The 57,671-nt window shown below is 43.9% G+C and carries 52 protein-coding genes and 1 tRNA gene (2 of these 53 cut by a window edge); 27 read left to right on the top strand and 26 right to left on the bottom strand.

Annotated elements, in window-relative coordinates:
- Positions 1-778: the 3' portion of a hypothetical protein gene (locus ACDQ55_RS06930; protein ID WP_420980557.1), read on the top strand. Its footprint begins 116 nt before the window's first position; the window shows 778 of its 894 coding nt (coding positions 117-894); its start codon lies off the left edge, out of view; the stop codon is at positions 776-778.
- A gap of 54 nt (positions 779-832) precedes the next feature.
- On the opposite strand, the gene ACDQ55_RS06925 is transcribed toward ACDQ55_RS06930, so the two are convergent.
- Entirely contained in the window at positions 833-1,807 is a 975-nt protein-coding gene (locus tag ACDQ55_RS06925) for an IS481 family transposase (RefSeq protein WP_420980555.1), read from the bottom strand.
- A 92-nt stretch (positions 1,808-1,899) separates the two neighbouring features.
- On the bottom strand, positions 1,900-3,324 hold the full coding sequence (locus ACDQ55_RS06920) for an AAA family ATPase (RefSeq protein ID WP_420980554.1): 1,425 nt from the start codon (positions 3,322-3,324) through the stop codon (positions 1,900-1,902).
- Positions 3,325-3,683: 359 nt separating this feature from the next.
- Here ACDQ55_RS06920 and ACDQ55_RS06915 point away from each other — a divergent pair, with 359 nt between their 5' ends.
- Positions 3,684-4,085, top strand: coding sequence for a VOC family protein (locus tag ACDQ55_RS06915; RefSeq protein WP_420980552.1), 402 nt, complete (start codon positions 3,684-3,686; stop codon positions 4,083-4,085).
- Positions 4,086-4,260: 175 nt separating this feature from the next.
- Here the strand turns inward: ACDQ55_RS06915 and ACDQ55_RS06910 are convergent, their stop codons facing one another.
- The 3 genes from ACDQ55_RS06910 to ACDQ55_RS06900 form a co-directional block, all read right to left on the bottom strand.
- Positions 4,261-4,821, bottom strand: coding sequence for an RNA polymerase sigma factor (locus tag ACDQ55_RS06910; RefSeq protein ID WP_420980551.1), 561 nt, complete (start codon positions 4,819-4,821; stop codon positions 4,261-4,263).
- 389 nt (positions 4,822-5,210) lie between these two features.
- A complete protein-coding gene (locus ACDQ55_RS06905; RefSeq protein ID WP_420980549.1) occupies positions 5,211-6,074 on the bottom strand; it encodes a TraB/GumN family protein in 864 nt (287 codons plus the stop codon).
- A gap of 226 nt (positions 6,075-6,300) precedes the next feature.
- A complete protein-coding gene (locus ACDQ55_RS06900) occupies positions 6,301-7,416 on the bottom strand; it encodes a suppressor of fused domain protein (protein WP_420980548.1) in 1,116 nt (371 codons plus the stop codon).
- 99 nt (positions 7,417-7,515) lie between these two features.
- Here ACDQ55_RS06900 and ACDQ55_RS06895 point away from each other — a divergent pair, with 99 nt between their 5' ends.
- The 5 genes from ACDQ55_RS06895 (at position 7,516) to ACDQ55_RS06875 (ending at position 14,412) form a co-directional block, all read left to right on the top strand.
- Positions 7,516-8,283: an NIPSNAP family protein gene (locus tag ACDQ55_RS06895; RefSeq protein WP_420980547.1), complete on the top strand. Its 768-nt coding sequence runs from the start codon at positions 7,516-7,518 to the stop codon at positions 8,281-8,283.
- 343 nt (positions 8,284-8,626) lie between these two features.
- A tRNA-Met gene (locus ACDQ55_RS06890) sits at positions 8,627-8,698 on the top strand.
- A 155-nt stretch (positions 8,699-8,853) separates the two neighbouring features.
- Positions 8,854-9,288, top strand: coding sequence for an inner membrane protein YiaA (yiaA, locus tag ACDQ55_RS06885; protein ID WP_420980546.1), 435 nt, complete (start codon positions 8,854-8,856; stop codon positions 9,286-9,288).
- Between the two features lie 529 nt (positions 9,289-9,817).
- Positions 9,818-12,757 (top strand): SusC/RagA family TonB-linked outer membrane protein, encoded by a 2,940-nt coding sequence (locus tag ACDQ55_RS06880; protein WP_420980545.1) that lies wholly within the window; start codon positions 9,818-9,820, stop codon positions 12,755-12,757.
- 20 nt (positions 12,758-12,777) lie between these two features.
- The gene (locus ACDQ55_RS06875) at positions 12,778-14,412 is read left to right on the top strand and encodes a RagB/SusD family nutrient uptake outer membrane protein (RefSeq protein WP_420980543.1); all 1,635 of its coding nucleotides are present in this window, start codon (positions 12,778-12,780) and stop codon (positions 14,410-14,412) included.
- Positions 14,413-14,597: 185 nt separating this feature from the next.
- Here the strand turns inward: ACDQ55_RS06875 and ACDQ55_RS06870 are convergent, their stop codons facing one another.
- Complete coding sequence (locus tag ACDQ55_RS06870) at positions 14,598-16,727, bottom strand: alpha-ketoacid dehydrogenase subunit alpha/beta (protein ID WP_420980541.1); 2,130 nt, start codon at positions 16,725-16,727, stop codon at positions 14,598-14,600.
- A 79-nt stretch (positions 16,728-16,806) separates the two neighbouring features.
- Here ACDQ55_RS06870 and ACDQ55_RS06865 point away from each other — a divergent pair, with 79 nt between their 5' ends.
- Positions 16,807-17,241, top strand: coding sequence for a MarR family winged helix-turn-helix transcriptional regulator (locus ACDQ55_RS06865; RefSeq protein ID WP_420980539.1), 435 nt, complete (start codon positions 16,807-16,809; stop codon positions 17,239-17,241).
- A 149-nt stretch (positions 17,242-17,390) separates the two neighbouring features.
- Here ACDQ55_RS06865 and ACDQ55_RS06860 read toward each other — a convergent pair whose 3' ends face one another.
- From ACDQ55_RS06860 to ACDQ55_RS06845, 4 genes are all read right to left on the bottom strand, one after another.
- Complete coding sequence (locus ACDQ55_RS06860; protein WP_420980538.1) at positions 17,391-18,002, bottom strand: fumarylacetoacetate hydrolase family protein; 612 nt, start codon at positions 18,000-18,002, stop codon at positions 17,391-17,393.
- Positions 18,003-18,053: 51 nt separating this feature from the next.
- Positions 18,054-18,635, bottom strand: coding sequence for an aminoacyl-tRNA hydrolase (pth, locus tag ACDQ55_RS06855; protein ID WP_420980536.1), 582 nt, complete (start codon positions 18,633-18,635; stop codon positions 18,054-18,056).
- Between the two features lie 144 nt (positions 18,636-18,779).
- The gene (locus ACDQ55_RS06850) at positions 18,780-19,370 is read right to left on the bottom strand and encodes a 50S ribosomal protein L25 (protein ID WP_420980535.1); all 591 of its coding nucleotides are present in this window, start codon (positions 19,368-19,370) and stop codon (positions 18,780-18,782) included.
- 39 nt (positions 19,371-19,409) lie between these two features.
- Complete coding sequence (locus ACDQ55_RS06845) at positions 19,410-20,375, bottom strand: ribose-phosphate pyrophosphokinase (protein WP_420980534.1); 966 nt, start codon at positions 20,373-20,375, stop codon at positions 19,410-19,412.
- A 277-nt stretch (positions 20,376-20,652) separates the two neighbouring features.
- Here ACDQ55_RS06845 and radC point away from each other — a divergent pair, with 277 nt between their 5' ends.
- Together radC and ACDQ55_RS06835 are read left to right on the top strand one after the other, a co-directional pair.
- On the top strand, positions 20,653-21,363 hold the full coding sequence (gene radC, locus ACDQ55_RS06840; protein WP_420980533.1) for a RadC family protein: 711 nt from the start codon (positions 20,653-20,655) through the stop codon (positions 21,361-21,363).
- A gap of 176 nt (positions 21,364-21,539) precedes the next feature.
- The gene (locus ACDQ55_RS06835; protein WP_420980532.1) at positions 21,540-22,529 is read left to right on the top strand and encodes a Gfo/Idh/MocA family protein; all 990 of its coding nucleotides are present in this window, start codon (positions 21,540-21,542) and stop codon (positions 22,527-22,529) included.
- A gap of 306 nt (positions 22,530-22,835) precedes the next feature.
- Here the strand turns inward: ACDQ55_RS06835 and ACDQ55_RS06830 are convergent, their stop codons facing one another.
- The 4 genes from ACDQ55_RS06830 to ACDQ55_RS06815 all read right to left on the bottom strand — a co-directional run bounded on the left by ACDQ55_RS06830 (position 22,836) and on the right by ACDQ55_RS06815 (position 27,315).
- A complete protein-coding gene (locus tag ACDQ55_RS06830; protein ID WP_420980531.1) occupies positions 22,836-23,516 on the bottom strand; it encodes a 2-C-methyl-D-erythritol 4-phosphate cytidylyltransferase in 681 nt (226 codons plus the stop codon).
- Between the two features lie 110 nt (positions 23,517-23,626).
- A complete protein-coding gene (gene queA, locus ACDQ55_RS06825) occupies positions 23,627-24,676 on the bottom strand; it encodes a tRNA preQ1(34) S-adenosylmethionine ribosyltransferase-isomerase QueA (protein ID WP_420980530.1) in 1,050 nt (349 codons plus the stop codon).
- Between the two features lie 99 nt (positions 24,677-24,775).
- Complete coding sequence (locus tag ACDQ55_RS06820) at positions 24,776-26,524, bottom strand: ABC transporter ATP-binding protein (protein WP_420980529.1); 1,749 nt, start codon at positions 26,522-26,524, stop codon at positions 24,776-24,778.
- 20 nt (positions 26,525-26,544) lie between these two features.
- Positions 26,545-27,315, bottom strand: a complete 771-nt coding sequence (locus ACDQ55_RS06815) for an AMP nucleosidase (protein ID WP_420980528.1) — start codon at positions 27,313-27,315, stop codon at positions 26,545-26,547.
- Positions 27,316-27,410: 95 nt separating this feature from the next.
- On the opposite strand from ACDQ55_RS06815, the gene ACDQ55_RS06810 reads away from it, so the two are divergent.
- Complete coding sequence (locus tag ACDQ55_RS06810; RefSeq protein ID WP_420980527.1) at positions 27,411-27,857, top strand: type I restriction enzyme HsdR N-terminal domain-containing protein; 447 nt, start codon at positions 27,411-27,413, stop codon at positions 27,855-27,857.
- Positions 27,858-27,947: 90 nt separating this feature from the next.
- Here the strand turns inward: ACDQ55_RS06810 and ACDQ55_RS06805 are convergent, their stop codons facing one another.
- From ACDQ55_RS06805 to ACDQ55_RS06790, 4 genes are all read right to left on the bottom strand, one after another.
- On the bottom strand, positions 27,948-29,366 hold the full coding sequence (locus tag ACDQ55_RS06805; RefSeq protein ID WP_420980526.1) for a Glu/Leu/Phe/Val family dehydrogenase: 1,419 nt from the start codon (positions 29,364-29,366) through the stop codon (positions 27,948-27,950).
- An 82-nt stretch (positions 29,367-29,448) separates the two neighbouring features.
- Positions 29,449-29,682 (bottom strand): CcmD family protein, encoded by a 234-nt coding sequence (locus tag ACDQ55_RS06800; protein WP_420980524.1) that lies wholly within the window; start codon positions 29,680-29,682, stop codon positions 29,449-29,451.
- Positions 29,679-30,341, bottom strand: coding sequence for a cytochrome c biogenesis protein CcsA (gene ccsA, locus ACDQ55_RS06795; protein WP_420980523.1), 663 nt, complete (start codon positions 30,339-30,341; stop codon positions 29,679-29,681). Before ccsA ends, ACDQ55_RS06800 begins: the two co-directional genes overlap by 4 nt.
- 145 nt (positions 30,342-30,486) lie before the next feature.
- Positions 30,487-31,155, bottom strand: a complete 669-nt coding sequence (locus ACDQ55_RS06790; protein ID WP_420980522.1) for a heme exporter protein CcmB — start codon at positions 31,153-31,155, stop codon at positions 30,487-30,489.
- Positions 31,156-31,251: 96 nt separating this feature from the next.
- Between ACDQ55_RS06790 and accC the strand changes: the two genes are divergently transcribed.
- Positions 31,252-32,742, top strand: a complete 1,491-nt coding sequence (accC, locus tag ACDQ55_RS06785) for an acetyl-CoA carboxylase biotin carboxylase subunit (protein WP_420980521.1) — start codon at positions 31,252-31,254, stop codon at positions 32,740-32,742.
- Between the two features lie 71 nt (positions 32,743-32,813).
- A complete protein-coding gene (locus ACDQ55_RS06780; protein WP_420980520.1) occupies positions 32,814-33,338 on the top strand; it encodes a GtrA family protein in 525 nt (174 codons plus the stop codon).
- Here the strand turns inward: ACDQ55_RS06780 and ACDQ55_RS06775 are convergent.
- Positions 33,335-33,904: a thymidine kinase gene (locus ACDQ55_RS06775; RefSeq protein ID WP_420980519.1), complete on the bottom strand. Its 570-nt coding sequence runs from the start codon at positions 33,902-33,904 to the stop codon at positions 33,335-33,337. The genes ACDQ55_RS06780 and ACDQ55_RS06775 overlap by 4 nt on opposite strands.
- A 91-nt stretch (positions 33,905-33,995) precedes the next feature.
- On the opposite strand from ACDQ55_RS06775, the gene ACDQ55_RS06770 reads away from it, so the two are divergent.
- Positions 33,996-34,880: a hypothetical protein gene (locus tag ACDQ55_RS06770; RefSeq protein WP_420980518.1), complete on the top strand. Its 885-nt coding sequence runs from the start codon at positions 33,996-33,998 to the stop codon at positions 34,878-34,880.
- Here ACDQ55_RS06770 and ACDQ55_RS06765 read toward each other — a convergent pair.
- On the bottom strand, positions 34,850-36,112 hold the full coding sequence (locus tag ACDQ55_RS06765; protein WP_420980517.1) for a 3-deoxy-D-manno-octulosonic acid transferase: 1,263 nt from the start codon (positions 36,110-36,112) through the stop codon (positions 34,850-34,852). The two genes, ACDQ55_RS06770 and ACDQ55_RS06765, sit on opposite strands and share 31 nt — an antisense overlap.
- Before the next feature lie 109 nt (positions 36,113-36,221).
- Here ACDQ55_RS06765 and ACDQ55_RS06760 point away from each other — a divergent pair, with 109 nt between their 5' ends.
- The 7 genes from ACDQ55_RS06760 to tyrS all read left to right on the top strand — a co-directional run bounded on the left by ACDQ55_RS06760 (position 36,222) and on the right by tyrS (position 43,666).
- Complete coding sequence (locus tag ACDQ55_RS06760; protein WP_420980516.1) at positions 36,222-37,361, top strand: DegT/DnrJ/EryC1/StrS family aminotransferase; 1,140 nt, start codon at positions 36,222-36,224, stop codon at positions 37,359-37,361.
- Complete coding sequence (locus ACDQ55_RS06755) at positions 37,358-38,671, top strand: UDP-glucose dehydrogenase family protein (protein ID WP_420980515.1); 1,314 nt, start codon at positions 37,358-37,360, stop codon at positions 38,669-38,671. The genes ACDQ55_RS06760 and ACDQ55_RS06755 overlap by 4 nt, the downstream gene beginning before the upstream one ends.
- Before the next feature lie 17 nt (positions 38,672-38,688).
- Positions 38,689-39,633 (top strand): UDP-glucuronic acid decarboxylase family protein, encoded by a 945-nt coding sequence (locus tag ACDQ55_RS06750; protein ID WP_420980514.1) that lies wholly within the window; start codon positions 38,689-38,691, stop codon positions 39,631-39,633.
- 19 nt (positions 39,634-39,652) lie between these two features.
- On the top strand, positions 39,653-40,708 hold the full coding sequence (gene rfbB, locus ACDQ55_RS06745) for a dTDP-glucose 4,6-dehydratase (RefSeq protein ID WP_420980513.1): 1,056 nt from the start codon (positions 39,653-39,655) through the stop codon (positions 40,706-40,708).
- A 53-nt stretch (positions 40,709-40,761) separates the two neighbouring features.
- Positions 40,762-41,316 carry a dTDP-4-dehydrorhamnose 3,5-epimerase gene (rfbC, locus tag ACDQ55_RS06740; protein ID WP_420980512.1) on the top strand — a complete coding sequence of 185 codons (555 nt, stop codon included), beginning with the start codon at positions 40,762-40,764 and terminating at the stop codon, positions 41,314-41,316.
- Between the two features lie 16 nt (positions 41,317-41,332).
- A complete protein-coding gene (gene rfbD / locus ACDQ55_RS06735) occupies positions 41,333-42,199 on the top strand; it encodes a dTDP-4-dehydrorhamnose reductase (protein WP_420980511.1) in 867 nt (288 codons plus the stop codon).
- Positions 42,200-42,382: 183 nt separating this feature from the next.
- Entirely contained in the window at positions 42,383-43,666 is a 1,284-nt protein-coding gene (gene tyrS / locus ACDQ55_RS06730) for a tyrosine--tRNA ligase (RefSeq protein WP_420980509.1), read from the top strand.
- A gap of 86 nt (positions 43,667-43,752) precedes the next feature.
- Here the strand turns inward: tyrS and ACDQ55_RS06725 are convergent, their stop codons facing one another.
- Positions 43,753-45,042: an amidohydrolase family protein gene (locus ACDQ55_RS06725; RefSeq protein ID WP_420980508.1), complete on the bottom strand. Its 1,290-nt coding sequence runs from the start codon at positions 45,040-45,042 to the stop codon at positions 43,753-43,755.
- 21 nt (positions 45,043-45,063) lie between these two features.
- On the bottom strand, positions 45,064-48,126 hold the full coding sequence (locus tag ACDQ55_RS06720; protein WP_420980507.1) for an amidohydrolase family protein: 3,063 nt from the start codon (positions 48,124-48,126) through the stop codon (positions 45,064-45,066).
- A gap of 195 nt (positions 48,127-48,321) precedes the next feature.
- Here ACDQ55_RS06720 and ACDQ55_RS06715 point away from each other — a divergent pair, with 195 nt between their 5' ends.
- The 4 genes from ACDQ55_RS06715 (at position 48,322) to ACDQ55_RS06700 (ending at position 52,215) form a co-directional block, all read left to right on the top strand.
- Positions 48,322-48,759, top strand: a complete 438-nt coding sequence (locus ACDQ55_RS06715) for a hypothetical protein (protein ID WP_420980506.1) — start codon at positions 48,322-48,324, stop codon at positions 48,757-48,759.
- A gap of 95 nt (positions 48,760-48,854) precedes the next feature.
- Complete coding sequence (locus tag ACDQ55_RS06710; RefSeq protein ID WP_420980505.1) at positions 48,855-50,189, top strand: glycerate kinase type-2 family protein; 1,335 nt, start codon at positions 48,855-48,857, stop codon at positions 50,187-50,189.
- A gap of 84 nt (positions 50,190-50,273) precedes the next feature.
- Positions 50,274-51,449, top strand: coding sequence for a mannonate dehydratase (gene uxuA, locus ACDQ55_RS06705; RefSeq protein ID WP_420980503.1), 1,176 nt, complete (start codon positions 50,274-50,276; stop codon positions 51,447-51,449).
- A gap of 295 nt (positions 51,450-51,744) precedes the next feature.
- Positions 51,745-52,215: a MarR family winged helix-turn-helix transcriptional regulator gene (locus ACDQ55_RS06700; protein WP_420980502.1), complete on the top strand. Its 471-nt coding sequence runs from the start codon at positions 51,745-51,747 to the stop codon at positions 52,213-52,215.
- Positions 52,216-52,220: 5 nt separating this feature from the next.
- Here ACDQ55_RS06700 and ACDQ55_RS06695 read toward each other — a convergent pair whose 3' ends face one another.
- Positions 52,221-53,189, bottom strand: a complete 969-nt coding sequence (locus tag ACDQ55_RS06695) for a FecR domain-containing protein (RefSeq protein WP_420980500.1) — start codon at positions 53,187-53,189, stop codon at positions 52,221-52,223.
- 170 nt (positions 53,190-53,359) lie between these two features.
- Here ACDQ55_RS06695 and ACDQ55_RS06690 point away from each other — a divergent pair, with 170 nt between their 5' ends.
- Entirely contained in the window at positions 53,360-54,655 is a 1,296-nt protein-coding gene (locus tag ACDQ55_RS06690) for a hypothetical protein (RefSeq protein WP_420980499.1), read from the top strand.
- On the opposite strand, the gene ACDQ55_RS06685 is transcribed toward ACDQ55_RS06690, so the two are convergent.
- A complete protein-coding gene (locus ACDQ55_RS06685) occupies positions 54,656-54,892 on the bottom strand; it encodes a hypothetical protein (RefSeq protein WP_420980498.1) in 237 nt (78 codons plus the stop codon).
- Positions 54,893-55,374: 482 nt separating this feature from the next.
- On the opposite strand from ACDQ55_RS06685, the gene ACDQ55_RS06680 reads away from it, so the two are divergent.
- On the top strand, positions 55,375-56,040 hold the full coding sequence (locus ACDQ55_RS06680; protein ID WP_420980496.1) for a siderophore-interacting protein: 666 nt from the start codon (positions 55,375-55,377) through the stop codon (positions 56,038-56,040).
- Between the two features lie 12 nt (positions 56,041-56,052).
- Here the strand turns inward: ACDQ55_RS06680 and ACDQ55_RS06675 are convergent, their stop codons facing one another.
- Together ACDQ55_RS06675 and ACDQ55_RS06670 are read right to left on the bottom strand one after the other, a co-directional pair.
- Entirely contained in the window at positions 56,053-56,658 is a 606-nt protein-coding gene (locus ACDQ55_RS06675) for a DNA-binding response regulator (RefSeq protein WP_420980495.1), read from the bottom strand.
- 849 nt (positions 56,659-57,507) lie between these two features.
- Positions 57,508-57,671, bottom strand: the end of a protein-coding gene (locus tag ACDQ55_RS06670) for a hypothetical protein (protein WP_420980494.1). Its footprint extends 499 nt past the window's final position; the window shows 164 of its 663 coding nt (coding positions 500-663); its start codon lies off the right edge, out of view; it ends in the stop codon at positions 57,508-57,510.

Here is a 57,671-nt window from a genome sequence, read left to right as displayed (position 1 = left end):
AGAGAAAGTAACATATTGGAAGTTCAAAGATCAAGTAAAAACACTCAATAAAGCGAAAGAATATTGTGACAAAAATGGCATTTCAACGAAGACTATTTCATTAAAATTATTATGCCCACTTTTAGATGGTGCAGCATTGGAAGAAGATGAGAAAATGCAAGATAAGTGGGCGATTCTACTGTCAAACTTAGTAGACTCCAAACAAAACATTCAGAACCATGTACTTCCATATTTACTTGGGCAAATTTCATACGAGGAACTTTCTTTCCTAGAAAAAGAATACCAATCAAAACTAAGAAGAGTCGAAAATGCTAATGAAGAACTGGTCACCTTTAACTTATCAAATCAAGAGCAAGAAGCATGCTTAACAAAAGAGATAGAAGAATTAAATTCACAGATAAAGAGCGAGAGATTAAAGAATAGTAAATACCACGACATCATTTGGCCTCTGCAATCAAAACTTTACGATCTTGAAAAAGAACTTAAAAAAATAACATATTCCAAAGCAATAATTGAACATAAAATTAGTGACCCAGAAATAATATCAGAGCAAGAATTAAAAGAATTTGAAATTGCAAATCTAGTGCGTCTTGGGATGATATCCATGCAGCAAAGTACTGTATTAAATTCTGAACCACTGGAGATTCCTAGAAACGAAGACGAAGAAAATGTAAAAGTTGATTTGGATATTGATCTTGAAACTGAACAATATTACATTTTAACTCAACTAGGAGAATTATTTATTGAATCCTGTACAGAGAAAAAACAATCTAAATAATATCCATTGAAATAGATGCAATTTAATTTGATAGTATGGCGTAAGATGTGTGATTCATAGACATCGTTTCAATTTTTCAGACCTCTGATCTGATGCATAATGTTGTATTCTAATTCTCTCTTTTAGTGGATCATAAGATGTTTCAACTTCATCCCAATAGGGCGTTTTGGGTGAAAGGGAAACCACTACTTCAACAGGTGTTTTGTCACGTAGAGAACTATGAGCTCTGTACCAGTTATAGTAGTGTTGCCAGTCCTTCAGCAGTTCTTTTAATTTAGGATCCTTTAGGGATACCGTAGAGTAAAATTCATCCAGATCGGTTCTTTGAGTTCGATCCACTTTCCCATTTAAGTATGGCGAGTATGGCTTGATTGGTCGGAACTTTATGCCATATTCCATAAGCGTTTCCTGAAACTTATAGGAGAAAAACTCACGACCGCGATCTGTTTGTATTCTCTGGATTGGAAATGGCATTTGCTCTAGCATCACCTCTAAAAAGAACAAAGTGTTGGTTGCTGTTCGTCTTGAATAAAGCTCTATAACCTTATACCTACTGCAGTCATCTATGGCAGTGTATTGATATAGGCCAGGAGCTATTTTGCAAACATCTACCTGAACCCGGTCACCAGGTGTGGGACGATTATATCTGGTTATTTTCTTTCGGTAGATTCGCTTGAGCGAAAGGTATTTTTTATTATGCTTTTGGAGAACCTTATGAATAGATGCTAAAGAAAGATGGATACTATGAAGCCGTTTGAGTTCACTGGCAATTCTACGATGCCCCAACTTACGGTCATTACGCAGGCTTAATATGATTCCTTCATGGTATGCAGTAATTTTCTTGCCTGGAGAGTTTAAGGGCTTACGGCTAAGTTCTGTTAATCCATCCTCTCCGAACAATTCAAATCGCGTTAACCATTTCCGAAGTGTTGGCCTTGAAATACCACATTTCAAACAGGTTTTTCCTGCATTTTGACACTGCTGATATAACTTGATCCATCCTAGTCGTTTGCGAACTAATTCATCCATAATAAATGACTATTACAACGAGTATGGCATAACTACCATGTTACCAATATTCCATACAAATATATTGAAACGATGTCTATGAATCACACATATCATTCAAACAAAATATCCATCTTCAGGCTCTGCTGCACAAGCCAGTTCGAGTAATTATTCTTATTCAACCCAAAAGTTGTTATCATAGTTAGAAAAATAGCTTTGCGCGTTTTTGTCTCCTCTTTAAAAATGCCAATCTTATTTCTCAATTCTTCCGCATACTTTTTGTCGATTGTAAAATTATTAATAGAGAATTTCATTTCACAAATATTGATCACCTGATCACGCCTGTCAATCACCAGGTCAATTTGCGCACCTGTATCTGTACTGGTGCTTATCCATGATGACGTTGTTGTTTGCACGCCGCTGATACCTAGTGCCTTTTTTATTTCTTTAGTATGAGCAAGACATACCTGCTCATAAGCATAGCCGCTCCAGGAACGCTGCTCCGGACTATCCAGCCCATTAATCCAACTATTTTCATCCAATGTATTGGCCTTTCTTATAAACTTTAAATAGAACAGTGAGTAAAAATCAGTTAACTGATAAAGACTATTTCTTTCTTTTTTTCCGTATGAGATATATTTGCGGATAAAATCACTTTCCTCCAATTCTTTTAAAATTCTAGTGACGCTCCCGCCCGCGGGGAGCTTAGCCCCTTTGATTAACTCCCCGCGAGTTAGCCCTTTTGCTTTTTTACTCAACGTTTCGATAATCGCAACATGTTTTTCTGCATTATCGAATAGGGATTGGTAGAGATTATCAAATTCGGAACGAAGCATTCCATCCTTCTCAAAACATAGTCTATTAATATTCTGGGCGGCACTTTGCGCTACATCTATCTGTTCCAGGTAAAAGGGAATTCCCCCCATAACCATGTACAATTGTATAATCTGATACCTGTCAAATATTGCTTTCTTATATTTTAAGAAGTCTTCGCACTCTTTCAATGTAAAGGACTCTAATCTGATCCGATGAGTCACCCGATTATGCAAACCACCTTTGTTATTAATGAGTTTGTTGATCATCCATCCCGCTGCCGAACCACAAACGATCAATACCACATCATTTCTCGCACTTGCCCAGGAATTCCAAAAATGTTCCAGTGCAGGTACAAAATTAGATTGCGCTGTATCAAGCCAGGGAAGTTCGTCCAGGAAAATAACTTTCTTTTTCCGCTTACTGGATTCCAGCAAAATAGAGAGCTGTTGGAATGCAGTGAACCAATCGGCAGGAGGTTTTCTTTCATTTGCTGACGAGTCATATCTCGTCAGTGCAACATGAAAATTGGCTAATTGCTGTGACAAGTTAACATTAGACATACCTGTCAGATAAAAATCAAATTTATTATCGAAAGCCCGCCTGATTAAAAAAGTCTTCCCAACCCTTCTTCTCCCATACACTGCTACAAAAGAGGACGATTTGCTATCTCTTATTTGATCGAACAAATCAAGTTCTTTTTTACGGCCAATAAGCTTATCCATGTCAGTCAATTTGGCCATAAATACACAAAAACAAGCAGTTAGGGCCAAATTGATCCCGGCGGGGTCTGCCAAACAATGGCTTCCCACTTGGTAATTGGAAATTTTATTATAATATTCCTGGATTTCAATCCCGTATTATTTTGGTATTTCGGGATTTACCCAATTCGATGGGAAGAGAAGTAAGTCATTACGACATATTATGTGTCGTAATAATTTGATTGCGACATATATTCGGTATACTCGACTAATAAATGTAGTAATGTAAAATAAAAATTATAGCAAATGAACCTCTCTGCCTATCAAAACAAAAATCGTATATTCATTTTATTAACGCCCATCTTATGCAAACTAATCGCTCCATGCCTGTTAACACAATCATTCCAGTGCTGGTGTATGAAGATATAGACCAGGCGATCACTTGGCTAAGCACTACCTTTGGTTTCCGTTTACGCTGGCGTGCTGGTAACCACCGGGCGCAACTGGCTTTAGGAGAAGGCGCCATTGTTGTTAGTGCAGGTATGGGAGAAGCACCCACCTCCCCGAGGCAAGACTCCGTGATGATACGGATAGCAGATGCGGATACACATTATGCCCAGGTGAAGCAGCAAGGTGCGCAAGTATTAGAACCGCCTACGGATTTTCCTTATGGAGAAAGACAATACCGCGTAGTTGATCCTTGGGGGCATTACTGGACCTTCTCTCAGTCTATTGCAGACAAACTGCCAGAAGAATGGGGTGGCACTGCAGGAGAGGCCCTATAAAACGTATACTTCTTCCCAGACTACTAACCTGCTTTTAGTGCATACAAAATCATTGGACCAGGTCTATAAAAAGCATTTACAGACCTGGTTGGAAATTTTTTTCAATAGAAGTCCTCTCACCCGCTAAGGCGCTAGCAGCCTATCATACACATTCATCTTTTAAAAGCGAGAGGGATTAGAGGTGGGCCGGATGAAAATAACCACGTAGTATTTTAACAGCAGTACCTATCTGGTTTTTTACCGTTTGAATACTGGTATTCATTTCTGCTGCAATTTCTTTGTGGCTTTTTTGGTCGTAATGTCTTAACCTGAAAGCTACGGATGATTTAGGCGGTACTTTACTTTTTAACGCCTTATTCACCTCATTATAGATCTCCTTACTTTCCAGGGGATCTTTAGGGGTAAACGGTTCATCCGGAATGATGCTGGTGAATTTCTTTTCACGAGTGATCTTATTGAGGCAGCGGTTACGCACACTCGCATACAGGTAATTCCTCATAATGGAAGTACTGTCCCGGTTCTGATAATTGGCATCAATCTTAAGGAACAGTTTCTTTTGCCAAAAATCAATAAAAAATTCCTGTAACAGGTCTTGCGCTTTGTCTTCGTCTTTTAACATATCTATTGCCAAAGACATCAAGAAATGACGATACTTTTTATACACGATGGTAAATGCATCGGCACTACCATCCCTGAGCAGGTCCAGGAGGACGGAATCTTGGTTGTTTTGTTGCATTCTTATTCCCTTTTGAGAAATGGTTTAGGAAAAAAACTTTTAAGCTGTCCCTGTTTTAGAAAGTTAAATTTCTAATGGTTTAAGACGATGGTTTAATTTGGTTTTACTATGCATCCCCATTTTAAAATATTAACTTAAAAGTAATGCTATAAAACATGTATTTTGGTTAATCAATTGTTAATCAATAATGTTTTTAAAATGGTAAGATTCAATGCCATGGCCTATTAAGAGAGAAAATAATTCATTAACAAATGTAGCCATCATGTAACTAAATGGTTACATAAAAATGTACGTTTTTTCATGTAAACAAATACCTCCTTTATAGCGCCGCAAAAGCGAGCCATAGAGGAGGTATTTGTTTAATCATAACTGCCTGGTAAATTCCGTTTCTAATTCAGCACGGGTTTAACAGTATATCCCTTATCTCTCAATAACCTGATCATTCCCATAGGACCTACCAGATGAGCGGCTCCTATGGCAAAAAAGCAGCTTTTATTTTTCATCATTTCAGGCATTCTCACTGCCCAGTTGTTGTTCCGTACTTCCAGCAACCAGTGAATCGTATTAGCATCCATCTGATTCGGCGCAGTCATAAACCGGTATATACTGTCCAGGTTCTGATCTTTGTAAAAAAACAGCAGGCGGTTCATTTCTGCTTTATTGCTATCGAATAATTTTATCTGGGAGATAATTTCCTCATCCGTATAGGATTTAATAAAATAGTCCAGCTCTTCTTCTATCCCTTCCAGTGCACCTACGGGTTTACTGGCTGTTTGAGCCATATCGAGGAATGCTTTTTCGAAAGACATTGGCTGCTCACAGGAGAAAGATTTCTGTGCCAGCAAAACCAGCGTCATTACGAGTTTATAGTTTTCGAAAACCTGGAGAGGAACGCCGCAAACCTTTTTCAACACCGCATCCACTGTGTCGTAGTTTTGTTGGGATAATTTTTTACTCAGTGGCGTATCAGACAACATTACTTTCTGCATTATCTCCTGTGTTTTTGGATCACCGATATTAGTTTCAATCACCAATTGCTCCGCTTTGCCGAAAGCTTGTTTAGCTTTATCCGGCATCACAAAATCTTTTTCACAGATCATATGTATAGTGCCGTAGAGATAGGAAGACTTCTCCAGGCCATTACCACTTATTTCCCAAAGCAGGGATTTTTCCAGGGACTGTTGCGCATAAGCACAGGTGGTAATGCAGATAAATAATAGCAAGGTGATCGTACTACGATGGATGTTTTTCATTTGTTTAATTTTCTTTTCAGGATTAGTAACTGGTATAATCATTTCGTTACACCTATTTCATAAATTTCTTTAAGATACAAAACCTCAAATAAAATGAGGGTGTATCAAAATTTGACACACCCTCATTTTTCCGGGTTCCCGATGGAGTCGGGAGTTTGTTTAAGCGCTTCTTCGTCGCTTTATCTCTTGCTACCCTCTCTTTACATGGCCATAAGAATAAGCGGGTTTATCCAAATGGCAATTCATCCCGTTTTGTGACCAGGTGATTCAGGTCATGTGCTATCATGCTTTCCAATAGAATAGCGCCTGCATTGGGCCGGGCGTGGGCAAATTCACGTTCCAGCTTTGTTATGGGCGTTAGCCAGTACAAGTTCACTTTATCTCCATATACTTCTGGCATTTCCACTGTGGGGCCGTTGTATAGGGAGGTAGATACAATAAGGCTTTCAAAAGGAGCGGGCAATTCATCGGAAGGGATAGTATGCCCTTCTCCCAACCAGGTTACTTGTTTCCAGGGCCGGTCTGCCAAACCGGTAATAATACCGGCCAATACCATAATTTCCTTTTCAGTAAAGTCTTTTTTGTTGACCGCTATCCCCAGTTCCATTCTCCGGAAGTTTGGCGCCCTCTCTGTGTACAGTAGTTCTACCCAGGGCATGGGCCGTATACCGGCTCCCAGGGTGAGCAAGTATACAACATCTTCGTTTTCAAACCTGGCCAAACCAATAGGCGGCCATTGTCCGCCATCGATGGCGTAATATTTCTGAATAGGACCCCATTGCGCCTCATAGGCTTTCAGGTACTTATCCTGCAGGATACCCCATACTTGGCTGGTTTCATCTGTCCATTCTTCCCAGAAAGCAATGGCCCTGTCTACCCGGTCGTACATAGCATTCCCACCTCTTTTACCCAGGGGCATGAGGCGGTCGTTATCACCAGCGCCAATACAGTCGGCTGCATAAGCGATCGCATGTTCATCGTTGTAAAGGCTCCAGCCGGGTATTACACCCAGTATTTCGCCATCATAGAGCACTGCAGCGCCGTCGCCTTCCTCCATCCACACAATAGATAACCGGTTTTTTTCCAGTGGTTCCTTTCCTTGCGGGTGGTTGCTATAACGGGCTTCCAGCATGGGAGCCATTCCCTCCTTCATAGCGGCGGTATCACGTGTTTCCGGCGCCGGCTTCAGATTCCGCAACCAGCAAGGACGCGGAGAATATTTGGTGGTAAGTAATTCGGATGGATAGAGATAAAAGTAGGCTACTCTGTCGTCCTGTTCCACAATCGCATACATCGTTCCCCGATTGTTGGGCTGATCGATCAATATTACCGGTTCAGACATAATCTCATTTTTATGGTGCAAAAATAAAGCATTGTTCCGGGGTATAAATCCTGATTTATTTACTGTATTTTGTCATTTATTACACAATTAATTTTTCTTATGAAGTATTCCACCTTATTACTGGTATTGCTGTTGATCTGTTCAATGAAGCTATATGCAAAAGACCGTCAATATTATCAGATTAAGATTTACCATCTAAAAACACAGGAACAGGAAGCACAGGTAGACAATTACCTACAAAAAGCCTTATTGCCTGCTTTACATCGGATGGGTATCAAACAAGCTGGCATATTTAAACCCGTTACTATAGATACAGCAGATATCAAGATATATGTACTGATCCCCTTTCAATCACTGGAACAGTTTGTAGGACTGGAGAAAACCCTGGAAGCCGACAAATCCTACCAGGCTAACGGAAAAGACTATATTGATGCTGCCTGGAACAATGCGCCATACAACCGTATAGAGTCTATATTATTACAGGCTTTTCCGGGCATGCCTGTATTGGAGGCGCCTGTACTCCAGGCATCTAAAAACGAACGGGTATATGAGCTGCGCAGTTATGAGAGTCCTACAGAAAAGTATTTTGTGAATAAAGTAAAGATGTTCAACATCGGTGATGAGATCAGTATTTTCAAAAACCTTCATTTTAACGCCGTTTTTTATGCCAGTGTTATTGCCGGTTCCCGGATGCCTAACCTGATGTACATGACTACTTTTAATAGCAAGGAAGACCGGGATGCCCATTGGAAGGCATTTAATACAGATGCTAAGTGGAAAAGCCTTTTTGCTATGGAAGAGTATAATCATAACGTATCTAAATCCGACATCTTGTTTTTAAGACCTACTGATTATTCGGATCTGTAGTATCCGGAAACAATAAAAAACGGCGGCGCACCAACGAAGATGATGTGCCGCCGTTTTTTATTGCACTCCAGCGGTATCAATCAACTATTTTAACACGCCGGATGAGTTATTCTTCATGGAAATACTACGCATTCAATAAAAAAAGAAAAAAAATATGTGCTTGTTTTTCAATGGTTTACCTGTATCGCCAGAATCGCCGCAAATGCAATACAACACTACATTACAGCCTGCCGGCGTTGTCAGGATTATGCATAACTCATTTATTGCTAAGCACTAAGAAGCCTTGATTATTTTAAAGTGAAATTTTGTAGTTTAAATTATTTACCTACATTTGCAACCACATTGCGAGGTAGAGCAGAGGTAGCTCGTCGGGCTCATAACCCGAAGGTCAGTGGTTCGAATCCGCTCCTCGCTACAAAGAAAAAGTCCTGGACAGATTGTTCAGGACTTTTTTTATGCGCAATCCTGAAATAAAAAATAAATAGTATTATTACAGCAGGCCAACAAACTGCTGATAAACGTTTTTGTTAGCCATCAATTTGAATCCCATTAAACAAATGTCCTCTACCAATGAAACAAAAACCTTCAATGGCATTTATTGCCGCCTCCTGGATAGCAGTGATTGCAGGTGTTCTGGGCTTTATCATAGGCTTATGGAATGCTACTATGCAACTGAATGAAAAAGGTTATTATTTTACAGTACTGATGTATGGCTTATTTGCTGCCGTTTCTGTACAGAAATGTGTAAGGGACCGGCTGGAGGCAATCCCTGTTACCGATCTTTATTATGCGCTTAGCTGGGTATCTATGTTGCTAACTATTGTGTTGCTGACTGTAGGATTATGGAATGCCACCCTGGCGCCTAGTGAAAAAGGGTTTTATGCCTTCGCATTCCTGCTGAGTGTTTTTGGTGCTATTACCGTACAAAAAAACACCCGCGACAGCCAGGCCTTCAATATTGTTGCTCCCGGCAGTCCAAAAGAAACTGTGAATACCAACAATTAACGTATAGTCAACCGGGTAAGGGTAAGATCAGCTAAAAAAAATGTTAAAAATGATTTCATTTAATGTAAATAAGTATTACTTTTAATCTGCGTAGAGATAAAAGTGTTGTAGTAATAAAACCCGATTTTACTATAAAAGGTTCCACGAATCTTTTTTTAAACCAATTTGCTAAATCGATTTTTTAATGACTTTACCGATCATTGAGAAATCGTTGTATTACAAGCCGCGTATGAATGAAAAAACAACATAAAATCTTATAATTTCAGGGCATAGCCTTAGAGGAAAACTTGTTATTTATTGTTAGATCGTATGATGTACAACAAATAAACTGTACTGTTAATCATCATGTGAATATTGCTTATGCCAGGAATACCGGTATCTGAAAGATAATCGGATACCCTTCTTACAATTTTCTTAATTCATTAAACTGTACCCGACTGATAAAAACATCGGCCTATTTTTTTATTGCTAAATCGGTTTTGCAATAGCAAAAAAGCTGGCCCTTATTAACCAAATCAAAAAAAAGTATATGCACAAACGATCCACCGTTTGGGCGCGGACCTGTATTGCCAGTACAGTGCTGTTGCTCCTCTCAATGTTCGCCTTCTCACAAGGTAAAACGGTATCCGGCAGAGTAACGGATGCCAACGACAACACCGGCCTCCCAGGCGTTGCCATTCAGGTAAAAAATTCCAAAGTAGGCACTCTTACCAAAGCGGATGGTTCCTTCAGTCTGCAAGCACCAGACAATGCCATATTAGTATTCAGCCTTATGGGATACCAGCAACAGGAAGTTTCCGCCACAGCTGTTGCGCAAGTTAAACTCACTGCTGTTATCAAATCATTGCAAGACGTAGTGGTAGTAGGTTACGGTACGCAAAAAAGAAATGAAATCACTACCGCTGTAGCCACCGTTAAAGCAGAAAATTTTAACCAAGGTGGTTCCAGATCGCCTATGGACCTTATTCAGGGTAAAGTACCTGGCCTTTCTGTTACCAGAACACAGGGTAACAACCCTAACAGTAGCGCATCTATCCAGATCAGGGGCATTAGCTCCATTTCCGGTGATATGAACCCGCTGATCGTGATAGACGGTATTCCTGGCGGTAACCTCGACCTATTGCAACAAGATGATATCGCCACTTTCGATGTATTGAAAGATGGTTCTGCTGCCGCTATTTATGGTACCCGTGGTAACAACGGTGTGATCCTCATCACCACCAAAAAAGGAAAAGCCGGCGAGCCACAATATACCTATTCCACTTACCTACAGCGGGAAGCGGTAGCTAAAAGACCTAGTGTGCTCAGTGCTGCCGAATACGTAAAAATTGCCGGCGCCTCCAACAACCAGGGTGCAGACATTGATATGTATGACCTGCTGCTTAATAAAGAAAACCTTAGCCAATACCATAACTTCGCAGCCTCCGGCGGCTCTCCCAACAGCAACTACCGGGCTTCCCTTTACTACAACGATGCAAATGGTATTGCTATCGAAAACGGCCGTAAACAATACGGTGGCAGGTTAAACGTAAACCAAACAGGCTTGCAAGGAAAACTCTCCCTGCAATTGAATCTGGCCACCAACTTTAATAAAGCCAATATGAATGGCGGCGCTAGCGGCGACTTTGAACAATCTGTGCAACGTAACCCTACTGCTCCCATTTTTGATCAAAATGGTAAATATATTGAAACCAACGGCTTCAACAACTACAATCCCCTGGCCCGTTTACGCCAGGAATTGAGTGAACGGGATCAAAAAACCTATTCTGGTGACGCCCGTGTAACGTTAGAGCCTATACGTGACCTGAAAGTTTCCGCTTTCGGGGCCATTGTACGCGACGAGTGGAACGACCGTCAGTATCGCAGTAAAGATTCCCGCAGTTCTGTTCAGAACTACCTTGGCGGTGGCTATGCCTACAAAGGCAACCGCTCCGCACAAGACAGGACCTTTGAAGCTACAGCAGACTATACTAAACGGCTGAATGAAGACCATACCTTCAACATCATGGGCGGCTACAGCTACCAATACAGCACACAGGAAACCTATAGTATGGACAATAACGGCTTCCTCACCGATGCTTTCCAGGACTGGAACATCGGCGCAGGTAATGCTATTAACGACCCGAAACTGCCTCGTCCATCACAAAGCAGCAATAAAGTAGACAATACCCTGATTGCTTTCTTCGGCAGGTTAAACTACAACTACCGCCAAAAATACATGCTGCAGGCTATCCTCCGCCATGAAGGTTCTTCCCGTTTCGGCGCCAATTACAAATGGGGTAATTTCCCGGCACTATCCGCAGGATGGGTGATCTCTAACGAACCTTTCATGCAGAACATCGCTGTGATCAATAACCTGAAACTGCGTGCAGGTTATGGTGTTACCGGTAACCAAGGTATCCCTAACTATCAGTCTCTCATCACCCTGGGAACAGGTGGCGCTTACCTCCAGTATGGCAAATGGATACAGACTTATGGTCCTAATAAAAACCCTAACCTAGACCTGAGATGGGAAAAGAAAAAAGAACTCAACGCCGGGTTGGATATCTCCCTGCTGAAAGGCAGACTGGGTGGCTCTCTGGATATATACAGCCGTAAAACTGTAGACCTGTTGTTCGGCTATTCTGCTCCCCTGCCTTCCAATATTGTGGATAACATCTTCGCCAACGTAGGTACTATCTCCAATAATGGCGTAGAGATCATGATCAACACTATCCCAGTAAAAACCAAAGATTTCGTATGGAACAGTGATCTTTCCTTCAGCTCACAACGGAATAAAATGGTGTCTTTCTCTAATGCATTCTTTAAGTCTACAGAAAAATACTTCGGCAGTCTTCCTTCACCTGGTAACTTAGGCTCTGCTATCCGCGTAGTGGAAGGTGGTCCGCTGGGCACCTTCTACGGATACCGGTTTGCCGGTTTTAATGACAACGGTAAATGGCTGTTCTATAAAAAAGATGGCTCCAAAGTTACTACCACCGATATCAACGACAACGATAAAACCGTATTGGGCAATGGTATCCCTAAATACATGGCATCCTGGAGCAATACTTTCCGTTATAAAAACCTGGATCTCACCTTGTTTTTCCGCGGAAAATTCGGCTTCAAGATCCTTAACCTGCAAGACCTGTACTTTGGCAATAAAAAATGGTCGCCTAATAATATGCTGACTTCTGCGATCGGCAAAAACGCACAACTGAACGATGATCCCCAGTTTTCTGATTACTACCTGGAAAAAGGTGATTTCGTAAAACTGGATAATATCACACTGGGCTATAATTTCAAGCTGAACACCAAGTATATCCGCAATCTGCGCGTATATGCGAGCGGCCGTAACATTGCCACCATCACCAAATACAGTGGCCTGGACCCTGAACTGCAGGACACCGCCCTGGATTCCGGTATTGACGGCAGAGGATTTTACCCACGTACAAGATCTTACACCATAGGTCTGAACATTGGATTTTAAAAGCAGTAAAACAGACACGCATGAAAAAGAATAAAGTATATATCAGTGCAGCCTTGCTGGCTCTCAGTTTGAGCGCCTGCACCAAGCTCAATGAAAAACCATATAGCGAAATTACCGCAGATAATTTCTACCATAATAAACAAGAAGTACTGGCAGCTGTACTTCGCCCATTTACCCATGCCAATGCGTGGGCGGCTCCTACCGGACAAGTGGGCTACTGGCGCCTTCAGGAACTGTCGGCCGACCAGCTGGCATGGCCGCAGAAAGGCCGCCACGGCTACGATGGTGGTAACTGGATACGGCTGCACAACCACACCTGGATTGCCAACGACGACAACGCCTGGAACCCCTGGCGCCTTATGTTCTGGGGCATGGGCTTCTGTAACAATACGATCAAAGACCTTAGCACCCTGGATTTTGCTAAAATAGGCATGACCGAAGCCGATAAAACCAGCATCATTGCTGAAACCAAAGTGCTGCGGGCCTGGCATTACCTGAAGCTGATGGACCTTTACGGTAATATTCCTATTGTAACAGAAGTGGGCGTACCTACATTACCTGCCACCAAACCCAGAAAAGAAGTATTTGAGTTTATAGAGAAAGAGATCAAAGATAATGTAGAACAATTGCCAAAATTGTCGCCTGAACTGGTAGGCCGTGTCAGCAGAGCAGGCGCCTACGCCATGCTAGTTGAACTTTACCTGAATGCACAAGAATGGACCGGCACTCCCCGTTGGGACGATTGCATTAGCTATTGCGACAAAATCATCGCTGGCGACGGCGGTTCGTTAAATGGCGCTATTCCCGCCCTGGAACCGGATATTTTCCGTGCCTTTGCCAATACCAACAGTACTTCACCAGAAGACCTGTTCCAGATTGCTTATGATTTTAGAAGCGGCAATTTCCGCTTCGGTTGGGAAGGTGACTTCTGGCATTACCGCCAACGCCAGATCTACAACGCAGACCGCGATGGCAACAATGGTATAGTAGTAATTCCTACTGCCTACGACGCTTTCAAAGACAACGACCTGCGTAAACAGAACTGGATGCTCTTAGGACCACAGAAAAAAGATCCGGCACTGCGGGCCAATGAAGCCGATAGCGTGGTATTGGGCACAGAAGAATACAATGGTAAACCATTGGTATTCGTAAAAGAAATCCGCAGAAATTCTGAAGGAGAAACCGGCCCTGGTGGCATGACCCGTGGAGAAGAAAACAGCGGCGCACGTTTTGCCAAATATGTACCTGGCAAATTAGATGATCCAAACTATTGGGGCAACGACTTCGTGTTATACCGTCTCACAGAAATCTATTTCAACAAAGCTGAAGCGCTGATGCGCAAAAATGGTAACGTAGCTACCCAGGAAGCGGTAGACCTGATCAATACCTGTAAGAAGCGTGCTTTCCGCGCGGAAGATTGGACTACGGAAGCTTATACTACCACCAGCCTTACCATGGATGAATTACTGGCAGAAAGAGGCCGTGAGTTTATCTTTGAAGGCAAACGCCGTACAGACCTCATCCGCTTTGGTAAATTTACCACCGGCACCTGGTGGGATCACCAACCTTCTTCAGACAAATACAAACTGTTCCCTATTCCATTCAAACAAACCTCTATCAATCCAAATCTGGTACAGAATAAAGGTTATGAATGATAAACTTTGTAGTCCTATTATAGTAAGCGGCAACAGGACTATGTGAAAACGAACGGTGATGTTTTAGTTATACAACAACAGGGTGTGTCTTAACAAAGATTACACCCTGTGTTGTTTTTACCCTGGGAGATAAATAATAAGCTGTTGTCTTTCAGAAATCTCCTCTTGGAATGGGGGAACTGTAATTACCAAGCCAACAATTCACGGATGACCGCTTCTACTTTGGCCGATGTGGGCAACATCTCTGCTTCCAGGTTGGTGTTCAACGGTACGGCAGGCAAGTCTAATGCACCAAATGCACGTACAGGGGCATCCAGAAAACGGAAACAGGACTGTTGAATACGGCCAACCAGCGCCTGGGCAAATGAGTTGTTCAATTGTTCTTCTGTTAGCACCAGGCATTTGCCATGCCTACTTACCATGTCATACACCAGGACTTCGTCAAGTGGATATAAAGTGCGTAAGTCTACAATAGCTATTTGTCCGGGGAATGCTTTAGCTGCCGCTTTAGCCCAGTAAACGCCCATACCGTACGTAATCACACAAAGGGTATTTCCGCCGGCAGTATCCTTCGGGTGTGCCTGTTGCACTACCGCGGCTTTTCCCAAGGGTAATATATAGTCTGCCGCAGGTTCCGGCATCATAGCTTCCAGGGTACCCGGAACTTTGCTCCAGTATAATCCTTTATGTTCCAACATCACCACCGGATTGGGGTCCAGGAAAGCAGCCTTCATTAAGCCTTTCATATCGGCTGCATTGGAAGGGTATACCACTTTAATTCCCTTAATAGTTAACAGCGTAGATTCTATACTACCGGAATGGTATGGACCGCCGCCGCCATAAGCGCCGGCAGGCACCCGAATAAGGGTTTGCACAGGATACTTACCCTTAGTCAGGTAACAAGACTTAGATATTTCGGTTACCAACTGGTTAAAGCCGGGATAGATATAATCTGCAAATTGTATTTCCACGATAGGCTTCACCCCGATAGCCGACAGACCAGCTGTAGCGCCTATAATATAGGCCTCCTGTATAGCCGTGTTATACACGCGATGCGGGCCAAATTTTTCGCCCAGGGTAGCCGCTTCCCGGAAAACTCCGCCTAGCCGGCGTCCTACATCTTGTCCGAACAAGATGGCTTCCGGATATTGCTGCATAATTTCCTCTACGGCATGCAGGGCTGCATCCACCATTACTACTTTAGTTGTGTTGCCATTAGTGCGGTGACCGCTTTCCATAGTAACCGGTGTAGGGGCAAATACATGGTCTGTTACGGTTTCAGGCAAGGGCTCGGGGGCCTTTACCGCATTATCGAAAGCAGTTCGTATATCCATAGCCGCTGTTTCCGCTATCTGCTCCAGGGTAACTGCAGCGATGCCTTGTTTCAGGAGCAGTGCATGCAATTTAGGAACAGGATCATTGACAGCATGTTTTTCCAAGTCTTCCGCGCTCCGGTACCATTCTTTACGCACACCAGAAGTATGGTGTCCTAATAATGGTACTTTTGCCTGCACCAATATAGGCTTTCGCTCCTGGCGTACATAATGGATAGCCGTTTCCATAGCAGTGTAGCTGGCTGTAAAATCGCTGCCATCTACCCGCATGCGCTCCAATCCTTTAAAGCCGGCTGCATATTCATAAGCATCCATGGTACGTACTTCCGCCGCAGTAGCCGAGATACCCCAATCATTGTCTTGTATCAGGTATATGATGGGCAGCTGTTTCAGTACAGCAAACTGCAAGGCCTCACTTACTTCCCCTTCTGTTACGCTGCCATCTCCCAGGGAACATAGTACAATGGGGAGTTCTCCATCCGGGCCTGTTTTCAGGAGGTGGGAATGTATTTCTTCTAAGTATTGAATACCCTGAGCCATACCCGTGGAAGGTATCACCTGCATTCCAGTAGCACTGCTCTGATGGGGAATCTGCGGTTTGTCTGGCCGCCGGCTGTTAGGGTGGCTGTAATAGGACCTTCCTCCCGAGAAGGGGTCGTTTGCCTTGGCTAATAGTTGTAACATCAGTTCGTAGGGAGTAAAACCCATCGCCAGTAACATACTGTCATCACGATAATAAGGGCTTACGTAGTCCCATGGCCGCAGCTGCAGGCCGGTAGCAATTTGTATGGCTTCATGCCCCCGGGAGGTAGAATGTACATATTTGCAAATGCTTCGGTTAGCTTCATAAATGGCGGCCATATTGCCGGCTTCACACATCAGGCGCCAGGCGGTTAATAATTCCGCCAATTCGCCGCTATCAGCTCCCTGATTGGAGGCAGGCGTTTTTAAAGTTGAAACGCTTGTGCTATCTTTAAACACGGTAAGACTGTTTTGGTGATGATGGTGATTAAAAAACAATAGTTGCCATAGCAACAGTTGCTAATGCAAATTAATTAATATGCCTGATACTTTCGTCAGTAATCCCTCTTTTTTTAAGTTGGATGCTACGCTCAAAAAATTACGCAACTATTGGCAAAAAACGTTTGATGCCCAACAGAAGGACATCACAGTAGATCAATGGCTGCTAATAGAGAACTTGTACAAACACAAAAAAACCACCCATAACGAATTGGCGCGTAATACCTCCAAGGATATTACTACCATTTCCCGTATCATAGAGTTATTGGTAAAAAAAGGATTGGTGAAAAGGGAAGCCGACGTACAAGACCGCCGGAAAGTTTATTTACAGCTCACCCCTACAGGTGTGGATAAATATAAGGATGTGAAATCGTTGGTATACGATATGCGTAAAATAGGCTGGAAAACGCTCACAGAAACAGATTATGCAGAATTAACAAGGATACTTGATACAATTTATGCCAATATACCGTAAGCTATTAGCACGGGGCCTTATAATGTAATAAAATTGGCTGGCTGCCGGAAGTAATATAGCAGCCAGCAAGCTTTACGGATATTTTACTGGAAACCAGGGCAAGGAAACGACCTATACGTAGCATGGATTAGCAGCCAACAGCTAGCCACTTATTTCACAGCAAACTCAAGAAGGCTGTCGTCTTCAATAAATGCTTCAAAATTGTCGCCTATTTCTGTAGGGCCTACACCAGCTGGCGTACCAGTAAAAATAAGGTCGCCTATATTAAGGGTAAAGAAGCGGGAGATATAAGATACCAGGTAATCGAAAGAAAACAGCAGATCTTTGGTATTACCTGCCTGTGTTAGCACTTTATTTTTATAGAGGCAGAAGTTAATATCCTGTTTATCCATTTCCGGGGTAATAGGAATAAAATTACCTACCACTGCGGAGTTATCAAATGCTTTGGCAATTTCCCAAGGCAGGCCTTTGGCTTTCTGTTTATCCTGCAAATCACGGGCGGTAAAGTCGATGCCAACGGAAATGTGATCGTAGTATTTATCTGCAAATTTCTCTTGTATATGCTTACCGTTTTTACTGACTCTCAGTACGAGCTCACATTCGTAATGCAAATTACTGGTAAACTCAGGATAATAGAATGGGTGGCCATTTTGCAACAGTGCATTCTTAGGTTTCATGAATAATACCGGTTCGGTAGGCACTTCATTCTTCAACTCTTTGGCATGGTCGGCATAGTTCCTGCCTACGCAAATAATTTTCATAATGCGTTTGTTTTTAAAGATAAAAAAAACAGATACGTTGGTGGTATAAAGTTACTTTACTGCAGGGAAAGTTAACTTGTTACACTCATTCATAGTGCGGGCAATACCGGTAGTTGCAAAACTTTCAATAATCTCAGTGCTTTTATCGATTTTTTCCTGCACAACAGGCATTTCGGCATTTTTCCACTTACTAAGTACAAATTCTACCTGCCGGCCTTTAGGGTAATCATTTCCCACTCCAAAGCGCAACCGGGGGTACTGATTGGTGGCAATGGATTCCTGGATACTTTTCAGCCCGTTATGTCCGGCGTCGCTGCCGCCGGGGCGTAACCGTATTACATCGAGGGGGAGCGCCAGGTCGTCCAGGATCACGAGCAGATTTTCTACCGGGATCTTTTCTTTATCCAACCAGTATTTGATAGCCCTGCCACTCAGGTTCATATAAGTGGTAGGTTTAATTACGATAAATGTTTTTCCTTTCCATTTCACTTCTGCCACGTCTGCGAGGCGGTCGTTATGAAAAGTGGCCTTATGCCGGGCAACAAAAGCATCTACCACATCAAACCCGATGTTATGGCGGGTATGCTTATATTCATCGCCGATATTGCCTAATCCTGCTATTAAGTATTTCATACTGATAAATTTCGGATTTCCGGAGAAGGTGTATAGTTGCTATTTGCAAGCATGTTTATTAAAGGATGTATTTCCGGAAAATGCCCAAAAATAAAAAGCCCCTCTAAAAGTAGAGAGGCTTTTTGGAAAAATATTTCTAAAAGATTATTTCTTTTTAGCATCTTTTTCAGCAGTTGCTTCTTCCTGACGCAGCTGACGAGTCATTACCACAGAAGCGATAGGAATACGCGGAGAGTTGGTGATTTCAATACCATCAACTTTCACGTCTTCTACACGGATGTTACCGTTCAGTTCCAGGTTTTCGATATTTACTTCGATGTTTTCAACCAGGTGCTTAGGTAATGCTTTTACTTTCAGCGCTTTCAGTTTGCTTACCAGTTTACCGCCGGCTTTAACACCTACAGACTGGCCTACCAGTTTAATAGGCAGGGTAACTGCTACTGGTTTATCTTCTACCAGCTCCATGAAATCGATGTGAGCCAGTTCATCTGTTACTACGTCGAACTGTAAATCTTTCAGTACGCATCTGTAAACACTAGCGCCCACTTTAACTTCAGCGATCTGGAAATCGGAAGTGTATACGAGGTTTTTAAATGCTTTTGCAGGAGCTGAAAAATTAACAGTTTCTGCACCCCCGTAAATAACGCAAGGCACTTGTTCCTCAGAACGGATCTGGCGGGTGGCTTTTTTGCCGAATTCGCTCCTGAGTTGTCCTTCGATGGTTATTGTTTTCATTGTTTAGACAATTTATATTGATGATTAAAAAATACGAGATCAATCTCCCCTGCGGTGGCTGTGGATAAACAGGCTGGTGATAGACTTGTTTTCGTGCATATTACGGATAGCTACCGCAAAAAGCTCGGCTACGGAAATCACCTTGATCTTGGAGCTCATGCCTTGTTTAATGGGTATAGTATCGCATACCACCATTTCTTCCAGCACCGACTTTTCGATATTTTCATACGCATTACCGCTGAATACCGGATGCGTACAGAAAGCGCGTACACTCCGGGCGCCTTTCTCCTTTAAGAGGTTGGCGGCTTTGGAAAGCGTGCCTGCTGTATCGCAGATATCATCTATGAGCACAATATCCCTGTTAGTTACATCCCCTATTACTACCATGGATGCTATTTCATTGGCACGCTTACGATGTTTATCGCAAATTACCATTTCTGCATTAAAGTAAGACGCTACTTCACGCACCCTATTGGTGCTACCTACGTCAGGGGACGCAAAGGTAAGATTTTCCAGCTTTAAATTCTCGATATAAGGAATAAAAATCGCGGAACTATCCAGATGATCTACTGGAATATCGAAGAAGCCCTGTATCTGAGGAGCATGTAAATCCATGGTTATCACCCTGTTAGCCCCCGCTGAAGTGAGCAGGTTGGCTACCAGTTTAGAACCGATGGCCACACGAGGCTTATCTTTCCTATCCTGGCGTGCATATCCGAAATAAGGGATTACTGCAGTGATATAGCCAGCAGAAGCACGTTTGGCTGCATCAATCATCAGCAGCAGTTCCAACAGGTTATCGGAAGGCGCACTGGTGCCCTGAATCAGAAAAACATAGTCGCCACGGATACTTTCCAGGAAAACGGGCTGAATCTCACCGTCACTGAATTTCTGGATTCTTACTTTGCCAAGACCGCCATTAAGACCCTTGCCATATTTCTTGGCAATTTTCTCGGCCAATGCCGGATTACTGTTGCCTGTGAAAATTTTTACTGAAGGTTGCATACTAGATACTAGTGGAAAAGAGGTTGCAAAACTATGATTTTTGGGAGTACCAGCCTGAATTATTTTCACACAGACTTAATATATATATAATTCAACAATTATAAATCATACAGAATCATATAATTCAGAATAATAATTTAGCCCGAAAAATTCCCATAACGATCTATACCCAAGGTAACGATTTTATGAGGATTGGGGAGAAAAAGAAGAGAAAATGGGATGGGGAAGATAAAAAATCAGGAGGGAAGAAGTATATTTGGATAAATGGAAATTTGTCATGTTTGTTAACCTGAACCCGGCTCCTCACCTGGCCATACGCCGATGGCCCGAAAATGAAAAACCCAGGGAAAAACTGATCAATACCGGATCTGCCGCTTTAAGTGACGCAGAACTGTTGGCCATTTTGCTGCACACCGGCCACAAAAGTAAATCGGCCCTGGAACTGGCTAAAGAAATACTCCGGTTGGTAGACTATAATCTTTCCGAACTGGGGAAAATAAACGTAAAACAACTAAAAGCCTTACGGGGTATGGGTACAGCCAAAGCTGTCACCATCCTGGCCGCCATGGAATTGGCCCGCAGAAGACAAGCCGGCTCCATTCACAAAAAAACGGTGATCAGCAGCGGCGCCGATGCCGCCCTATTCTTCAAACCATTACTGGCAGACCAATGCCACGAAACCTTTTATGCCATGTACCTTAACCATGCCAATAAGGTACTTCGTTACCGTTGTATCAGCAGCGGAGGCATAACAGCCACTATTGTAGATCCCAGAATCATTTTCCGCGAGGCCCTGGATGCCAATGCCACCAAACTGCTATTGTGCCATAACCACCCTTCCGGTAGTTTGCGCCCAAGTCAGGCAGATATCCGTATTACCAGGAAAATAAAAGAACTGGGTAACCTATTTGAAATAGAAATGCTAGACCACATCATTGTGTCTGAAACCGGATATTATAGCCTGGCAGAAGAAGGAGTCTTGGTATAAAACCATCTGTATATACGGACCTGCCATACCGCTTGTAATAAATGGTTATTCTTTAATTTTATGCCGGTTTTTCTATTACAGGGCTTACCTATAGCCACCTAAATAAATAAACCAGCTAACAAAATAACCATATAACAATTTGTGTTTACTTTCGCACATATTTATTCATATTCTATATGCTCAAAATAGGACTCTTCGGCGTAGGACATTTAGGTAAGATACACCTCTCCCAACTGGCCACCATGAAAGATGTAGAAGTAGCAGGCTTCTATGATCCCAGCGATACCAATGCTGCCAGTATCTCCGAACAATACAATATTCCACGCTTTACTTCAGCGGAAGAATTGATACAGGCAGTAGATGCGATCGACATTGTGGCTCCTACCACACTTCACTTCAAATTATGTGAATTGGCCATCCGTAACGGGAAGCACATATTTGTGGAAAAACCCATGACGAACACCATGGACGAAGCCAAAACCCTGGTAAAACTGGTAGAAGAAGCCAATATCAAATTCCAGGTAGGGCATGTGGAACGCTTTAATCCGGCCTTCCTGGCATTGAAAGGAGCAGATCTCAAGCCGATGTTCATTGAAGTACACAGACTGGCGGAATTTAATCCCCGTGGCACCGATGTAAGCGTAATCCTCGACCTGATGATCCATGATATTGATATTGTACTAAGCATTGTAAATTCAACCATCAGCCGTATCTCTGCCAGCGGGGTAGCCGTTATGAGCGATACCCCAGACATTGCCAACGTACGTATCGAATTCCACAATGGCTGCGTCGCCAACCTTACTTCCAGCCGTATCTCCCTGAAAAAAATGCGCAAAATGCGCCTTTTCCAAAAGGACGCATACATCGGTATCGATTTCCTGGATAAAAAAACAGAAATCATTAAACTGAAAACACCGGAAGACGAAGGCTTATTTACACTGGATATTGCCACCAATAGTGGCAAAAAAACCATCGCTATTGATAATCCGCAGATCAAACAATCCAATGCCATCCGTATGGAACTGGAACTGTTCCGCGACAGCATTCTGCAAAATAAACCAGTGGCGGTAAATGCTATTGATGGTTTACAGGCCATGGACGTAGCACACCAAATCCTGCAGAAAATTAATAAAGGACTCACCGAAACAGTTGTTGCCGCCAAATAGTGGTACTTAACTGTAATCAAAACCGCTGTCAGCAGTTGCTCATAAACATAGGCTGACAGCGGCTTCTCTTCTTCAAAGCCCCTTCCGTCCACTACCGTATCTATGTAGTGGGAAAGCACTGAACAGCCAATGCCTCCGCTGGTTCGTTAACAGCGCAACCCATCCGGTTCAAGTCAATAAATATCCAGGGAAATATATTTGTGGACGCCTCGCATTTCACCAACTGCGATACCCTTACCGGGCAGACGTTTCTTTTCAGACACGGCCAAAGCTATATCTGCAGGCTTTAAACGGAGATAGTACTTATCATCGCTGTTGTTCTTTCAGCAAGGCTGCTGCAATAGTTAAGTCCAGCGGTTTGGTGATCTTGATGTTTGCTTCTTCTCCGGCCAATAAGTGCACGGCGTGCCCCAAACGCTCCACTACGGTAGCTTCATCGGTAAACAAGGGGTCATAGGGAAGCTCAAAAGCGGGTAAGATCAGGTCAGAAAGAAAGGTTTGCGGAGTTTGTATGATCCTAAAACGTTCGCGGTTGACAGCTACATTGCCTGCAACGGATACCTCGCGGATACTGTCTTTCATGTCTATCACCGGAATAGCACTGCCATGGGCCAATGCAGCTTCATAACAGGAACGGATCAACGCCGTTGATACCAATGGACGTACGCCATCATGTATAAATACTACAGCAGGCGCTTTTACCTGTTGCAATCCGTTCTTTACAGAATGGAAGCGCGTTTCGCCACCCTTCACCAAGGTGAGTGCCGGAGGATTGGTAAATTGCTGGGATAAGGCATTAGCAAAAGTGAAATGGGCTTCCGGCAATACCAACACAATCTCCATATCTGGAAATGCTGCCGCAAATGCTGCAATGGTATGATATAATACAGGTTTCCCATTCAGTTCCAGGAACTGCTTGGGAACAGCGCTTTGCATCCGGGTACCGGAACCGCCTGCAACGATGATGGCAACTTTCTTGTATTCCATATAAAAAAATCCAGGGATTTCCTGGTTTTCCCATCGGTAACTAACTCCGGAAGCAATAATACTCCAGAACTGGTTTCCTGTAGGTGAAAATCAAAAAATCCCTGAACAAATCAGATGATCAGCATAGCATCGCCATAGCTGAAGAAACGGTATTTTTCTTTGATGGCTTGCTGATAAGCTTCCATGATCAGATCATATCCGGCAAAAGCGCAGGTCATGATCAACAAACTGGTTTTAGGCAGGTGGAAGTTAGTTACCAGCGCATTTGGAATAGCAAAATCATAAGGCGGATGAATAAACATGTTTGTCCATCCTTCTGCTGCTTTCAGGTGATTTTGCGCTGTTACAGAAGACTCTACCGCACGTACAGAAGTAGTACCAATAGCGCAGATCTTACGGTTTTCTTCTTTGGCTTTGTTCACCACTTTCACCGCATGCTCTTCAATATGGAAATATTCTGCATCCATTTTGTGCTTGCTCAGGTCTTCTACCTCAATAGGGCGGAAAGTACCTAAACCGGTATGCAGCGTTACTTCTGCAAACTTAACACCTTTAATCTCCAAGCGTTTGATCAACTCACGGCTAAAGTGCAAACCAGCAGTAGGTGCTGCTACAGCACCTTCGTACTTAGCATACACGGTCTGATAACGCTCTTTATCTTCATCTTCCGGCTTACGCTTAATATATTTAGGCAGTGGCGTTTCACCCAGTTGATCGAGCACTTGTTTGAACTCATCATCATTGCCTTCAAATAAGAAACGGATCGTACGGCCTCTGGAAGTAGTGTTATCAATTACTTCTGCTACCAGCGTTTCATCATCGCCGAAATACAATTTGTTGCCTACACGGATCTTACGGGCCGGGTCAACAATTACATCCCACAAACGGTTTTGCTTGTTCAGCTCACGCAACAGGAATACTTCAATTTTTGCTCCTGTTTTCTCTTTACGGCCATACAACCTGGCAGGAAATACCTTGGTATTGTTCACAATCATTACATCCTTGTCATTAAAATAACCTAGGATATCCTTAAATACTTTGTGTTCAATTTTTCCAGTATTGCGATTTACCACCATTAAACGTGATTCATCTCTTGTCTTGGTTGGGTGCTGCGCGATCAGATTTAAAGGGAGATCGAATTTAAACTGTGATAGTTTCATATTACGGTATGAATAAATTTTTAGAGGTGCAAAGTTATTAATTATTATTCATACCACCCAAAAATGATATGAAAGTTATAGTAATCAAATGATTATATATTAAACCCCTTTAGGAATAGCAGCAATCAGCTCTTGGGTGTAACTATTCCGGGGATGATGATATACGTCGTCTGCCGCCCCCTCTTCTACAATTTTTCCCTTTTGCATTACCAGTATCCGGTCGCTGATAAAACGCACTACCGATAGATCATGTGAAATAAAAATGCAACTAAAACTCATTTCTTCCCGTAAACGGATCAATAGGTTCAGGATCTGCGCCTGTATACTCACATCCAATGCCGCTACAGATTCATCGCAAATAATAAACGAGGGCTCCACTGCCAGCGCCCGGGCAATTACAATGCGTTGCCGCTGCCCACCGGAGAACTCATGCGGATACCTGTTAACATATGAAGGATGCAGATTCACCTTTTCCAACAGCGCTAATACTTTTTCCCGTTGCAACCGCTCATTACCATACAACCCATGCACCTGCATAGGCTCCAAAATAGCTGCTCCCACTGTTTGCCGGGGATTTAAAGAAGCATATGGGTCCTGAAAAATCAGCTGCATATCCTTTCTCAACATCCTCATCCTTTTGGCAGACAGATGATTGATATCCTGCCCCTTATAAACAATAGTTCCCGAGGTTGGTTCTATTAACCGTAATAAAGATCTTCCCAACGTAGTTTTGCCACAGCCCGATTCGCCCACCAGGCCCACAGTTTCCCCAGCCCTTACCTGAAAACTCACCTCATCTACTGCTTTCGCCCATTTTAATATTTTGCCCGTAATACTTTTTTTAACCGGAAACCAGGTTTTCAACTGATGTACTTCCAGGATGGGCAAGGCCATTGCCAGCTGTTGCCGACGCTGCTCCAATATTGTTGCTGGTATCACTAACGACTGCATCAGATCCTGGATAGCGCCGGGCTTTTCCTGTGTGTGCCCATACGAATCCGTTTCCATGAAGTCACTGATCACTGGCAACCTCTCCAAACGCTTGTCCAATGGAGGGCGGCAAGCCAGCAATCCTTTGGTATAAGGATGTTTCGGGTACCGGAACACTTCTTCCACCAAGCCTTCTTCTACAATACTCCCCTTATACATGACCACTATCTTTTTAGCGATTTCTGCTACTACTCCCAAATCATGAGTAATGAAGAGTACGCTCATATCCATTTGCTGTTGAAGCGCTTGCAACAATTCCAGGATGGCTTTTTGTACGGTAACATCAAGGGCGGTGGTAGGTTCATCGGCTATCAGGAGACGAGGATGGCAGGAGATGGCCATTGCAATCATCACTCTTTGCTTCTGGCCGCCGGAAAGCTCGTGGGGATAACGGTCAAAGATCGCCTCCGGATCAGGTAGTTTTACTTGTTCGAACAGTGCAATAACGCGTGATTTTGCAATACTGCGACTTACATGAGTATGTAGCCGAACGGCTTCCGCTACCTGCTCTCCACAGGTACGCAGCGGATTTAAGGCGGTCATAGGCTCCTGGAAAATCATGGCTATTTCATTGCCCCTGAGCCTGCGCATTTCATCATCAGACAGCTGTAGCAAGTCTTCCGCAGTATGATCGCCCAGTTCATATAATATCCTGCCTCCAGAGATAACACCGGGCAGGGTAATAAGCCGCATAAGTGAGAGGGCGGTTACGGATTTACCGGAACCAGATTCTCCTACGATACCTATAATCTCCCCTTTTCCGATAGAAAGGGAAATATTATTAACCGCTTTTAATGCAGTAGCGCCCTGGTGAAAAGTAACCTCCAGGTCTTGTATCTCTATCCTCGTGGAAAGCATGCCTGGAAGGTACAACAATTCTAAAAACGCAGGTGCTTCACCGTCTGGTGGCTTTCTATCAGTTTTTGGAGTGATTCGATGCCTATTTTCAGATGACGTTCCACATATTTGTTAGTCACTTTCTTATCGCTTTCTTCTGTTTTTACGCCTTCCGGCACCATAGGCTGATCGGATACCAACAACAGCGCACCAGTGGGGATCTTGTTAAAAAAACCCACAGAAAAAATGGTGGCAGTTTCCATATCTACGGCCATCGCCCTGATTTTTTCCAGGTAGTGTTTAAACTCGGCATCATGCTCCCATACCCGGCGGTTGGTGGTGTAACAGGTGCCCGTCCAATAGTCGAACCCGGCATCGCGAATGGTGGTGGAAATAGCCTTCTGCAAAGCAAATGCAGGCAGTGCAGGCACTTCTGGCGGGAAATAGTCGGTACTGGTACCTTCTCCACGTATAGCGGCAATCGGTAAAATAAGGTCACCAATATTGTTTTTCTTCTTAAGGCCACCACATTTTCCCAGGAAGAGTACTGCTTTAGGGGAAACGGCAGATAACAGGTCCATTACAGTAGCGGCGCCAGGACTTCCCATGCCGAAGTTAATGATAGTTACAGCACCGGCAGTAGCACATTGCATGGGTCTGCCTGCACCAACGATCTCAACGTTGTTCCACTCGGCAAACATAGTTACGTAATTACTGAAATTGGTGAGGAGAATGTGGGAACCAAACTTATCCAGTTTCTCACCTGTATAACGGGGCAGCCAATTAGCTACAATTTCTTCTTTTGTCTTCATAGCTTTTTGACAAGCGAATATAAGGTTTTGTTTGTTAACCTCAATATTATACTATTGTAACTATCTTCGCTGCTGTCATCAAAACTTCTATAGCATTGATCGCCATCAGCTTCCCGCCTCCCGATTTTAAAATTACCCGCGAAGGCAACAAAGAACTGATCTTTGACCGCTTCCGTAAAAAAAATGTGGTACTTACTCCGGAAGAATGGGTAAGACAAAATTTTCTGAATTACCTCGTAAAGGTATTGGGGTATCCTGCTTCACTGATCGGGATAGAAAAGGAAATATTCCTGGGTGAAATGAAAAAACGGTTCGACATTGTGATCTATAACCGGAACATGCAACCCTGGATGCTGGTAGAATGTAAAGAAATGAACGTACCACTTACCGAACAAACCATGCAGCAAGTGATCCGTTATAATATGGTAATCCCAGCTACCTACCTGGTAATCACCAATGGCACCCATACTTTCTGCGGGAATTATGTAGCAGGGGAAAGAATGTGGAGATTTTTGACTGAAATTCCGCCCTATAACAGTTAGCAACAGCTTTTCTGACATTAAAAAAGCGAAGGGCATCATATACCCTTCGCTTTTTTAATTAATAACCGACCACAAGCGGTCGAACTATCATCAAGGGAAAATACCCAGTTGTTCGTAAGCAGCACCTACTTTATTGATAGCTACCACATAAGCGGCAGTACGCATATCATGGATCTGCGGATTAGCCATCATTTCATTACGTACTTCATGTAAAGCAGCGTGCATGGTTTCCTCCAATCCGGAGTATACCAGGTCTACCTCATCGGCACCGTGAGCGATGAATTTCCTTTCTTTGTCGGATACTTTTTTGCCAGTGAGCTCTTCGATAGTTTGAAGGATATGAATATTCATATTTTCATCGAAACGTTTGCCCAAACGGCCATAACGCACATGGCTCAGGTTTTTCAGCCATTCGAAATAAGAAACGGTTACACCGCCGGCATTCAGGAACATATCCGGCACCACAATCACTCCTTTTTGGTTCAGAATTTCGTCTGCTTCTGGCGTTAACGGGCCATTAGCGGCTTCTCCAATAATCTTAGCCTTGATATTAGGAGCGTTGTTTTTATCGATCACATTTTCCAGAGCGGCAGGGATCAGGATTTCGCAATCCAGTTCCAGCCCGTCTGTGTTTTTGTTAAGATTGGTAGCACCAGGGAAGTTAATGATAGAGCCGGTTGCTTTTTTGTGCATCAGTACTTCGTGAGGATTCAGGCCATTTTCGTTATAGATGGCGCCATCCCACTCGATGATGCAGATCACTTTAGAACCAGCTTCATGGAAGTATTTGGCAGCATGGTAACCTACGTTACCCATACCCTGTACAATTACTCTTTTACCTTCAATACCGGTAGAGAGCCCTAAGCGGTCCATATCTTCCTTGATGTTGCACAGTTCGCGCAAACCGTAGAATACGCCTAAGCCAGTAGCTTCTGTACGACCGCGCACACCGCCCTGGGACACGGGTTTACCGGTAACGCAACCATATCCATCAATTTCTCCCGGACGTAAGCTCATATAGGTATCCAGAATCCAGCTCATTTCTCTTTCACCAGTACCATAATCAGGAGCAGGAACGTCTGTACCAGGGCCGATAAAGTTTTTTCTTACCAGTTCCGCGGTATAACGGCGTGTAATCGCTTCCAGTTGGAAGGGGGTGTAATTGCGTGGGTTAATTTTCAAACCACCTTTAGCACCACCGAAAGGAACGTTTACAATGGCACATTTATACGTCATCAGGGAAGCCAATGCCATTACTTCATCCTGGTTTACTTCATCGCTGAAGCGGATACCGCCTTTACATGGCAATTTATGATGGGAATGTTGTACGCGGTAAGCTTCAATTACCTGTACTGTATCGCCTATCCTCACCGGGAATTTAATCTGGTATACAGCGTTGCAGGCTTTAATCTGCTCCAGGATACCTTTGTCCCATTTAGTGAATACAGCTGCTTTGTCGAAGCTCTTTTCCACGCTCTGGAAAAAGCTATAATGCTGATCTTGCGACATAAATTATTGTTTTGGTATAACGATTAGATTTTAATGCTATTAAAATAATTCCAGCAGCTAATTATTAGCAACCGGATTAAGACTAATGTTTTTCCCTCTCTTCCAACTTACTGATTTTTCTGTCGAGGTTGATAAGGAACAACACAATTCCAATAAAAATGATCACTAAAACTCCTACTATCACGTAAATTTTGTCGTTACTGCGAAAGAATTCGTTGATAGGTCCTTTCTCTGTGTCCTGCTGTTGAGCATTTGCCAACACTGATATGAATAACATGGCCAGGGTCAGGCAAAATGAAAACGCTTTGTTGATCATCTAAAAATATTTTTAAGCTGTAATTTCCTATAACGTACCACCAGTGAGAATATCCATACACTTAAAAGTGTCCAGCCAATGAAAGCCGGATACAATACCATTTTCATGGTACCATCCGTATCTTTTGAGGCAAAACCTGGCGTAGAAGCGCTTCCCGGATGCAAAGATTCCACCATGCGGGGAATGATATAGGTAAGCGGTATCAGTAATGCGTATGCAAAAACGTTAAAAACGGCGGATATGCGTGCCCGTTTGTCCAGGTCGTGAATAGACATGCGCAATACGAGATAAGCCATATAGATCATGATCGCAATAGCGGTGCATATCTGTTTGGGATCATCTGTAAGCGTACCTCCCCAGGTATAAGTAGCCCAAAGCGACCCTGTGGCAAATCCTAATATGCCAAAGAAAACGCCTACCGAAGCAGCGCTGCCGGCAATCACGTCTTTTTTCAGGTTGTATTTAGACAAGTAAAGCAAGGAGTTGACGATAGATATGGTAAACATTGTGTACATGCATATCCACATCGGTACATGAAAGAACAGTCCGCGTGATGATTGTCCATTGGTCCCTATAATAGGTATATTAACAGTGAACCCGGCGATAATTACATATAAAAGAAGCAGTATCGCTAATGCTTTCCACCAATATCTGGCCATTTTTAACAGCTATATTCCGGGGGCAAACCTACACGTTTTAAACCTAATCACAAAGATTTTCAGGGATTTTAACTTTATCCAACAAGGGTAAATGCCCATTAAATATCCTTTACAGAAGTGAGCATTTTATTTGATATTTCTAATATTAGTCCTTCCACAAAAATGGGAAAAGGATCAGCGTCAACGCAATTACCAGTACATCCATCCCGGCCAGCAGCAGGAATGTTTTGATAAGATCAGGCTGATACACAGTAATAAAAGCGGATAAAGAGAGGTTGGCAAGCAGCATCAGCACGGGCATGATCAGCGGGAAGCCCATTACAGCCATTAATGCGGCATTATGGTTGGCTTGCGCTGCAATAGCCGCCAACATGGTAAAAAGCAGCGATAAACTGGTCCCCCCCAGTAACACCATGCCCAAAAAATACAAAGGATTGACGATAGGATTTCCCAGGAAAACAACACTGCAAACCAAAGAGATCAGACTCATAATAGTCATCAGGACGATATTATAAATCAGCTTGGCCACAATAAAATACCTGGGATGCACCAAAGAATAGAAATACAGCATTCGCCCGCGGCTTTCCTGCATAAAACTTTTAGCTACAGCATTTACTACCACAAACAACTGTATCACCCAAAACATGGCATTCCATATTTTATCAGCCGGGCGGCCCATCATCAGGTTAATCACAAAAACGGTAGACACAATGTAGAGCAATACTCCATAAAGGGCATATTGCTGGCGTAATTCCAGGGTAAGATCCTTTTTCACAAGGGTCCAGGTTTGCTGTATCGGATTATCTTGCTTCATGATTCAGGGCGCAAAGATACCATTTTGAAAACTGCCAATCCGGTATTTATTAAATAAGTATATTTAGTCCTTCTATTTTTCTATAAAAGACTGTTGATGAATAAAATTCTGGTTGCCAATCGCGGAGAAATTGCGTTACGCATTATGCGTTCCGCACGTGAAATGGGTATAAAAACAGTAGCGGTATACTCTGAAGCGGATCGTACAATGCCTTTTGTACAATACGCCGACGAGGCAGTTTGTATCGGTCCGGCGCCATCTTCCCAGTCTTACCTGCTGGGTGAAAAAATTATTGCCGTAGCAAAAGAGAAGGGGGTAAACGGCATACATCCTGGATATGGCTTTTTAAGTGAAAACGCCCGTTTTGCACAACAGGTTGCCGATGCCGGCATTACATTTATTGGCCCTTCCGCTGCCGCCATTGAGATAATGGGTAGCAAACTGGCCGCCAAACAGGCCGCACAAAAATTTGGCGTGCCCATGGTACCCGGTACGGAAACACCGTTACGCAGCATAGCAGAAGCAAATGAAGTAGTAAAGAAAACCGGGTTCCCTATCCTCATCAAAGCATCTGCCGGCGGTGGAGGAAAAGGGATGCGGGTAGTAAATACCCCGGATGAACTGGAAGAACAGATCCGTTTGGCCAAAAGTGAAGCCCTGAGCGCCTTTGGCGATGACGCCGTATTTATAGAAAAATATGTATCTTCTCCCAAGCACATAGAAATACAAGTATTGGGAGACCAGCACGGCCACTGTGTATATCTCTTTGAAAGGGAATGCTCCATCCAACGCCGGCACCAGAAACTGATCGAAGAAGCGCCGTCTTCTTGTATTACCCCTGATATCCGGGAAGCCATGGGAAAATGCGCCGTAGATGTAGCCCGGGCCTGTAACTATTATGGGGCCGGTACAGTAGAGTTCCTGGTAGATGAGCAGCTCAACTTTTATTTCCTGGAAATGAACACCCGCCTACAGGTAGAACATCCGGTTACAGAACTGATCACAGGACTAGACCTGGTAAAGGAACAGATAAAAATTGCCCGGGGCGAACAACTTTCTTTCTCCCAGGAAGACTTGAAAATAAACGGGCATGCCATTGAGCTGCGTATCTGTGCAGAAGATCCCGCCAACAATTTCCTTCCCGACACCGGCAAGCTGGAAACCTACATCCGCCCGCAGGGGTATGGCATACGGGTAGATGACGGCTATGAACAGGGAATGGATATACCCATTTATTATGATCCAATGATATCCAAGCTCATTGCCTGGGGCAGCACCCGTGAAGAAGCACGTCACCGGCTGATCCGCGCTATTGAAGAATACCTGGTAAAAGGGATCAAGACCACCCTCCCATTTGGCCATTGGGCCCTGCAACAGCCAGCCTTTATTGAGGGAAACTTCGATACTAATTTTATCAACAAATATTTCACCCCTTCTTCATTGCACACAAACTTGCCAGACATTAATCAAGTAGCTGCTTTGCTGGCTGCATACGTATGGCAGCAAAACAATCTAAATTTACAAGAAGCGGCTATCGGTACAATTCCATCTTCTTCCTCCTGGAAAAAGCGAAATATGTTAAGATAGGCAGGATCAGTTGTTAACTTTAGTTAAAGTGTTTCCCAGAAACAGGAAAACGTATAAATTTGCGCCCTATTATGCTACGTAACGTCATTTTACAGGTACTGCAATTTTTTTATCAGCCCTTTTCCAGGATTATGCCCTGGCAAACCTTTCGTTATCTCGCTTGTGGCGGGGGAAACACAGTGCTGGATATTTTCCTGTATTTTATATGTTATAATTTTGTGCTGCACCAACAAATGGTGCACCTCGTCTTTTTTAACATGAGCGCCCATATTGCCGCCTTATTTATGTCGATGGCAGTTACTTTCCCTACCGGGTTCCTGCTTAGCAAATATGTAGTTTTCTCTGAATCCAATTTGCGGGGCCGCACACAGCTGTTCCGTTATTTCATACTGGTAGCTATCTGCATCACGCTCAACTATCTGCTGATGAAGATCTTTGTAGACCAGCTTCATTTGTACCCTACTGTAGGGAAAATATGCACAACCGCGCTGGTAGTATGTTTCAGCTATCTTACACAAAAGAAATTTACCTTTAAGGTAAAAAAGCAGCACGCTGCCGCCTCTACTACTACTCAGCAGCTAGCTACAAAAAGTTAAAAAATTTCATAATAACAATGCCGGCACCTGGGCTCATACAGGTCTTTTTCACCCAGTAACAAGGTTTCTTTTGCCGCCGATTTGCGGAATGAGTAATTCGCAATGTTGCCACATCTTACACAGATAGCGTGCAATTTGGTGATATAGTCCGCCTTAGCCAGCAGAAACGGCATCTGGCCGAAAGGCTTACCCGTATAATCCATATCCAGCCCGGCTATGATCACTCTTACCCCCTGCAAAGCCAGTTGATCACATACATTGGGCAATTCATCATCAAAAAACTGCGCCTCATCTATCCCCACTACATCTACTTCCTGCGCCAGCAACAAGATTTGCTGGGAATTTTCTATCGGGGTGGAAACTATCTTGTTTTCATCGTGGGATGTAATACTGCCTTCATCGTAGCGGGTATCTACTGCGGGCTTAAAGATCTCTACCTTTAAATTGGCAATGTGCACCCTTTTGAGTCGGCGAATCAGTTCTTCGGTTTTTCCTGAAAACATAGAACCACATATTACCTCAATCCAGCCTCGCCGTCCTCCTGCAAGAGAAGGTTCAATAAACATATTATACTAATTTGATTATTAATTAATTAAAATATTCTACTTTTATAAAAAAAAGAATATTTCCTATCATTCATCCGTTAACAATTAAGGCATGGAAAAAATTAATGCATTAATTGAGAAACTACAGGAATTAAAAAATTCCGGGGCAGACCTTACGGCAATTTCCTACTATGTGCAATTGCTGCAAGCTGAAGTACTACATGAGCGCACGTTACAGCATCAGCAAAAAATGCAGGCCTCCCAAGGCAATATTGCGGTAATTATGCCAGTACAACCAGCAGTTTCCGTTACCATACCCACCGCATCCGCAGCGCAAACTACAACATTACCGTCAAATAAACCGGCAGCAACCTACCCTGCGCCAGAAACAGCAACGCCGATAACAGTGCCCGATACCGGGGAAAACACCCCTGCGCCTTTACCCGCCCAGGAAATCCCATCCCAACCGGAACCCGTTATCATCGCACAGCCCATCCCTACGCTAGCGGCCAGCACACCACCGGCCGAACCACTTCCAAAGGTAGCTACCTTATTTGATGACATTCCCCCGGTAACACCCCAGCAGTCGCCTGCCAGAGGAGAGATCAGAAAAGACCTGAATGAACTGGTTAGCCATCATGCAGACAAGGGTGATATTAAAAAGGACCTGAACGAAATAGCTAGTAATAATAATAGCCTTTCCCTCAACGACCGTTTACGGCAACAGCAGGTAGAATTGGCCCAAAAGCTGGGCGATACGCCAATCAACGACCTGCGTCAGGCTATTGGTATTAATGATAAATACCAATTCATACAGGAACTGTTCCACGGCGACTCCGATCTATACGAGCGTTCCATTAAAACCATCAATGAATGCGGTAACCTGCATGAAGCAGATTATTGGATACAACGGGAAATAAAAATTATACAGGGCTGGGAAGACGACCACCACCTGGTGCAGCATTTCTACTCCTTACTCAGAAAACGGTTTTCCTGAATATATCCCACTACTTTTTGAGTAGCCCCTGTTTGGGAAGCAACATAACTTCCAGCAATGGTGGCAGTTTTGTTATAATATAAAGGATCAGTAAGCAAAATAGCCGCCTTGGTTTGCAATTCCTCACTGTTATTAACAGGAAATGCACCTCCGGCTGCCACCAGCTCCACAGCTTCAAAATATTTGCTGAACTCGGGGCCTATAATTACGGGTTTACTATAAACTGCCGGTTCCAGTATATTATGGATACCGTCTTTTCCAAATCCCCCGCCCACATAAGCAATAGTAGCATAGCGATAGAGCGCTGTAAGCATCCCAATATTATCTATAATCAATACGCTTGCCTGGGTTCCTGTATGCGCTTTATACTGCGAAAACCTGACAGCCCCCGGAAACAATGCCATAATAGCCTGTATATGTGTTTCCTGGATTTCATGTGGCGCTATTACCAACCGAATAGCAGTGGTATCCTGTGTTGGCCACCATTCACTCAGTACTTTTTCGTCGGCCGGCCAGGTACTACCGGCGACTACCAGCTTTTTCCCACCAGCAAAAACGGCGATTTCCGGTAATTCCCGGTGTTCCAGTAAAAGTGCAGCTACCCGGTCGAAACGGGTATCGCCACTTACACTGCAGTTATCCAAACCTATTCCCTGTAGTAGCTGCAAAGACGCATTATTCTGTACGAAGATATGGGATAGCTGCTGGAGCAGGCGACGGAACATACCGCCGTGGCTTTTAAAGAAAACCTGATCTGGGCGAAAAATGCCGGATACAAGCAGGGTAGGCACTTTACGCGTATACAACTCCGTTAGATAATAATACCAAAACTCGTATTTGATGAAGATCGCCAGGGAGGGTTGAACAATATCCAGAAATTCGCGGGCATTTTGGGGCGTATCCAGGGGCAGATAGTAAATAAAATCAGCGCCAGGATAATCTTTCCTCACCTCGTATCCGGAGGGAGAGAAAAAAGTTAACAAAATTTTACAAGAAGGATAAATAGTGCGGATAGCTTCCAATACAGGTCTTCCCTGCTCAAATTCCCCTAGGGAGGCAGCATGTACCCAAACCAGCGGCTGGGCGCCATTTATATGCTGTTGCATACGTACTTGCCAATGCCGGCGGCCATTTAGCCAATGTTGCGCTTTTGTTTTGCCCGCCAGTGCAGCTAACTGCACACCTGCCTTGTATAATTGAAGCCCTACTCTATAAATTCCTGTTGCGATCATGTGAGTGCGTACTTTTACTTAATTTTCAGCTGAATGCAAAGATACTCCCCATCCAATCTCAAAATTTGTAAATTTGCACACTTTAAACAAATTAAAAATATACGATCATATGGTTCCTATTCAGATGGTGGACTTGAAACGCCAGTATACGAAGATTAAACCCCAGGTAGATGCAGCCATCGAGGAAGTTTTGGAAAGTGCCGCTTTTATTAATGGCGGTGCGGTGCAGCAATTTACCGGGGAGTTACAAACGTACCTGGGCATCAAGCATGTGATTCCCTGTGCCAATGGAACAGATGCGCTGCAAATTGCCATGATGGCCTTAGGATTGGAACCTGGTGACGAAGTGATCACGCCTTCCTTCACCTTTATTGCTACTGCCGAGGTAATTGCCTTGTTACGACTGAAACCAGTGTTTGTAGATGTAGACCCGCAAACTTACTGTTTGGATGTAGCGGCAGTAGAAAAAGCGATCACTCCCAAAACCAAAGCGATTGTGCCGGTTCACCTATACGGCCATGTAACAGATATGGAGCCTTTAATGGCAGTAGCAGCCAAACATAACCTGTATGTAATTGAAGACAATGCACAGGCCATTGGCGCAGATTATACCTTTAAAGATGGCAGCAAGAGGAAAGCAGGTACTATTGGCCATATTGGCTGTACTTCCTTTTTCCCGTCTAAAAACCTGGGCTGCTATGGTGATGGCGGCGCTATTTTTACAAACGATGATGAACTGGCGGGTAAGCTCCGTATGGTAGCCAACCATGGCCAGTCTGCCCGTTATTATCATGATGTAGTGGGCTGCAATTCCCGTCTCGACTCCGTACAGGCGGCAGTATTGCGTATCAAACTGCCTTTACTGGACGAATATATTACAGCACGCCGCGCTGTAGCGGATGCATATGACGCTGCTTTTGCCGGCATTCCACAAATCACAACACCTTACCGTGCGCCATATAGTTATCATGTATTTCATCAGTATACCCTGCAACTCAATGGAGTAAACCGGGATGAACTGCAAAAGTACCTGGCAGACAACGGCGTACCAGCCATGATCTATTACCCTGTTCCTGCTCACCGCCAGAAAATGTTCGAGCAGTTCGGCGGCGCTGCCTTTAATCTCCCCGTTACCGATAGTCTCACCACCAAGGTGATTTCCTTGCCAATACACACTGAAATGGACTCCGATCAACTGGATCATATTATCCAGTCAGTTAAAACATTTTTAAACATCAGCCCCTCATGAAAATTACAGTAGTAGGTACCGGTTACGTAGGACTCGTAACCGGTACCTGTTTCGCAGAAACAGGCAATGACGTTACCTGTGTAGACATTGATGCCAACAAAGTAAAAAAACTTTCAGCCGGCCAGATTACGATCTATGAGCCAGGCCTGGAAAAGCTATTCGAACGTAACCTGAAAGAAGAACGCCTGTTCTTCACCACCAACCTGGAAGAAGGCATTAAAGACGCAGAAGTGATCTTTCTGGCCTTACCTACTCCTCCCGGGGCAGACGGTGCAGCAGACCTGTCGTTTGTATTGAATGTGGCAGACCATCTGGGCAAAATAATGACAGATTACAAGGTAATCGTAGACAAAAGCACTGTACCTGTGGGTACTGCAGAAAAAGTAGCAGCAGCTATCGCCCAAAATTGTAAAACGCCATTCGACGTTGTTTCCAATCCTGAATTTCTGCGTGAAGGCGTTGCTGTAGATGATTTTATGAAACCCGACCGGGTAGTTATCGGTACTTCCTCTGACAGAGCAAGGAAAGTAATGGGTGAATTATATGCTCCTTTTGTAAGACAAGGCAATCCCATATTATATATGGACGAAAAATCTGCCGAGCTGACCAAATATGCCGCCAATTCCTTTCTGGCTACCAAAATTTCCTTCATGAATGAAATTGCAATACTCTGCGAAAAGTTGGGGGCAGATGTGGATATGGTGCGCAGAGGCATTGGCAGTGATGAACGTATTGGTAAACGCTTTCTCTTCCCAGGCATTGGCTATGGAGGCAGCTGCTTTCCTAAAGACGTACATGCACTGGTAAGATCGTCTGAAGATGTAGCCTACGATTTTAAGATCCTCAATGCAGTAATGGATGTAAACGAAAAACAAAAGCTTTTCCTGCTGCCTAAAATAAAAGCCTATTTTGGCGACAACCTGGCAGGCAAACATTTTGCCCTGTGGGGATTGGCTTTCAAACCCAATACAGACGATATCCGGGAAGCGCCTGCATTATATATCATTGACGCGTTATTGGATGCCGGGGCCACTATAACCGTGTTTGACCCGGAAGCCATGGAAAATGTAAAACAGTTGGTAGGTGATAAAATTACCTATGCGGAACATCAGTACACCTGCCTGGAAAATGCAGATGCCCTGATCATCGCTACCGAATGGAGTGTATTCAGAACACCTGATTTCCATAAAATTTCTACCAGCCTTAAAAACAAAGTTATTTTCGATGGCAGAAATCTTTTTGAAGTAAGCCGAATGAAAGAGTTAGGCTACCATTACGAAAGTGTTGGCCGCGTTCCAGCCACCCTTTAAACACCTACCCCAACAACATGGAAAAGAAAAGAATACTTATTGCAGGTGCGGCCGGCTTTCTGGGCTCCCATCTCTGCGACCGCTTTATAAAAGAAGGTTTTCATGTGATTGGCATGGACAACCTGCTTACCGGTAATATCAAAAATATCGAGCACCTTTTTCCTTTGCCCGAATTTGAATACTACCATCATGATGTTACCAAGTTTGTACATGTACCAGGCAAACTAGATTATATCCTGAACTTCGCCTCTCCCGCCAGCCCAATCGATTACCTTAAAATGCCCATCCAAACCCTAAAAGTAGGGTCGCTGGGTACACATAACCTGTTGGGACTGGCCAAAGAAAAAAAGGCGCGCATACTGGTAGCTTCCACCTCAGAAGTATATGGCGATCCCAATGTACATCCACAAACGGAGGAATATTGGGGTAATGTAAACCCGGTGGGTCCACGAGGAGTATATGACGAAGCTAAAAGATTCCTCGAATCCATTACCATGGCCTATCATAACTTCCATGGCATAGAAACCCGTATCGTACGCATTTTCAATACCTATGGTCCGCGGATGCGCCTGAATGATGGCCGTGCATTACCAGCATTTATGAGCCAGGCACTGAATGGCCAAGACCTAACCGTTTTCGGTGATGGCAGCCAAACCCGTTCTTTCTGCTATGTAGATGATCTGATTGAAGGGATCTACCGTTTACTGTTAAGCGATTATCACCTGCCGGTAAATATTGGCAACCCTCAAGAAATTACCCTGAACCAGTTTGCAGAAGAGATCATTGCCCTCACCGGCTCCAAACAAAAAATAGTGTACCATCCGCTACCAAAAGATGACCCTAAACAACGGCAGCCGGATATTACCAAAGCCCGGACACTGCTTGGTTGGGAACCTAAGGTAAGCCGGCAGGAAGGATTAAGAATAACTTATGAATACTTCAAACAAGCCTTATTAAAATAAAAACTAAATGCTAACTGTAATGAAGCGGAAACTGTTAATTACCGGTGGCGCCGGATTCATTGGTTCTCATGTGGTACGGTTATTTGTCAATAAATATCCCGACTACCAGATTGTAAACCTGGATGCGCTTACCTACGCCGGTAACCTGGAAAACCTGGCAGATGTAAAAGACCAACCTAACTATATTTTCGAGAAAGGCGACATCACTGATGATATACATATTGATCAGCTTTTCGAAAAATACCAGTTCGATGGGGTTATCCATCTGGCAGCAGAAAGCCATGTAGACCGCTCTATTATGGACCCATTGGCCTTTATCCGGACCAACGTTTTAGGAACAGCCGTATTGCTGAACAATGCCAGAAAACACTGGAAAGACAATATGGAAGGAAAGCTCTTTTATCATGTATCTACAGATGAAGTATATGGCTCATTAGGCGAAGATGGTTTCTTCCATGAAACCACCGCTTATGATCCCCGTTCTCCCTATTCTGCCTCCAAAGCCAGTTCAGACCATTTTGTAATGGCCTACTATCATACTTATCATTTACCTGCGGTTATTTCAAACTGTTCCAATAACTATGGCTCTCATCATTTTCCGGAAAAACTGATTCCACTGGCTATACACAACATTAAAAATAATAAGCCGGTACCCGTATATGGGAAAGGCGAAAACATACGTGATTGGCTGTATGTAAATGACCACGCCAGGGCTATCGATACTATTTTTCATCACGGAAAGATTGGGGAAACCTATAATGTAGGCGGATTTAACGAATGGAAGAATATAGACCTTATCCATTTGCTTTGCAACATTATGGATAAAAAACTCGGACGTCCGGAAGGTACCTCCGCCCAATTGATCACTTTTGTAAAAGACCGCGCCGGACACGACCTGCGTTATGCCATCGACGCCACCAAGCTCAATAAAGAACTGGGCTGGGAACCTTCTTTACAGTTTGAAGAAGGATTGGAGAAAACCGTAACCTGGTACCTGGAAAATGAAACATGGCTAAACCATGTTACCAGCGGTGCATATCAACAATATTATAACGAACAATATCAAAAAAGATAGTTTTTAGCCCTTGGCAACCAATCGCTAAGGGCTAAAAACTAAAAGCTTACAACATGCCTTTTCAGCAAACCGGAATACCTGGCCTTTTAATATATGAACCCAAAGTATTTGGAGATCATCGGGGCTATTTTTTTGAAAGTTATAATGCCAATACCTTTCGGGAAGAAGGCATCGAATATAACTTTATACAGGATAACCAGGCCCGCTCTACTTACGGCGTATTGCGTGGCCTCCACTACCAGCTGGAACCCCATGCACAAACTAAACTTGTAAGGGTGTTGGAAGGCCGCATTATAGACGCAGTGGTAGATATCCGTAAGGATTCTCCTACTTATGGTAAGTCTTTCAGCATTGAGCTCAGCGCAACCAATAAACTACAACTACTGGTACCTAAAGGATTTGCGCACGGCTATGCCGTAATCAGCGATACCGCAGAAGTAATGTATAAATGCGATAACTTCTACCACAAAGCCAGCGAAGGAGGGATCATATTTAATGATCCGGCGCTGGAGATTGATTGGGGCATTGATCTGAAAGATGCTATTGTATCTGAAAAAGACCTGGTGCTGCCCAAACTGGCAGACATTCAACATAACTTTACCTTTTAACTGTCGATATTTTGCTATGAAAAATATTCTTGTAACCGGAGGAAACGGTCAACTAGGCCAGAGCTTACAAAAAATAGCCAACGCCTGGCCGCAGTTCAACCTGATATTTACAGATTATCAGGAGTTGGATATTACCAACGCAGATGCATTGACAGCCTACTTCTCTGAACACGAAATAGACGCCTGCATTAACTGTGCAGCCTATACTGCAGTAGATAAAGCTGAAGAAGAGGAAGACAAGGCCTTTCAACTCAATTTCCAGGGCGTACTATTTCTGGCAGAAATCTGCGCACAGCGGAATGCCCAGCTACTGCATATCTCCACAGATTATGTATTCAGCGGGAAACAGAATGTTCCCTATACGGAAGAAAACGACACCGATCCGCAAAGCATTTATGGCGCGTCTAAAGTACGTGGCGAAGCTGCGGCAATGGGTTACAATCCAAACACCATCGTACTTCGCACCTCCTGGCTGTATTCTGAATATGCTGTAAACTTCGTAAAACGTATGCGCGAATTAATGCAGGAGAAACCAGAATTAAACGTGGTATTTGATCAAACAGGCACACCTACCTACGCAGGCGACCTTGCTCAAACCATCCTGGAAATACTGCAATACCGTACATCCAATCCAGATGCGGCTATTGGTGGCATCTACCATTATAGCAACGAAGGCGTTACCAGTTGGTACGACTTTGCCATTGCCATTAAAGAGATGACCGGCGCCGCTATCCCTGTTTATCCGATCACTTCCGATAAATTTAAAACAGCCGCTAAACGCCCTGCCTACAGCGTGCTGAATAAAGAAAAGATCAAGAACACTTTCGGCATTACAGTCCCTTATTGGAGAGACAGCCTGGCAATGTGCTTGAAAAATATGTAAAATACCTTTCAGTTCCGTTGTTCGGAATACAACGGAACTGATTGCTGCTGCTACCCTATCGCAGCAATTCAATAGCCCCTAAATATTTTTTTGCTTTTACCCAACGGATTAGTGTAAGGGATTTGCTTTCTCTCTACAGTTCCCGCATTTTTATGTAGGTTTGCAAAAACTGTTATTAAAATCATGAATCTGATAGAAGAACTGCGCTGGCGGGGTATGCTACAGGATATGATGCCTGGCACGGAAGAGCAACTGCAAAAGGAAATGACCACTGCATATATTGGTTTTGATCCTACTGCAGAATCTTTGCACATCGGTAGCCTGGTACCCATCTTGCTGCTGGTGCACCTACAAAAGGCAGGACATAAGCCCCTGGCGCTGGTGGGAGGCGCTACCGGAATGGTAGGCGACCCCTCCTTTAAAGCGGAAGAAAGAAAAATGTTGGATCTGGATACCCTGCAAAAAAATGTAGCCGGTATCAAAGCCCAATTGGAACGCTTCCTCAACTTTGACCCTGCCAAACCCAATGCGGCAGAAATGGTGAATAACTTCGACTGGTTCCAGCATATTTCCTTCCTCGATTTTATTCGCGATACCGGTAAGCATATCACCGTTAACTATATGATGGCCAAAGATTCCGTTAAAAAAAGGATCGAAGGCGAAAACGGGATGTCATTTACCGAATTTACCTATCAACTGATACAAGGTTACGATTTCTATCATTTATATACTGCCAAGAACTGTAAGCTGCAAATGGGCGGTTCAGACCAATGGGGCAATATTGTTACCGGTACTGAATTGATCCGCCGTAAAGCCAGCGGTGAAGCATTTGCTTTTACTTGTCCGCTGATCAAAAAAGCAGATGGCACCAAATTCGGCAAAACCGAACAAGGCACTGTATGGCTGGATCCTAAGCGTACTTCCCCTTACATGTTCTACCAGTTCTGGTTCAATACCTCCGATGCTGATGCAGAAAGCTATATCAAGATCTTTACCTTCATGGAGCAGCCGGAAATTGAAGCGCTGATTGCCCAGCACCGGGAAGCACCCAATTTACGTTTGCTACAGCAAAGGCTAGCCAAAGAAGTAACTACTTTCATCCATGGTGAAGAAAGCTATGAATTTGCCGTAAAAGCTACAGCCATCCTCTTCAGCAATAATACAGCAGAAGAATTGGCTTCTTTATCTGAAGAACAATTACTGGAAATAATGGACGGCGTACCTCAGTACGAAATAGAGAGGGCCGCACTCGAAACAGGTAAAGATATCGTAAGCCTACTGGCTGAAACAGGCATTTTCCCGAGTAAAGGAGAAGCCCGTAAAACAGTGCAAGGCGGTGGTATCAGCATGAACAAAAGAAAAGTGGAAGGAATAGACACCGTTATTAACACGTCCTCCTTACTGCGTGATAAATACATCCTTTTCCAGAAAGGAAGGAAAAATTACTACCTGGTAAAAGCCAATTAATTACTGAAGTAAGTATAAATAAGATGAAAGGCTGGTAATATACCAGCCTTTCATCTTATACCCAAACCCACAACAACAGTTCATCACTACAGTCCATATTTCTGCTCGTACTTGTGGTACAATTGTTTCTGTTTGTTATCCAGGTTAATTTCCCGGCCCTGGATAAATGCCCTGGTGATCACACTGGACTTCATATCCAACATATCTCCGGAACTAATAGCAATATTAGCGTCCTTACCGGTTTCCAGCGATCCGGTAGTTTTGTCGATGCCCAATATTTTAGCGGCATTAAGGGTTACAGCAGACAGGGCCTCTTCCTTGCTAAGTCCGTAAGTACTGGCGGTGCCGGCTTCATAACCCAGGTTACGCTGTTGCCAGAAACCTTCGTTACTAAGACAAAACAACACACCGGCTTTCTGCAACTCCGCAGCTGTTTTATAAGGCTGGTCCACATCATCGTCTTGCATGAGGGGCAGGCTGTGCGGCTGGGTTAATATTACCGGGATATTGTTCTGTTTCAGCAGATCAGCAATGAGCCAGGAATCAGCTCCGCAAACAATAGCTACATCCAGGTTAAATTCTTTCGCAAAATCAATCGCTATCAACATTTCCTTGACCAGATCACAATGGATAAAAAGCTTTTGTTCTCTGGCAAACAGCTTACGCATCGATTCAAACTTCAAATTAGTAGCAGTGTGCTTCACCTCTTGCTGATAAGCATGGGCTTCCCGGAAGAAGGTCCGCACACTTTCAATTTTATCCATTGCCGCTTTTATCGGATCACCTACTGCAGCACCACCACGTCTGCCACCACTAACAGGCATCAAACGGGGCATAAAGAAATGCAAGGCATTATCTGTTTTGTAGGCCGCATCTTCCCAATTCCAGGCATCCAGCTGTACTACCGAAGAAGTGCCGCTGATAATACCACCTTCCGGCGTTACCTGCGCCAATAAAATACCATTGGAACGCAGGGTATTAATCACTTTGGAATCTGCATTATAAGCAATAATAGACCGTATAGAAGGATTGATCTCCCCTACCTCTTTGTTATCAATGGTAGCGCGTACACTCTCAAATTCGATGAGCCCCAGATTAGTTTCCGGCGCGATAATGCCCGGATAAACATGTTGCCCTTTCAGGTCCATTACAATGGCATCAGTGCCAGCAGCAGGAATATTTACGCCTACAGCAGTAATTTTCCCTTTATCGAAAGCCAGGGTACCTTTTTCAATCACCTGTCCATTGCCCACGTGAATGGTAGCATTGGTAAGGTATACCGGCTTGCGCTGTAGCGCTGCCGGGGATATCGTTTCCTGTGCATAGGCGGTATGCAGTCCTATGGCCAGGCTCAATAATAAAATATATTTGTTCATGTTAGTGATCGTATTTAACGGTTAATTACTGGTAGCATCGGCGCCAATCCCTTCCTGATGTCCTCCCTGCAGGTCTTCACAGTGGTACATCTCATCTGGCGCGAAAGAAGCCTTCTGCGTAGGCGTACCTTTTTTCTTTTCTGCCAGCAGCTTCTGTATAAGGCGGTTGCGCTCTTCTGCGATACGTTTGCGCAATTGCAGATCGGTATCACGGTCAAATTCCACTATCCCGTCTACAATAGTCTTTTCTGCTTTTGCATAAATGCTCAACGGTTCATTGCTCCACAACACCACATCAGCATCCTTACCTACTTTAATGCTTCCCATACGACTATCTACATGTAATAACTTAGCAGGATTAAGGGTTACCATGTTCAGGGCATTTTCTTCGCCAACACCGCCGTAACGGATGCTTTTAGCCGCTTCCTGGTTCAACCTGCGCGCCATTTCTGCATCGTCGGAATTGATGGCGGTTACCACGCCTACTTTGCTCATGATGGCTGCATTGTAAGGAATAGCATCCTGCACTTCCATTTTATAGGCCCACCAATCGGCAAAGGTACCTGCGCCAGCGCCATGCACCTTCATTTTGTCGGCCATTTTATACCCTTCCAATATGTGGGTGAAGGTATTAACACGGAAATGGAAACTGTCTGCAACATGCATCAGCATATTGATTTCGCTCTGTACATAAGAGTGACAGGTGATGAAACGTTGCTGGTGCAGGATCTCTACTAACGCATCAAGTTCCAGGTCGCGGCGTTTGCCGGGGCCTTGCTTTTCATAGTCACGGGCACGGGTAAACGCATCTACATATACCTGCTCTACCCCCATCCTGGTTTGCGGGAAACGCACCGTATTCCTTTCCCCCCAGTTAGCTTGCTTTACATTTTCGCCCAGGGCAAATTTGATGAACGGGGCCCAGTTGCCTACTTTCAGGTCTTCTGCGTTCTGGCCCCAGCGGAGCTTTATCAACTGCGACTGTCCGCCGATAGCATTGGCGCTGCCATGCAAAATATGAGAGGCTATAACACCACCGCTTAACTGACGGTAAATATTTACATCATCAGGATTTAATACATCGGCAATCCTTACTTCCGAAGTAACCGATTGGGAAGATTCGTTCACTCCTTTGCTCACGGCAATATGTGAATGCTCGTCAATGATGCCGGCAGACAAGTGCTTGCCAGTACCATCTATCACGCGGGCATTACCGGCTGCGATATTTTTGCCTATCTGCGCTATTTTGCCATTGCGGATCAGGACATCCGTATTTTCCAGTTTCCCTTCCTTTTCCCCAGTCCATACGGTAGTATTACGGATCAGGAGATCTTGCTGCTGCGGCAGTTTTTCCCAACCATAGCCGCTAAACGGATAATACAGAGGGCCAGCAGTCACTTGTCCAGATTTTTTCAGTGAATCTGCTTTTTCCGGTGTTGCTTTTACAAACACAGCCTTCCATTTCACCAGGCTGCCACTTGTATCGGCGCCGGTACCACTCCAATTATCGTCGCCGATAATGCCGCTCAAACGCAGGGCGCTTTTGGCGGCTTTCGCCAGGGGCAGGGAAAGGCTGACTAGTTTTCCATTTACGTCTATACGTCCGGGCAAAGTATCTTTCTGTAAAACAGCTAACTGTGGTGCGGTGGGTGTACCTTTTACTTCTACCGTGTAGCTGTTACCGGGCGTAAGGGTAATAGTATAAATACCCCGGATATCATTCCAACCGTCTGTTTTGATTGTATAACGGCTACCTTGTACCCAGTTCTGGTAGAGAATAGTTTTTTCGTTGAACAGCGGGCCGCTGGTGATCAGGAAATTGGCCAGCTTTCCGGCTTCCAGGCTACCTACTTTGTCGTAAACCTTTAGGAGGGTAGCAGGCGTTTTGGTTAACGCCTCCAGCGCTTTTTGCTCGCTGAGGCCATAACTGATTGCTTTTCTTACATTAGCCAGGAATTGTTTTACATCTTTCAGATCGGCAGCTGTCAAACAGAAAGGGATGTTTGCTTTTTCAAAAGCCGCAGGTTCGGAAGGAGCCATTTCCCAATGCTTCATATCTGCCAGTGATACAAAACGGGCATCATTGGGGTCTTCCACGTCCATGGGGCCGGGGAAATTCACCGGCAGCACAAAAGATGCTTTGGTGGCGCTCATCTCAGCAATACGCTGATATTCGTTGCCACCGCCTTTGATAATATATTGCACGCCAAATTCATCGCCTATTTTATCGGCCCGCAGGGCATCCCATTTATCAGTAACCTCAAATACCTGGGGCAATAACTGATTAGCATTCCAGGTTTGCAAGCTAAGATTCACTCCTTCTTTAGCCGGCTGGGATTTATACCATTGTGCATCAAGGTAGGTTTGCCGTAATAAAGCGATAGCACCCATCAGGGAAGCAGGATAGTTCTGGGTAGAGCTGCCTTTATCAAAAGAATAGCCTGCAGCGGCTTTTTCGCGGATAATCGCTTTATTTTCACGTGTGCCGGCCAGCGTTACCAGGGCGGCAGTGCCACGGGCAATACCATCCTGCTGCTGGGTAAGCACTGTGCCAAAACCGGCTTCCCGCAAGGGGGCTGCTTTCGCCTCATCGGCAGTAAACAGGTCTACCGCATTAATTTCACTGCGGATTGCCTGATTCCACCCATATGCGCCTTTAGTATTGGAGAAAAACTGCGGAGCTGCATTCCAGGGGGAATTACCGCGTTTTGCTTCCGCCAGGCCATAATTGCTAAAGATATCTACAAAGGAGGGATAAATATATTTCCCTTTGCAATCTACCACTACAGCATCCTTAGGGATAGCAGCCAAAGGGCCTGCATCTACAATTTTACCATCCCGGATCACCAGGATAGCATTGGAAAGGGTAGTTTGCGCATCTTTTACAATGGTAGCATGCGTAAATGCGAAACATCCCTCCCGAGGGTCGGCAATCCCATTTACGGGAAAAGTTTCCTGGGCATAGGCATAAGGACTGGCAGCCAGCAACGCCAGCAGTAACCATTTACTGCGATGCCGGTTCAGAACATAGGTGGTACACCGCGATAGCAGGGCTACCCCGTGTTTCTCAAAAGCTCTTTTCATGTAACTACTAAATTTTTCGGTTTAGATTTAGTTGATCCGCTAAATGTAATAAATCATTGATGCCGGTTTTAACAAAACGATATTTTTTTTATGAGTGGTAACCTATATGGTTTATTTTGGATTCACACGAAAAAGGGATAATTTGGAAAAAAATACCTCCTAAGTTTGTTTAAATTCGTTTAATACTAGCTGACTATGAAGTTCATTTCCATTCATACACTTCTGCTGCTGATCTTCCTGTTCACAGTGGTTACCGTTAAAACCTATGCCCAGGATAAAGATACCACTGCCAATAAAGGCCGTTGGACCGTGGAAGGAAGGGCCGACAAGATCACTGATAAAATTTCGCATAAACTGAACCTGAACAAAGAACAGGCACAACAGATCTATGCAATCAATGAAGATATTGTACGCCGTATGGATGTTGTAAAAAGCAATGCTTCCCTTAGCAAAAAAGAACAGATGACACAATTTAAAGCATTGGATACAGAACGGAGCCAACGATTTAAATCGGTGTTCACTGCCGCACAGTACAAAAAATGGAACGACTGGGAGATGAATAAAAAAGAGCACCTGGAAGCTAAAATGGAGAAGAAAAGACAGAAAAGAGAAACAAAAGTCGCTATCCAATAAAGCAGTAGCCTGTTCATGATAAATAACTATTAAAGCGGATAAATAAAGCCAGCAGGTTGCTTATTTATCCGCTTTTCTTTTTAACCGGAACCCTTATGAGCCAGGCGACTGCCGACATCCAAAACATCTTTCTCCATGCCGTGGCAGCTGTACATCCCTGGCAGTTAATACAACAAAATGTGCAGGTAATAGCTGCCAGCCGTAGTATCCGTATTTCGGGAGATGATTATCCGATATTGCCCAATACCCGTATATGGGTGCTGGGCGCCGGCAAAGCTGCCGCAGCTATGGCACAGGAGCTGGAAAACATATTAATCCCATATTTCCCGTTACAGGGCGTGATTGTTACCAAATACGGGCATGCCTTACCGTTACAACAACTTAGCTTATTGGAAGCCGGGCACCCGGTACCAGACGAACAAAGTGTAACCGCTACCGTTAAATTTTTAGATATAGCCGCCCAGGTGAAGCCGCCAGACCTGGTAATATTACTACTGTCTGGAGGCGCTTCTTCCCTACTAGCCGATGTTCCGCCGGGTAGCAGCTTAACGGAGGTACAACAGCTCTTTCAGGCTTTATTAAAGAGCGGGGCCGATATAGGGGCCATGAATACCGTACGTAAACATCTTTCAGCCATTAAAGGTGGTAATCTGGCTAAAAAAATATACCCGGTCACGTTATGCACCCTTATCTTAAGCGATGTAGTAGGCAACGACCTGAGCATAATAGGATCTGGCCCTACAGTGCCCGACCCTACAACATTTGCAGACACCCTGCATATCCTGCAGGAATATCATCTCACCAAAAAAATATCCACTCCCCTACTCCGGTATGTTGAAAAAGGCGTGGCAGGAAATATACCGGACACGCCTAAACCAGGCAATGAAGATTTCGAACATGTGCATAACTATCTGACCGGCACCAACCGCATAGCGCTAGAAGCGGGCGCCCAACAGGCAAAAGCCCTTGGCTATCATGTGCGGCTACTGTCGGATACCATTACCGGTGAGGTACATGCCGTAGCAGATCAGCTACTGGAAATAGCCCGGCATTATGAAGGCCCCCTACCAGCCTGCTTACTGGCAGGAGGCGAAACAACCCTAACCGTTATGGGAACGGGCCTAGGTGGCCGTAACCAGCAACTCGCACTGGCAGCCGGCATCGCATTAGCAGACCAACCGGCATACACCTTTTTAAGCGGAGGCACCGATGGCAGCGATGGCCCTACAGCAGCAGCAGGGGCTATCGTAGATGCATCAACGATGCAAAAAGCAAGGCATATGCAACTGGATCCACTTCATTTTCTTCATAACAATGATGCCTGGCATTTCTTCTCAAAAGTAGGTGGGCTAATCGTTACAGGCCCCACGCAAACCAATGTAATGGACCTCATGGTACTACTCATTACCGGCAACGACCCTAAAATTTAAAATCAAAATTTGTATATGTGTGGATAGATTATATTTTTGGGGTTTGGAATTAAAAATACTGGATTCACTAAACGTATTTGCATTATGCTGAGAATGGAACAGACATGGCGATGGTACGGGCCAAATGATCCGGTAAGTTTGTCTGATATCAAACAGGCAGGAGCTACCGGTATCGTAACAGCATTGCACCATATACCTAATGGAGTAGTATGGACGAAAGAAGAGATATTAAAGCGGAAAAACATAATTGAAGCTGCAGGGCTCACCTGGTCTGTAGTGGAGAGTGTACCGGTACACGAAGACATTAAAACGCAAAGCGGTAATTTCAGAACGTATATCACCAATTACCAGGAAACCTTGCGTAACCTGGCTGCATGCGGTATACGTACAGTTACTTACAATTTTATGCCGGTATTGGATTGGACGCGTACCGATCTTGCTTATACCGTGGAAGATGGTTCCAAAGCATTACGCTTCGAAAAGGCTGCTTATATCGCCTTCGACCTGTTTATGTTACAACGGCCGGATGCAGCAAAAGACTATAATGAAGAGGAAATAGCCCGGGCGAAGGAACATTTCGATAGCATGACAGCTGCCTCCAAAGAACTGTTGCAAAAAAATATTATCGCCGGACTGCCGGGATCTGAAGAAAGCTTCACACTGGAACTATTTCAGGCAGCGTTAGATAAATACAAAGGCATTGATGCCACACAACTAAAACTGCACCTGTTCTACTTCCTACAGCAGATCGCACCTATTGCAGAAGAAGAAGGCGTAAAATTAGCTATCCACCCGGATGATCCTCCTTTCCCTATTTTCGGCTTGCCACGCGTGGTGAGTACCGAACAGGATGCCCGCGAACTACTGATCGCTGCTCCCTATGCCGCTAATGGCTTGTGCTTTTGCACCGGTTCCTATGGCGTGCGGGCAGACAACGACCTGGCCGGCATGGTAGAACGCCTGGGCGATCATATCCATTTCATCCATCTGCGCAGCACACAACGGGATGCTTTAGGCAACTTCCATGAAGCCAACCACCTGGAAGGCGATGTAGATATGTTCTCTGTAGTAAAAAACATTCTGCTCACCATGAAACGTCGCAATGTTTCCATTCCTATGCGTCCGGATCATGGTCACCAGATGCTGGATGACCTCCATAAAAAAACCAATCCTGGCTACAGCGCCATTGGCCGTTTACGTGGCCTGGCAGAACTGAGAGGCCTGGAAATGGGTATCGCAGGGGCTTTAGGCTCTGATTGACTGACGTCTACCAGTATCAGGTCTGTACAACGTGTTAAGGTGGGGATAAGCAATACCATCGTCGGACTGAGATGCTACACCAGGGCAGAAAGCGTATTTGAACACATACCGTAATGGCTGATTACGCGTACAAATATCACTCTCTATAAAAAACAATGGGATTTGTTTGAAGCTGTATTCTTCTTCAAACAAATCCCAAATTTGTTTACACAATATAGTATACTGATAATCCCCTGCTTTTTTGTAGCATTGCAACAAATAGTGAATCCGCACACTTTACCAAACCTACAATACGATGAGCGCAATCATTGATGCGAAATACGAGGCATGCCTGGCCAAAAGACCAGATAGCCTAGCCCGCCTGATCAATCAATTCAAAAAAGACATAGACCTACGTATCAGCCAAAAGATACAAGAGCGTGGGTATAAAAATTTCAAACTGGGCGATATGGTACTGCTGGTATACATCGACCCTCATGGCACCATCAATAACGACCTCGCCAGAAAAGCCCGTATCAGCAAACAAGCCATGAGCAAAGTAGTAAAAAGCCTCGAAGCGGAAAACTATATCGCTACCCGTAAGCATGATACCGACAACCGCGCCAGCATTATTTTTCTAACGGAAAAAGGGAAAGCATTTATGATCAATGTGTATGAAGCTGTAGATGAAATTCACGATTTCTATGCATCCATAATCGGTAACGAAAGGTTCCAACAGCTCAGGGATACCCTCAAACAATTAAACACCAGCTTGCATGCTGCCTGATACTCTTACCTAAGGGTAATATAATATTGGTTACCGCTATTTTTTACAATAGGCGCTTGTAGCAGTTGATGCAATACCAGGAGTACCTCTGCAGCTGTTTTCTGCCCGAAATTGGCAGTGATTTTTTGTTGAAGCAGCTTACCCGCAGAAGGCAGTACCTGTATCTCGATGCCGTAATAACTATTTACCGCATCAAGCACTTCTTCCAGTGGAATATCCTGGAATTGCAGCAGGCCTGTTTTCCAGGCCAGGGGCGACTGGCTCCTGTAACTTTTTTGTTGTAAGGGATGATGCAATTCCTTTTTTCCCATCATGTGGGCCATTAACGTTGTTTGATGGCCCCTATCTGGTTTCAGGAGCACCTTTCCACTAACCACAAACACCCGGAATAAAGAAGGCGTTTTATGCACATTAAATACGGCCTCACGGGCACATAATACCGTACGCTCATCCAACTGCATCCGCATGCGGGCCTTTCCATCCATATCAAACCAGGCATCGCCTGATTCCATACTTAATACAGGCGTTCCTCCGGCAGCAACGCCGTAACCAATAACAGCCTGTTTATTAGCTATAATCCGGCACCCTTTTCCCGGTAATAATGTATCTATATGGCCAGTACGATTAGTATATAGCAGCAGCTTATCCGGTAGCCTATTCAGATATACATATACACCAGTTATGATCACCAATACTGCTGCAGTGATGGCTACTGCTATCCATTTACGGCCTGTAATACAGACATTTGCTGACTTGCGGGCATACAAAGGCTTTAACGGGCCGGGTGGCAGGGTGGCCATTACTGTTACCGGAGTGCCCGCTTGCAACCAGCCTAATAGCTGACCTTCCACATAAGCGGCCTGCTCAGGCCCAGTTGCCACTAATGCGGCTACCCGGTCCTGCAACAACGGATCTTGTGGAAACTGAATAAATACTGATACCAGGTCGGTAATGTCCTGTTCCGGTTGATACATGGTGATAGCGGTTACTGTCCTCTATAGCTGGTAAATCCGGCAAGTTACTTAACTTCCACGCAAGTTCCACCGCATAGGCATCTCATTTGTATAAGCAACAATAAATAATTAGGCCACCTCAGTAAGGTTTAATATTTTTAGTAAAGATGAACCCGGCAAAAACGATATGTATGTCACCTGAACCAAACAATAACGACCAGGAATATATTGAGGGATTGCTTCACCACCGACCGGCAGTAATAGAGAATATATACCAGCGGTTTGCCTTCAAAGAAAAGCGGTTTATCCTGCAAAAGAGTGGTAATATAAAAGACGCCGCACATATCTTTGAACTGGCCTTGATGGATATCTATTTCTTTGCACGACGCCACCCCCTGCAGGTTAGCGATTTTGAACCTTTTCTGCAATTATTGTGTAAACGGATCTGGGAACTGGAACTGGAAAAAAGAGGACAACGTATTCCCGGCTTGCAAGCAGAGGAGCTTTCTACCCTAAGCAGAGACGATATACAGGATGTAGAAAATGTACTGAAAGAAGGAGAAAGAAGAAGAATGGCCTACCATTATTACCTTGCCTTACCAGATGAATGCAAAGAATTACTCCGTTGGTCGCTCTCCGAAGGTTGCTTACAAGAAGACATTGCCGCAGAAACCAACATACCCGTCACTGAACTCCCCCGCAGAAGAACAGCTTGTTACCGCACGCTGTTCATGGATATAGATACTAAACTGAAAACCAACAGCCTTTCCGAAAAAGATTTACTGGATACAGACAATTTCCTCAATGGCCAAATGCCGGAAGCAGAACGGAAGGCCTTCAGTACCAGACTCCAAGCTGATACCCTGCTTACCCAACAAGTAAAACGCTTCGATAGTATCCGGCAATTACTGGCCCAGAAAATATGTAGCGACACCAACCGCGACGAATTGCAACACCTGTTGTATACACATCGCAACACATGGTATACACTGAAGGACGCTTCTGCTACCCCTATACGTTATTACGTGATCCTCACTGCCTTAACTGCCATAAGCATTGCGGTTGTAATGTATATAAGCCCCTGGCGGAAAAACATCTACCGGCAATTTGCTTCTACGGAAATGCAGATACCCAGTATCGATAGCCTACGGCTACCGGAAGATGCTATCTTACTGTTTAACCATGGACATTTCAACAAAGCCATTCTAATACTCAACAACGTAATCAACAGCAACCCTAGCAACCAATACGCACTCTTTTATCGCGGGGTAGCGCTGATAGAAAAAAACGAGCTGAGCCTGGCACGAACAGACTTACTTGCTGTTTATAACAACAGCAATGATCTCCGTTACGACGCAGCTTTTTATTTAGCGTTAAGTTACCTGAAAGAAGGACACAAACAGGAATGCCTGGAATGGCTATTAAAAATTCCGCCCGGTGCCCCCAATTATCTCAAAGTGCAGAAACTAATAGAAGAATTAAAATAATTAGCCCAGGTGTTGTCCTTTACTATAATGGATAATATTTTCTACTTCTCCTTTAATTAACTCATAAACCGGCGCCTTGTCTGTTTTAATACGCACCAATTGCTGTAATACCAGGAAATAAATTTCTCCGCGGGTACAGCCATCAATCTGGGCTTTTACAATGTTATGTTTTACTTCTTCACAACCGGTGGCATCCAGTTTCTGGTAAATAACATACAGATCATCCATCCAACTCATAATCTCTAAAGTTTTAGCATAGTGTATAGTACTTTAAAAGTAAGATTTATATTAACAAAATAAACCATCCAAATCTTAAAAAATTGTAAATTCTACCCGCACTCAGAGCAGATTACAGGGCTTCTTAGCGATTAAATTCCATAACACTTTTTCTCTTTTAAATAAACCCATCAGCGGCAATAATTTTTGTTGCCACCCAGCTACTCCTAACACCCAGAAAAGCGGCATATTTCAAAACATACAATAATTCCCCCTTTCATCCGTCTCATCATTAGGGAATTATGAGATCGTTTCTTACCGGTTAAATCAATTATTGTTATTGGTGGACCAGCAATTAATGATCGATGTGCATTATAAAATGAGGGGGAAAACGTTGCAACATCCCCGTGCAGACCTCACTCAGGCTCATCGGCATGAGTTTTATATCTTGGCGATAACCAGTGATATAGCCAGCAAATTATAAACACCTAATTAAGTAATGTATGCCTTCAATCAAGGACAGGGCGGCTAGTTTACTCATGTCGCGCATAGGAAAAACTGCAGTCGTTATCAGCGCAGATCATATTGGTAATTTCCTTGTACAAATTCGTTTACAACTGCCCCAGCAGCTGCCGGCACGCAGTACCCAACATCTTAAATGTGAAATAGCTCCTTATACTTATCGCGACTATACAGTAGCCCATTGGGATGCAGCTACTCAAACAGCTACCCTGCTGATAGATTGCGGCCACAAGGGTAACGGCAGTCATTGGGCGCTTCAACTGCAACCTGGCAATGAGATCTTTTATGCCGGCCCTGGCGGAGGCCTGCATCAGCCGGGCACCGCTGCCCACATGGTTTGCATAGGAGATGCCAGCGCCACCGGACATTTTCATTCGTTGTATACCCATAAAAGCCCACAGCAAACATTCCATTGCTTTCTCCGGTTGGAAGACCCTACCGCCCACATGCTGCTCCAAATGTCTGTACAACCGCTCTCTAATAATGAGCATTATTTTACTGACTTACACGAATGGCTATATCATTACAACTTTCCGGCAGGGAACACAACTTTCTTCGTGGCGGGAAATCACCAGTTGGTAGCAAATGTTAGAAAATCATTACGTCAACAAGGCGGACAGGTAAAAGCACAGGGATTCTGGGGCTAAAGCCTGTTTGCATCAGACCAGGTGCTCTTTCATTGCCTTTACTATAGCATTGGAGCGGGAGCTTACATCAAGCTTACGGTAAATATTCATAATATGGGAACGCACGGTTCCTACGCTAATATGACATGTTTCAGCGACCTGTTTATAGGTGTCGCCGTTTACCAGACATTGTAAAATCTCCTTCTCCCTTGGTGATAATCCATATGGATCCTGAAAAGCCGGCTGTTGGTCTTTCCTGAAAAATGCCAACACTTTGTTGACTGCCACTATATTGGATTGCAGCGCTGTTTCATATACCTGGGCAATAAACTCAGATAACGATACCGGTGGAATATGCTCCAAATCATATCCACCTGTTACTGCCGGTATTTGTTTTACCCCTTGCTCCTTCTCATTCAGGGTAAGTAATAGCACATTTATATCAGGGTAAGCTGCTTTTACTATGCTGGCGGCTTCTATCGCAGTCAATCCAGGTATCTCTATATCCATAAAAACCAGGTTGCAGATGTCTTTTGCTAATTGTTGTAACAATTCTGTTGATTCGCTGTGCAATTCCGAAACTTCCATAACACGCGTATCTCCCAAATTATCAGGACTTAAAGGCCGCACTTTTTTCATAATATTCCCTTTGGGTTATGTCTATTCATATGAAATCTCCCATTAATAACTGCAAGTTCTCGGAAGCTGGTATGGTTGATAAATTATAAATGGACAGATCATACGGTTTCCATACCCGTAACAAATTTGAAACAATTACATGCAGCAGTCAATCGGATAACTATATGGTTTTTCAATAAATACTAATATACAATTTGTTTTATATTAAAAATAAAACACAAGTATAACATAGTGTTTTATAGTCTATGGCGGATTAACAAAAATGTAATGGTTTATCAATCAACTATTTAAAAATTGGCGTTTATTTCAATTCAATCAAATTATATTTTAATATATATATGAGAATCTTCCTATTTTGCTATCATACCCCCGTTTCCAATCACCGGTACTTTTGTGCTATCCGATCATTTTTCACTTTTACCCTGTAAAATACAACCCTTCCACTAGCTTAGTAAACATCCTTCCCGTTAAATAATAATGATGAATTGATGATGCTTTTACTCTGGCCCGCATTCTTAATCGCAACAGCCATTTATCAGCCCTTGTCATCATCAACCATAAAAACAACAGTGTAAAAGGAATATATACCAGCGAAACCAGTATATGCTGCAAGGTTACTATCGCCATCTGCCGCCAGGAAAGCCGCTGGACTAACAAATTCCACAGTTCCCCTAATACAACCCGGGAATAATATGCACACTTCATCCAGAATGTTTGACAATAAGAAAATGGTAAGCATAAAAATATACATCTTCCGGAGAATTTCTATAAAAATTTATAAATAATGTAAATCACTACTTCTCTCCAATTGTTTTTAGCGCCAATTCATGGGGCTTCCACTTATCAAGGTTATTTCACGGGTTGCAGAATAATCTTCCGTAACCAGAATAGTTCACTTTTATTACCCGCAATTGGCTTCACTGTCAGATTTTGTTTGCCTTGATTGAAATGCATGCTACCAACGCTATGTTGAATGAAAGACATAGGCTCTTGGCTGTGGCAATATCCTGTAA

It is taken from the genome of Chitinophaga sp. 30R24 (assembly GCF_049056765.1).
GTDB lineage: Bacteria > Bacteroidota > Bacteroidia > Chitinophagales > Chitinophagaceae > Chitinophaga.
This window is presented reverse-complemented; position numbering and strand designations above follow the sequence as displayed.

Bases quoted from the DNA above. Each gene is read 5' to 3' on its own strand.
- ACDQ55_RS06925 (WP_420980555.1), bottom strand. From the start codon at position 1,807: ATGGATGAATTAGTTCGCAAACGACTAGGATGGATCAAGTTATATCAG.
- ACDQ55_RS06920 (WP_420980554.1), bottom strand. From the start codon at position 3,324: ATGGATAAGCTTATTGGCCGTAAAAAAGAACTTGATTTGTTCGATCAA.
- ACDQ55_RS06915 (WP_420980552.1), top strand. From the start codon at position 3,684: ATGCCTGTTAACACAATCATTCCAGTGCTGGTGTATGAAGATATAGAC.
- ACDQ55_RS06910 (WP_420980551.1), bottom strand. From the start codon at position 4,821: ATGCAACAAAACAACCAAGATTCCGTCCTCCTGGACCTGCTCAGGGAT.
- ACDQ55_RS06905 (WP_420980549.1), bottom strand. From the start codon at position 6,074: ATGAAAAACATCCATCGTAGTACGATCACCTTGCTATTATTTATCTGC.
- ACDQ55_RS06900 (WP_420980548.1), bottom strand. From the start codon at position 7,416: ATGTCTGAACCGGTAATATTGATCGATCAGCCCAACAATCGGGGAACG.
- ACDQ55_RS06895 (WP_420980547.1), top strand. From the start codon at position 7,516: ATGAAGTATTCCACCTTATTACTGGTATTGCTGTTGATCTGTTCAATG.
- yiaA (WP_420980546.1), top strand. From the start codon at position 8,854: ATGAAACAAAAACCTTCAATGGCATTTATTGCCGCCTCCTGGATAGCA.
- ACDQ55_RS06880 (WP_420980545.1), top strand. From the start codon at position 9,818: ATGCACAAACGATCCACCGTTTGGGCGCGGACCTGTATTGCCAGTACA.
- ACDQ55_RS06875 (WP_420980543.1), top strand. From the start codon at position 12,778: ATGAAAAAGAATAAAGTATATATCAGTGCAGCCTTGCTGGCTCTCAGT.
- ACDQ55_RS06865 (WP_420980539.1), top strand. From the start codon at position 16,807: ATGCCTGATACTTTCGTCAGTAATCCCTCTTTTTTTAAGTTGGATGCT.
- ACDQ55_RS06860 (WP_420980538.1), bottom strand. From the start codon at position 18,002: ATGAAAATTATTTGCGTAGGCAGGAACTATGCCGACCATGCCAAAGAG.
- pth (WP_420980536.1), bottom strand. From the start codon at position 18,635: ATGAAATACTTAATAGCAGGATTAGGCAATATCGGCGATGAATATAAG.
- ACDQ55_RS06850 (WP_420980535.1), bottom strand. From the start codon at position 19,370: ATGAAAACAATAACCATCGAAGGACAACTCAGGAGCGAATTCGGCAAA.
- ACDQ55_RS06845 (WP_420980534.1), bottom strand. From the start codon at position 20,375: ATGCAACCTTCAGTAAAAATTTTCACAGGCAACAGTAATCCGGCATTG.
- radC (WP_420980533.1), top strand. From the start codon at position 20,653: ATGTTTGTTAACCTGAACCCGGCTCCTCACCTGGCCATACGCCGATGG.
- ACDQ55_RS06835 (WP_420980532.1), top strand. From the start codon at position 21,540: ATGCTCAAAATAGGACTCTTCGGCGTAGGACATTTAGGTAAGATACAC.
- ACDQ55_RS06830 (WP_420980531.1), bottom strand. From the start codon at position 23,516: ATGGAATACAAGAAAGTTGCCATCATCGTTGCAGGCGGTTCCGGTACC.
- queA (WP_420980530.1), bottom strand. From the start codon at position 24,676: ATGAAACTATCACAGTTTAAATTCGATCTCCCTTTAAATCTGATCGCG.
- ACDQ55_RS06820 (WP_420980529.1), bottom strand. From the start codon at position 26,524: ATGCTTTCCACGAGGATAGAGATACAAGACCTGGAGGTTACTTTTCAC.
- ACDQ55_RS06815 (WP_420980528.1), bottom strand. From the start codon at position 27,315: ATGAAGACAAAAGAAGAAATTGTAGCTAATTGGCTGCCCCGTTATACA.
- ACDQ55_RS06805 (WP_420980526.1), bottom strand. From the start codon at position 29,366: ATGTCGCAAGATCAGCATTATAGCTTTTTCCAGAGCGTGGAAAAGAGC.
- ACDQ55_RS06800 (WP_420980524.1), bottom strand. From the start codon at position 29,682: ATGATCAACAAAGCGTTTTCATTTTGCCTGACCCTGGCCATGTTATTC.
- ccsA (WP_420980523.1), bottom strand. From the start codon at position 30,341: ATGGCCAGATATTGGTGGAAAGCATTAGCGATACTGCTTCTTTTATAT.
- ACDQ55_RS06790 (WP_420980522.1), bottom strand. From the start codon at position 31,155: ATGAAGCAAGATAATCCGATACAGCAAACCTGGACCCTTGTGAAAAAG.
- accC (WP_420980521.1), top strand. From the start codon at position 31,252: ATGAATAAAATTCTGGTTGCCAATCGCGGAGAAATTGCGTTACGCATT.
- ACDQ55_RS06780 (WP_420980520.1), top strand. From the start codon at position 32,814: ATGCTACGTAACGTCATTTTACAGGTACTGCAATTTTTTTATCAGCCC.
- ACDQ55_RS06775 (WP_420980519.1), bottom strand. From the start codon at position 33,904: ATGTTTATTGAACCTTCTCTTGCAGGAGGACGGCGAGGCTGGATTGAG.
- ACDQ55_RS06770 (WP_420980518.1), top strand. From the start codon at position 33,996: ATGGAAAAAATTAATGCATTAATTGAGAAACTACAGGAATTAAAAAAT.
- ACDQ55_RS06765 (WP_420980517.1), bottom strand. From the start codon at position 36,112: ATGATCGCAACAGGAATTTATAGAGTAGGGCTTCAATTATACAAGGCA.
- ACDQ55_RS06760 (WP_420980516.1), top strand. From the start codon at position 36,222: ATGGTTCCTATTCAGATGGTGGACTTGAAACGCCAGTATACGAAGATT.
- ACDQ55_RS06755 (WP_420980515.1), top strand. From the start codon at position 37,358: ATGAAAATTACAGTAGTAGGTACCGGTTACGTAGGACTCGTAACCGGT.
- ACDQ55_RS06750 (WP_420980514.1), top strand. From the start codon at position 38,689: ATGGAAAAGAAAAGAATACTTATTGCAGGTGCGGCCGGCTTTCTGGGC.
- rfbB (WP_420980513.1), top strand. From the start codon at position 39,653: ATGAAGCGGAAACTGTTAATTACCGGTGGCGCCGGATTCATTGGTTCT.
- rfbC (WP_420980512.1), top strand. From the start codon at position 40,762: ATGCCTTTTCAGCAAACCGGAATACCTGGCCTTTTAATATATGAACCC.
- rfbD (WP_420980511.1), top strand. From the start codon at position 41,333: ATGAAAAATATTCTTGTAACCGGAGGAAACGGTCAACTAGGCCAGAGC.
- tyrS (WP_420980509.1), top strand. From the start codon at position 42,383: ATGAATCTGATAGAAGAACTGCGCTGGCGGGGTATGCTACAGGATATG.
- ACDQ55_RS06725 (WP_420980508.1), bottom strand. From the start codon at position 45,042: ATGAACAAATATATTTTATTATTGAGCCTGGCCATAGGACTGCATACC.
- ACDQ55_RS06720 (WP_420980507.1), bottom strand. From the start codon at position 48,126: ATGAAAAGAGCTTTTGAGAAACACGGGGTAGCCCTGCTATCGCGGTGT.
- ACDQ55_RS06715 (WP_420980506.1), top strand. From the start codon at position 48,322: ATGAAGTTCATTTCCATTCATACACTTCTGCTGCTGATCTTCCTGTTC.
- ACDQ55_RS06710 (WP_420980505.1), top strand. From the start codon at position 48,855: ATGAGCCAGGCGACTGCCGACATCCAAAACATCTTTCTCCATGCCGTG.
- uxuA (WP_420980503.1), top strand. From the start codon at position 50,274: ATGCTGAGAATGGAACAGACATGGCGATGGTACGGGCCAAATGATCCG.
- ACDQ55_RS06700 (WP_420980502.1), top strand. From the start codon at position 51,745: ATGAGCGCAATCATTGATGCGAAATACGAGGCATGCCTGGCCAAAAGA.
- ACDQ55_RS06695 (WP_420980500.1), bottom strand. From the start codon at position 53,189: ATGTATCAACCGGAACAGGACATTACCGACCTGGTATCAGTATTTATT.
- ACDQ55_RS06690 (WP_420980499.1), top strand. From the start codon at position 53,360: ATGTCACCTGAACCAAACAATAACGACCAGGAATATATTGAGGGATTG.
- ACDQ55_RS06685 (WP_420980498.1), bottom strand. From the start codon at position 54,892: ATGAGTTGGATGGATGATCTGTATGTTATTTACCAGAAACTGGATGCC.
- ACDQ55_RS06680 (WP_420980496.1), top strand. From the start codon at position 55,375: ATGCCTTCAATCAAGGACAGGGCGGCTAGTTTACTCATGTCGCGCATA.
- ACDQ55_RS06675 (WP_420980495.1), bottom strand. From the start codon at position 56,658: ATGAAAAAAGTGCGGCCTTTAAGTCCTGATAATTTGGGAGATACGCGT.